This is a genomic window from Shewanella gelidimarina (assembly GCF_023283945.1).
Taxonomy (GTDB): Bacteria; Pseudomonadota; Gammaproteobacteria; order Enterobacterales; family Shewanellaceae; genus Shewanella; species Shewanella gelidimarina.
Genome location: NZ_JAKIKW010000023.1, coordinates 1 through 57671, shown reverse-complemented (window position 1 = coordinate 57671; position 57671 = coordinate 1). Strand labels below are relative to the sequence as shown.

Sequence of the window (57671 nt, the reverse complement as noted above, 5' to 3'; positions counted from 1 at the left end):
CGAGTACTATTTCAGTGTGGCAAGAAGAGAGCAAAGTCAATATTGGCCTAGCATCTATGCAACAGTTTGATGATCTGCATTCAATGATAAAGCGAGCCAATATTAACCAACTAAGAAAACTAAAAACGAGCTAAAACCAAGCTCATTATCCTTCGGCTAAGTAGTTTTCGATCTCATCCAAAAACTCACCACCAAAACGTTCTAATTTTCGCTCACCAACACCATTAACCGCCAGTAACTCAGCGGGACTGGTGGGTAAAATAGAGGCCATTTCAGCTAAAGTGGCATCGTTAAACACCAAATATGGCGGTACATCTAGCTCCTCGGCCATGGTGCGTCTCAATAACTTAAGTCTGGCAAAGAGTTTACGATCATAATTGATTGGCGCTTTAGGATTATGGCCACGGCGCTTAGTGGTTTGAATGACGATTCTTGGCTCTGCCAGTAATAACTCAACTTCGCCTTTTAATACCGTTCGTGCTGAAGGGTTAAGGGTAACGGAAGAGCCACGAGTGATATCTTGGTTAGCAAGCCCTAGATGGATAAGCTGGCGAATCACACTTAACCAATGTTCATGGCTTTTCTCTTTACCTATTCCCCAGGTCGAAAGTTTGTTGTGCCCCCGCTCCATCACAGTGGCCGCTTTAGAACCTCTCAACACTTCAATCAGGTGGTTAACACCAAAACGTTGCCCGAGTCGATAAATGCACGACAGCACTTTTTGGGCATCTTGAATGCCATTGTATTTTTTCGGTGGGTCCAAACAAATATCACAGTTACCGCAGGGCTCTAACGCGCTTTCATCAAAATAGTGCAGCAAGACTTGGCGACGACATGTCTGCGCCTCAGCGAAGGCAGCCATCGTGTTGAGCTTATGAAACTCTACCTGTTGCTGCGGCCCCGGTTCCGATTGATCAATAAGATGCCTAACTCTACCGATGTCGGCAGGGTCAAATAGCATCAGCGCTTCAGAGTCGAGACCGTCTCGACCTGCTCGGCCCGTTTCTTGGTAGTAAGCTTCAACGCTTTTAGGAATATCGTAGTGCACCACGTAACGCACGTTGGACTTGTTGATCCCCATGCCGAAGGCCACGGTTGCCACGACAATATCCAGTTGATCTTTTAGAAAGCGATCTTGCACATTGGCTCGCTCTTCTTGAGTGCGACCAGCATGATACGCTTCGGCCTGATGCCCCTGTAGGCGCAAACGTTCAGCAACTTCGTCCACTCTGCGACGACTGCTACAATAAACGATGCCACTGTTACCATTTTGCGCATCAATAAACTGCCGCAACTGATTAGCCGCATTGAGCTTTTCAGCGACGGTATAGCGAATATTAGGTCTATCGAAGCTCGTCAGTAACGAGAATGGCTTTATCGTCAATCGCTCACAGATGTCCACCCGTGTGGCATTATCTGCCGTGGCGGTTAATGCCATGATAGGCACCTGAGGAAACTGCTGTCGTAATCGGCCAAGCGCTGCATATTCAGGTCTAAAATCATGGCCCCATTGCGAAATACAATGCGCTTCGTCAATGGCGAATAAAGAAATATTTAGCTCATGGAGTCGGTCAATAAAGCTTGCTTGCAGTAACCGCTCTGGTGAAACGTAAAGTAATTTTAGTTCGCCATAACGCATCTGCTGCAAAATCTTTAGGCTCTCTTCCCTAGGTTGAGACGAGTTAAGATAAGCTGCGGCCACGCCAGTCTGAGTCAGGCTGTCGACTTGATCCTTCATTAACGATATCAGTGGTGACACCACTATCGTTAAACCTGAAAGTTGCAATGCGGGCAGCTGATAACACAGGCTTTTACCACCGCCAGTCGGCATGATCACTAAGCAGTCTTGTCCAGCGCAGATCTGTTCAATGACCTCACGCTGACCGTCTCTAAACGTGCGATATCCAAAGACAGACTGAAGGCTTGCTGATAACTGATCGACCGGTTGTTCGATTGCCACCTTATCCATAGTGAACCTGTGTTAAATATAAGGCCGACCATTCTAATGGAGCGAACTGCCGTTGTCTCTCCCCAAACGGTTTATCGATTGAAATTTAAACTTGCAACACAGGCTCAATTAGCGATAGATTAAATGCTCTAACACTAAGCGGTTGATCCTAAAAGAAACAAGCAGGGAGCAAAATGAGTAATATTATTCAACAAGAAACATTACGCAGGGTCGCTGAGGTGTTTGACCAACATGTGCCGTTTCACAACTTACTCGGCATGGATATCAAACGTTATGATGTGGAAGGCGTTGAAGTTGTCGTCGAAATGAAGCCTGAATTGATTGGTAATATCCATCAAAAAATATTGCACGGTGGCGTTACGGCAACCGTACTTGATGTTGTTGGCGGATTGACGGCTTTTTCTGGCCTAGTCGCCAGCCGTGATGACTGGAGTATTCAAGAGTTAGAGAAACGTATTCAAACCTTAAGCACCATCGATCTTAGAATTGATTATTTACGTCCTGGACGTGGCGAGATTTTTACCGGGACTGGTACCGTCATTCGCGCAGGCAATCGAGTGTCAGTTTCCAGAATGGAACTGCATAATGAAAAAGGCGACCATATTGCCTTTGGCACAGGCACTTATATGGTTGGCTAATCGACGAACGCATAATAAGCGATAGTGAAACCGCACTCATCGCTTTACGCTAACAAAAATGACCGACTCAATACCTAAGCTCACGATAGCCATTTTATAAAAAATGCTTATATGTCTGACTCCGGGCTCATGTGGCGGCATTTATTTCCTCACTGTCACTATCTTCTAACACGGCAGTGGTAGATAAACACTCAGGCAAACTTGAGTCTGCACCACTACGAGATTACAATTGCGCCCTACTCCCTCTTTTTAGCACATTCTAATGCAAGATATTGAACACCGTAAAGGCATCACATTTGCCATTTGCGCCTACACCCTGTGGGGCTTCGCTCCGCTGTACTTCAAATTGCTAACTGATGTGTCTGCAACTGAGATATTGTTGCACCGCGTACTTTGGTCATTTGTTTTTGTAGCGTTATTAATGAGCTTTTTTGGCGGCTTTAGTCGTGTCAGACAACTATTAAAAAAGCCCAAACAATTAGCCGTTCTGTGTATCACCTCGTTATTAATCGCCGCTAACTGGCTGCTGTTTATTTGGGCGGTGAATAACGACCATATGCTCGATGCCAGTTTAGGTTACTTTATTAACCCTCTGGTTAATGTACTTTTAGCCATGCTGTTTCTCGGTGAGCGCTTGCGCAAACTGCAGTGGGCTGCGGTTTCTTTAGCCGCCATTGGTGTGTCGGTACAGCTAATCTCGTTTGGCTCTATTCCACTCGTATCGCTTGCCTTAGCAGGCTCTTTTGCTTGTTATGGATTACTGCGTAAGAAAGCCAATGTTGATGCAAAAACGGGCTTACTGGTTGAGACCGCGATTTTGATGCCAATTGCGCTGATTTATCTATTAAGCAATATGGGCGATTCAATGACGCATCTGTTGAACAATGACATGCATCTCAATCTATTATTGCTCGCAGCCGGTGTAGTGACGACGGTGCCACTATTGTGTTTTTCGGCGGCGGCTGTGCGGATCCCATTCACCATGCTCGGATTTTTTCAGTACATCGGACCCAGCATCATGTTTATTCTTGCAGTAAACTTGTTTAACGAGCCCTTTGATATAGAAAAAGGCATTACCTTCGCCTTTATTTGGGCAGCGCTAGCCCTGTTTACTGTCGATATGTTCTATAAGCGAAAACAGAAAAAGTAGGCCTTACAAATACTAAAAAGCGAACCCTTAAGGTTCGCTTTTTACGTAATAGGTCTTTAGACTTATTTGATAGCACTTAACAGCGCATCAGGCTGCGCTATGCTCAGTAGTATTGAGTAGCCTCTTAACGTGGGGATCACCACCACGGCGTCGGTCTCAGTTATCGCCACAAATGCCTTTTGCTGATCTGACAATCTAAACCATCCAAGCTGAAAGCCTGGCATGCCCACACCGTTAACGCGAAGATCCGGTTTTAAACTAAGATCAGCTCCTTGTTGCCAAGCTAACTTACGGATCTCTAGCTTATTAACATCTTCAATCGGTAGGGTAAAACCATAAAAAGGCACATCAACCGTTACAGAATCTGTCGTCAAAATGAGCTTGGCATCATTAACGCTATACAGCATCCAACTAAACGCACCGACCATAGGTAGCAGTACCGCTGCTATTACCACCTTGCTGGTTTGCGGCAGTGCCTTGTAGTAGATGTAAATGCCCAATCCAATAAAGCCGACCAGTAAGGCAATAAAGCTCCAGTTACCTGTCGAACTGAGTGGCGCAAGATCAAAGCTCTGAGTCATAGTACGTTCCCATCAATACAGTCGCTCTATCCTTGGCCACAAGACATACTAGGTCAAGATTAACTTGGCGCAAAACACTTATAAATCTAATGCTAGGATCTTAGATTTACGTTGATAGTTATACAGCTGCTTCTTTTTCCCTGGTAGCTCATCGACTTCAACAATCGTAAAACCATGCTCTAAAAACCAATGAATACTGCGCGTAGTTAACGCAAACAGCCGTGAGTAGCCCCTTACCCTTGCTTGGCTAATAATATTTTGCAGCAACAAACTGCCACGATCAGCATCTCGGTATTCTGGATGCACGACTAAACAGGCGAACTCCCCCGCGTTGTCCTCTTCAAAAGGGTAGAAGGCAGCACAACCGATCACTAAACTATCGCGCTCAATCAGCATAAACTGCTCTATCTCAACTTCAAGCTGTTCACGCGAACGACGCACTAAGATCCCTTTTTCCTCCAGCGGCCGGATAAGATCTAAAATGCCGCCGATATCTCTGATAGAAGCACGGCGCAAGCGCTCTGCACTTTCAGTCACAATTTGCGTTCCGATACCGTCCCGAGAGAACAGTTCTTGTAGCAGCGCACCATCATCTAAATAACTGACAAAATGACAACGACTCACGCCATTACGGCATGCATCAATACTGGCTTGTAAAAAAGCGTTGGTCCCTAGACAGAGTGGCGCTTGTGCTGGCAAATTATTGAGTATGCTTTGGGCATCGGTCGGCATCAATTCAGCAAGGACGTCTCCATGCTCATCCATAATCCCTTTATGCGCGCTAAAGCCAATCATCTTGTCAGCCTTCAACTTAACCGCAATTTGCGTCGCAACCTCTTCAGCCGTTAAGTTAAAGCTCTCTCCAGTGACTGAAGCTGCTACAGGGCCTAATAAAACGATGCAGCCACTGTCTAACTGCCGTTTGAGTCCGTGAGTGTCAATCCGCCTCACCCTACCGCTAAGGCTATAATCCACACCATCTTCAACCCCTAATGGCTGCGCAATAACAAAATTGCCACTAACCACATTAATTTGAGCGCCCTGCATGGGAGTATTGCTCAAACTCATCGACAGCCGAGCGGTGATATCCAGTTGCAATGCACCAACGACTTGCTTGATCACTTTAAATGTATCTTCTTCAGTGATCCTCACACCATTGTAATACTCGGGGGTTAGGCTGTGCTGAGCGAGTGCTTCATCGATTTGTGGCCGAGCACCGTGAACCAGCACAATCTTGATCCCTAAACTATGCAGTAGGGCGATATCGTTAATAATGGCTTTGAACTGCGGCTGCGCAAGCGCTTCGCCACCAAGCATAACGACAAATGTTTTACCTCTATGCGCATTGACATAGGAAGCTGAGTGACGAAAACCATCGACAAGTTCTGTAGTACGCACGCTAAATCCACCTTATAGTCTAAATAGACAGTCGCAACAATCTGCATCATTGATAAACACCAATGATGATATTGCATTTTAATTCATTTAAACAGCATTTATTTTCACTTTTAGATATAAAAACAACATTATTAAGCATGTGAATTTAAATGGTTGGACCCTATTATGCTAATGATGGCAGAAGTGAATAATCAGTCGTTGTCGCGGCGGAGGGTATTACCGATAATAGGTGCGGATTTTAAGACAAAAAAAAGCCTCTAAAAATAGAGGCTTTTTAAGATGCTAAAAGTAAGTTACTACTTCATTTTAGCTTCTTTGTAGATAACATGCTGACGAATAACTGGATCAAATTTCTTGATTTCCATTTTTTCAGGCATGTTACGCTTGTTCTTTTCAGTCGTGTAGAAGTGACCAGTTTTAGCGCTAGATACTAGCTTGATCTTCTCACGATTACCTTTAGATTTAGCCATGGTTTATTATACCTTCTCGCCACGGGCACGAAGTTCAGCAACAACTACTTCGATACCTTTCTTATCAACGATACGCATACCCTTAGTAGAGATACGTAACTTCACGAAACGTTTTTCAGTTTCTAACCAGAATCTGTGATTCTGTAGGTTAGGTAAAAAACGACGACGCGTAGAATTCTTTGCGTGCGAACGGTTGTTACCAACCATTGGTTTCTTGCCAGTTACTTGGCATATTCTTGACATGTCAAACTTCTCCAAAACAATATATATAACGCTCGAGCATTAATGTACCTCGAACACGGCCGTCGCCTGAGGCACACAACAGAGGGCGCATTTTATACAGGATCTAAAATAAAAGATCAAGGGTTAGATTAATCTATCCACCCTCGTTCAGCGAAAGAAACTATCTCTCGATCGCCTACAACCATATGGTCTAACAGGGAAACATCGATAGTTTGTAGGGCTTGTTTCAATCGCTCAGTAATTCGTCTGTCGGCTGTACTTGGCTCTGCAACTCCAGAGGGATGATTGTGACACACGATCACAGCCGCAGCTTTTTTCTCAAGCACCAAGCTCACCACATCTCGTGGATAAACTGACGCAGAATTTATTGTGCCCCTGAATAATTCAACGAATTGAATCACCCGATGTTGGCTATCTAATAGTAAAACAGCAAACACTTCGTAGGCACGATCCCCTAATTGTCTCATTAAATAGTCTCGAGTTAAATCAGGATCCGATAAAATTTTACCTCTTTTTAGATTTTCTTTCGAAATTCGCGTACCGATCTCAACAGCAGCCTGCAATTGAGCATACTTAACCGGACCAATTCCATCTATACGGCATACTTCTGCTTGAGACGCTGTCAGCAAGCTTCTAAGCCCGCCAAACTCGGTAATCATCATACGAGCTAATTCAACGGCACTTAAGCCCTTAAGGCCAACCCTGAGCAATACTGCAAGTAACTCCGCATCCGATAGTTGCTGTGCACCATTAAGCAGTAGCTTTTCTCTTGGCCCTTCGCCTTGTGGCCAGTCTTTAATTCCCACAATAACCTCCTTGTTATTATTTAATATTGAGTATGGTCGAGAATTTACCAACTTGTTCATCAACTGGATTAGGATTGTGATATCTTAGGCCGCACATCGGCTGCACGGATAGCATTAAAATCCGTCAAAATGATAATGGAAAGAGTACGTATGGGTTTGAAAAATAAGAAAGTCCTTTTAGGTATTGGAGGTGGCATTGCTGCCTATAAATCTGCTGATTTAGTTCGCAAACTAAAAGACCGTGGCGCTGACGTTAGAGTCGTCATGAGCCAAAGTGCGCAGCAATTTATCACACCACTCACCCTCCAAGCTTTATCTGGCTATCCAGTTGCCACCGACCTGCTCGACCCCACTGCAGAAGCCTCCATGGGCCATATAGAATTAGCCCGCTGGGCTGACTTAGTCATTATTGCCCCCGCCACGGCAAACTTAATTGCGCGCATGAGTATCGGCATGGCCGATGAACTCATCACCACCACATGCTTAGCAACAGAAGCTCCTATAGTGCTTTGCCCTGCGATGAATCAGCAGATGTACCGCAATGCAGCGACGCAAGCCAATTTAAAAACCGTAGCACAACGCGGCTTTACCATATGGGGCCCAGATTCTGGCTCACAAGCCTGTGGCGAAGTGGGCCCTGGCAGAATGTTAGAACCGGTGGCGATTGCAGAGCGAGCCGAGCAGCTATTGGGGCCAAAATTGTTAGATGGCGTGTCTTTATTGCTCACGGCAGGACCCACCCGTGAAGCCATAGATCCCGTAAGGTATATCTCGAATCACAGTTCAGGAAAAATGGGCTTTGCACTTGCTAGCGCGGCTGCTGAGATGGGTGCAACAGTCACACTCGTTGCAGGACCTGTAAACTTAGCCACTCCAGCGAATGTGACCCGTATTGATGTTGGGTCAGCACAAGAGATGCTTGATGCCGTGATCCCAGAAGTAAAAAACCACCAAATTTTTATCGGTTGTGCGGCGGTGGCTGATTATCGAATCGCGGATATTGCAGAGAGTAAAATAAAAAAATCTGCGGAGCAGATGCAGCTTGCGCTCGTTCGAAATCCTGATATCTTAGCCACCGTTGCCAGCCATGCTAAACGTCCGTTTACGGTTGGTTTTGCAGCAGAAACAAATGATGTCGAGCAATACGCCAAAGGTAAACTGGTGCGTAAGAAACTCGATATGATCGCCGCCAATGATGTGTCTAACAGTAACATTGGTTTTAATAGCGACAATAATGCGCTCAGCGTGTTTTGGCACGATGGTGCGACACACTTTCCCGCTGTCGACAAACAAACTTTAGCCAAGCAATTACTCACTCTAATCGCAGAAAAAGTAAAAAATTAAATGAAAACACCGATTGAATTAAAGATTCTAGACTCTCGTATTGGCACCCAGTTCCCACTGCCAGCTTATGCGACGCCAGGTAGTGCTGGAATGGATTTACGCGCTATCACTGACACTCAGCTCACCATACAACCGGGTGAAACTGTGCTAATCCCAACCGGTATTGCAGTGCATGTGGCAGATCCAAGTTTGGCCGCCATCATATTACCTCGTTCAGGCCTAGGCCATAAGCACGGCATCGTGCTCGGTAACTTAGTGGGGTTAATCGACTCTGATTACCAAGGACCCTTAATGGTTTCTTGCTGGAATCGGGGCAGTGAACCATTCACCATCGAGATTGGTGACCGTCTTGCGCAGTTAGTCTTTGTTCCCGTCGTACAAGCCGAATTTAAGCTTGTGGATGAATTTGATGGCTCAGACCGCGGTGCAGGCGGTTTTGGTCATTCAGGTACAAAATAATAAATTACCGCGTTAAACGCATCACCACATTTTGTAGATAGCACGGAGCTACGTTTCCTTGCTATCTCGCTCAGTAGTATTCGAGTGAAGGACTAATAAATGGCTGCAAGCCCAAAAATAAACCGCCGTGAACATATTCTTCAATGTTTGGCGACAATGCTAGAAACAAATCCAGGACAACGTATAACCACTGCAAAATTAGCAGCTGAAGTTGGCGTATCAGAGGCAGCCCTCTACCGTCACTTTCCGAGCAAAGCACGCATGTTTGAAGGCCTAATTGAGTTTATCGAGGAGTCACTGCTTTCTCGTATCAATCTCATCATGGATGAAGAAAAAGACACAATGAAACGCTGCCAACAGTTATTGCAACTGCTGCTGGTTTTCGCCGAGCGTAATCCCGGCATTTCGAGGGTATTAAACGGTGACGCCTTACTCGGTGAACACGAGCGTTTACGCAGTCGAATTGGCCAACTGTTTTCTAAAATTGAAACTCATCTTAAGCAAATCCTACGCGAGAAAAGCTTACGCGAAGGCCAAGGCTTTAGTATCGACGAAGCTGTTCTGGCTAACTTACTGCTTGCGATTGCCGAGGGCAGAATTGCCCAGTTTGTCCGTAGTGAGTTTAAAATAAAGCCTACCAAGCACTTTAATGAACAATGGGCATTTGTTCAGCAACAACTGCTGCAGAGCTAGCCATTAATGCGCTAAGTGGCGGGCCCTCCGCCACTTACTTATTAGTTAACTTTCCCATTGAAAATTTATTACTTTTCCCCTACTCTCTAACTGCTTAAAAATACAACTCTTTATAATTAAACAAGGAAGTATTATGAGGATAACCTCTCTCATTAGCCTAGTTGTGCTTATTGCCACAGCTATGCCGGCCTTTGGCGCAGACACCACCCTAACTATAGCAAAACAATTTAGTCGCGGAGCGGAGTTTAGTCATCTAAAACTCTCACCTGCCGGTGACTATATCGGCGCTATTACCAAACACGATGGTAAAAATAAACTGTTAATATTGGATGCTAAAACTAAGAAATTACACCATGCAGTATTTTTCCCTGGTAATGCTCAAGTCGGTAACTACGCATGGGCTAATGATGATCGAATCGTTTTGCAAAAAGAGTATTTAAAAGGCTGGCAAGATACTCCCATCTATTATGGTGAGTTATTTGCTGTTAATGCTGATGGCTCTAATGCGCAATATTTGTTTGGCTATAACGGTGGCGAACAACAAACAGGTTCAAACCTAAAAAAGAACACAGCTATTCGAGCTACCGCTTATATTTTAGACCCACTGCCAAATGATGACCGTTACATGTTGGTTAACGCAATACCTTGGAATAATAAACGTACCCTTGATTATGAGCAAAAACAAGACGTTTACCGTGTCGACATATACAAAGGGAAACGCAGAAAACTGATGCGAGCGCCAATTGGCCAATCTAGATTCTTAACTGATTTTAAAGGTGAGGTTCGCTTTGTTGTTGGTGAAGATAAAACTAACACCACTAAAGTGTTTTACCGCAAAGATGGTGAATGGATAAATAGTGACCAACTTTCAATTGGTCTCCTTGATTTTAGGCCTATTTCTTTTGCTGAACAGAAAAACAGTATTTATGCCGCAGGCCGTGAAGATGGGCAAACTTTAGGTGTGTACAGCATCGATCTTGAAACAGGCAAGAAAAAGAAAATTATTCAAGACGAAGTTGTCGACCCAAGCAACTTTTGGATAAACCAGAAAACTAAAAAATTGTATGCCGTAGAGTTCGACAACGGTTACCCAACCTACGCCTTTGTTAACCCAAAAGAACAACACTCAAAAATACTTAAACAACTGATAGCGGCTTTACCTGGTCACCAAGTCCAAATTGTCAGTGAAAATAGAGATTCCAACCTACTCATTATAAAAGCATCTAATGATCGCAACCCAGGCGACTACTACATATTTGATACTGAAAAAGTAAAGCTTGAATATCTAGCATCTCAAAAACAATGGCTCGACCCTGAACTAATGGCTGAAGTTAAACCTATCAGTTTTGTCAGTCGAGACGGGATCAAAATAAGTGGTTACTTAACATTACCTCATGGTAAAGAAGCCAAGAATTTACCCTTAGTAGTAAACCCTCATGGAGGCCCTTATAACGTCAGAGATTGGTGGGGCTTTAACGCACAAAACCAAATGTTAGCCAGTGAAGGAATGGCGGTACTACAAGTCAACTTCCGTGGTTCAGGTGGTTACGGTAATGCCTTTGAAAAGGCTGGGTACCAAAAGTGGGGCACTGATATTCAGTATGACATCATTGATGCTACGCAGTACGTTATAGAGGAAGGCTACGTTGATGAAAAGCGTATCTGTATTGCCGGAGGTAGTTTTGGTGGTTATAGCGCCTTACAAAGCGCCATTATCGAACCAAACATGTTTAAGTGTGCGATTGGATTTGCCGGCGTTTACGACTTACCACTCATGTTTGAGGAAGGTGACGTACAAGGACGCCGATCAGGTCTGAACTACTTAAAAGAGGTACTTGGTGAAGACCAAGCATTATTAAAATCGATGTCGCCAACTTATAATGTGGGTAAACTCAAAACCAACATTTTATTAGTTCATGGCGGTGAAGATGAAAGAGCTCCCATTGAACAACTTGAATCATTAGAAGATAGTCTCAATGAAATCGATTATCCCTTTAAAAAGTTAGTGATGGATGATGAAGGTCATGGATTTTATGATGACGGACATAGGGCAAAATACTACAGTGAAATGCTCAGTTTCTTAAAGACCAACCTTAAGCTGTAATCCCTCAAATAGAAAAACCGACTAAATTAGTCGGTTTTTCTTATCCCAAGCCAGACTTTTGGTGTATATTTGCATCAAATCGCTGTGCCTCCGTGCATCTTAGCGCCAAAGCAAAGCGTTAACGCTCTACTATTACTGTTAAGCGATACCTGTCAAATTGCGAACCGCAACTAAGATCACCAGAGACAGCACCACTACCCATTAAAGTGGAGGACATTATGACATCAAAAGAAGCTATCCTCAGTGAATCAGCACAATTAGTACAAGCTGCGCTACTTGAACGCGGACTTGAAACCCCGATACTCCACCTCGTATAGCCAAAATTTACGTTGATGACACCTTTTCAGGTCTTGATTACGCCAACTTTCCCAAAATGACCTCTTAGTCCTTAATCAAGCAGATCTCATACCAATACATTGGCAGTATTTAACTCACAATGTTGATTATTTTAGTTATTGTTCCCATCATACTTTTGTTTTACTCTACCTTTGTAACCTACATGTTGAAAATAAATTAACACAATGTTTCCACAAGGAAGTTGTATGAAACTAATCAAAATAATTAGCTTTGCCTGTATAACCTTGCTTAGCAGCAATATATTTGCAAAAACAAACGAAGCTGCGAGGCTATTTAGCCGGGCAGCAGAGTTTTCTCAAGTCAAAATATCCCCAGGCGGAGATTATCTTAGCGCCATCAGTCAAAAAGATGATAAAGCAATGCTACTCATCTTAGATGCCAAAACTAAACAGCCTATTCATGTTGTTTTTTTCCCTGGTAATGCCCAAGTCGGACGCTATGAGTGGGTCAATGACGAGCGAGTTGTTTTACAAAAAGTATATTTAAAAGGTTGGAGTAACCAACCACAATATTTTGGTGAGTTAATTGCCGTTAACGCCGATGGTTCGGATTCAACTTATCTATTTGGTTACAAGGGCGCTGAACAACAAACGGGCTCAAGAGTAAAGAAGACAAACACAGCTATCCGCGCAACAGCGACCATCTTAGATCCATTACCTGACAATAAGCGTTTCATGTTAGTTCAAGCACTGCCGTGGGGAGGAGGAGGTAGCAACACAGCAGAGAACACCCAAAAGGTTTATCGCGTAGATGTGTACAAAGGTTCACGTAAGAAAATAGCTTCATCCCCAATCCCTTACGCTAACTTCCTCAATGATCATGAAGGTAATGTCCGTTTTGTCAGTGGCACTAAAGATTATGTCAATTCGACACTTTTCTATCGTGATAATAACGAGTGGGTCGATACCGCTAAACTCAACTTAAATTTGGATGCTATTGCCCCTATCGCATTTAGTAATAAAAAAGACAGCCTTTATGTTACAGCGAGTGAATCTGGTGGGACTAGAGGTGTCTATTTACTAAATATAAAAACGGGCGATAAGCAATTAGTCAGTCGCGATAAAGTCGTTGATCCAAGTAACCTGTGGATAAATAAAACCACTAAAAAATTATATGCTGTCGAATATGAAAACGGCTACCCAACTTATGAGTTTGTCGACTCTAAAGATCCTTCGGCTGTATACATCAAACAGCTCTTAGCTGCGCTACCGGGCCACCAAATCCACATTGTTAGTCAAACAAATAATGCTAAAAAAATGATTATTAAAGCCTTTAATGATCGTAACCCCGGCCACTACTACCTATTTGATGCTGACGCGATAAAACTAGAGTATCTAGTCTCAAAAAAGAAATGGATAGACCCTGAGAAAATGGCCGAGATCAAACCAATTCATTTTACGAGCAGAGATGGAGTGGAGATCCATGGCTACCTTACTTTGCCAAACGGATTAGAAGCGAAGGAACTCCCCTTAGTCGTTAATCCTCATGGCGGCCCTCATGGTCCTAGAGATTGGTGGGGATTCGACCCTCAAAACCAGTTAATTGCTAGCCAAGGGGCAGCCGTGCTACAGGTGAATTTTCGAGGCTCTGGTGGCTATGGAATCAACTTTGAAAATGCGGGCCATCAAAAATGGGGGACTGAAATTCAATATGACATTATCGATGCCACAAAGCATGTTATCGAACAAGGGATCGTAGACAAGGAGCGTATCTGTATCGTCGGCGGTAGCTTCGGTGGATATTCAGCTATTCAAAGCGCAACCATTGAACCAGATTTATTTAAGTGTGCTATTGGATTTGCCGGCGTTTATGATCTGCCATTAATGTTTGATGAGGGTGATGTTCAAGGCCGACGAGCAGGCAAGCGCTACCTAAAAGAGGTGTTAGGTGAAGATGAAAAGCTATTAGAATCTATGTCGCCAACTCATAATGTGGGTAAACTCAAAGCTAACATTATGTTAGTGCATGGTGGTGAAGACGAGAGAGCTCCCATTGAACAACTTGAATCATTAGAAGATAGTCTCAATGAAATCGATTATCCCTTTAAAAAGTTAGTGATGGATGACGAAGGTCATGGCTTTTATGATGATGAAAATAGAGCAAAATACTACAGTGAAATGCTCAGCTTCTTAAAGACCAACCTTAAGCTCTAATCCCTCAAATAGAAAAACCGACTAAATTAGTCGGTTTTTCTTATCCCAAGCCAGACTTTTGGTGTATATTTGCATCAAATCGCTGTGCCTCCGTGCATCTTAGCGCCAAAGCAAAGCGTTAACGCTCTACTATTACTGTTAAGCGATACCTGTCAAATTGCGAACCGCAACTAAGATCACCAGAGACAGCACCACTACCCATTAAAGTGGAGGACATTATGACATCAAAAGAAGCTATCCTCAGTGAATCAGCACAATTAGTACAAGCTGCGCTACTTGAACGCGGACTTGAAACCCCGATGCTGCCCTGCGAATTTAGTCCTGAAGAACGTAAGGATAAAATTGAGCATCATATGCGCGAGATTCTAACGTTAATGTCGTTAGATCTACGTGACGACAGTTTGACCGATACGCCACGTCGCATTGCAAAAATGTACGTTGATGAGATATTTTCAGGTCTTGATTACGCCAACTTTCCAAAAATCACCGTGATTGAAAACAAGATGGGCTTCGACGAGATGGTCAAGGTTAATGACATAAGTCTCACCAGTACTTGCGAGCATCACTTAGTCACTATCGATGGCCTAGCACGAGTAGCTTACTTGCCGCGTAAAAACATTATTGGCTTATCCAAGATAAATCGTATCGTACGCTTCTTTGCGCAGCGGCCACAGGTACAAGAGCGCCTGACGCAACAGGTTTTAGTTGCACTGCAAACCTTACTAGAAACCAAAGACGTCGCCGTTAAAATGGATGCGGTACATTACTGCGTTAAATCACGTGGAGTGATGGATTCAACCAGCTCAACAACCACTACAGCATTAGGCGGTATTTTTAAATCTAATCCTGCCACACGTGCTGAGTTTCTTAGTAATTAGGTTCTAGGTTCTAGGTTCTAGGTTCTAAAATATTAAAGCAGATTCTAGAACGAGCCTTCGGCTCTTCTAGGCCGCAGCAAACCGCTGCGAGAAACTGAAAACAAAAAAGCAAAAGCTAACCTAATAGCTTTTGCTTTTTTCTAGAAGTGAACTTGTGAGCGTTCTCGAAGTGAGCCTGCGAACGCTCTAGTAATCTGAACTTATCTTTTAAATACCGTACTGGTCGCGGTAAGCGCTCACTGACGCCAGCTCTGTTTCCATACCCGATTTTGCAGTCAGGTAGTTGATTAAGTCTTCAAGCTTAATAATTGACACGATTTCACAACCAAAATCACGCTCAACTTCTTGAATGGCAGATAATTCACCATTGCCTTTCTCTTGACGATCTAATGCAATCAAAACACCCGCTAACTTAGCATTGTGAGCCGCGATAATTTCCATTGACTCACGAATGGCTGTGCCAGCAGTAATGACGTCATCGACTAACATCACCCGGCCTTTAAGCTCGCTACCGACTAAGCTCCCACCTTCACCATGTTGTTTTTTTTCTTTACGGTTAAAGCAATAAGGCATATCGATATCGTGGTGATCACACAAAGCAACCGCCGTTGTTGTCGCAATGGGAATGCCTTTATAGGCAGGACCAAACAGCAAATCGTATTCAATTGCTGAATCAACTAATGCCGTTGCATAAAAGCGACCAAGACGCGCTAAATCACGACCGGTATTAAACAAACCAGCATTAAAAAAGTAAGGGCTAGTGCGGCCTGATTTTAACGTAAACTCGCCAAATCTAAGTACCTGGCGTTCAAGGGCAAACTCAATAAACTCACGTTGATAGGCTTTCACAATCTCTCCTTAAAAAATGTAGGGCAACTCAAATTATTTTAATCACTTTATTTATGCTAAGTACTGACAAAAAGCACTTACAAAAAGGACCCCGTAGGGCCCTAGTAACAACAATACGATTTAGCTTAAAGATGCTTTTTGAATATCAACGATCTCTCGGATACCATGCTTAGCTAATTCTAATAAGCTCAATAGCTCTTCATGACTGAACGGCTCGCCTTCGGCTGTACCTTGAATTTCAATCATCTTACCGGTTTCAGTCATCACAACATTCATGTCGGTTTCAGCTGCGCTATCTTCGATATATTCTAAATCGCAGATAGGTTCGCCTTTATAGATACCAACACTAACAGCAGCAATAAGGAACTTAAGTGGGTTAGTCTTTAAAATGCCTTTACCACGTGCCCAGTTGAGTGCATCAACCAATGCAACACAAGCACCAGTAATAGCAGCAGTACGCGTACCACCGTCTGCTTGAATAACATCACAATCGATAACGATAGTGTTTTCACCCAGTAGCTTCATATCAACAGCTGCACGTAGTGAACGGCCGATTAAACGCTGGATCTCTTGAGTACGACCAGACTGCTTACCACGAGCCGCTTCACGGTTCATGCGGCTATGTGTAGAACGCGGCAACATACCATATTCAGCAGTAACCCAACCTTGGCCTTGGCCTTTAAGAAAACGCGGTACACCCTCTTCAAAACTGGCGGTACACAGCACTTTAGTGTCACCAAACTCAACTAGAACCGAACCTTCGGCATGAGCGGTAAACTGACGTGTAATAGTCACTGGACGAGATTGTGCTGGAGTTCTGTCGCTTGGGCGCATGGTGAATTCCTGTATTTGAAAACATTGGGGTAATTTGGCTGCATATTATAGGGACATGTGAGCCAGTATGCTATCTGAAAAATAAAACTCATCTTAAAATCCCGACAGTAAATTAAGGCTAGATCCTGCACCTTCATGCTAATTGAGTATATAATCACAACTCACTTAGACGAACTACACAGGAAATTATTCATGATCCAAAGCATGACAGCCTATGCTCGCATTGAGCACAAAGCAGATTGGGGCACCGCCTCTTGGGAAATCCGTTCCGTTAACCAGCGCTACCTAGAAACCTACTTGCGTTTACCAGAACATTTCCGCAGCTTAGAGCCTGTGCTTAGAGATCGTCTTCGTAAACGTTTAAACCGCGGTAAAATTGAAGTTAATCTACGTTATGACCTCAATGAAGGTGATAGCAGCGAACTGCAACTCAATAAAGAACTCGCTAAGCAAATTATCAACGCCGCTAATTGGGTAAAAGATGAAGCTAAGCAAGGCGAACTCAATGTCGTTGACGTACTGCGTTGGCCTGGTGTTATGTCTAGCTCAGAGCAAGATATGGACGCCTTAGGTAAAGATCTCCTGGGTGCATTCGACTTGGCCATCGACGAATTTATTGAAGCTCGTGGCCGTGAAGGTGAAGCAATCAATACTATGTTGCAAACACGTCTCGACCAAATCGTTGAGCAAGTTGCCGTGGTTCGTGGTCATATGCCAGCCATTATGCAATGGCAGCGCGATAAGCTGACTAACCGTTTAGCCGAGATCACCGGCGAACTTGATCCAGCCCGTATGGAACAAGAGATGGTATTAATGGCACAAAAGATGGACGTTGCCGAAGAGATGGACCGACTTGACGCACACGTTACCGAGACACGTCTTATCCTTAAAAAAGGTGGCGCACAAGGCCGTCGACTCGACTTTATGATGCAAGAGTTCAATCGTGAATCAAACACCTTAGCCTCAAAATCTATCAGCGCAGACGTCACAGCCGCCGCAGTAGAACTTAAAGTGCTTATTGAGCAGATGCGCGAGCAGATCCAGAACGTAGAGTAAGGTTCGCCGCAGCTCGCGCCAGCCGCATAATCATTGTTTATAAAGGATTTTTACAAACAACAAGTTCGCGACAGTTCATTCCAACTCGGTGGGTTCCACTTTATATTGGTGGTTAATTTGGTGGGTGTGCTATACTCCGATTGATTTAGAATGGTGGGTACCTGCAACCCCCCAATTTAACTGGAGTGCGCACCGATGGGCAAGTTAACAGCGAAAGAAATAGAAGCTAAAGCGAAGGGCAAAGTTGGACGGTTCGCTGATGGGGACGGCTTATATTTTGTCGTCCCAAAATCTGGCAAGCCTCATTGGATGTTAAGATTTACTTCCAATCAAAAACGTAAAGAGATGACTCTTGCTAAGTACACAGATCTGTCTCTCGCAGATGCGCGAGTAACGGCATCACTTAAAATGCAACAACTCCGACTAGGTATTGATCCCCTATTAGAAAAACGCCGCAGTGAACAAGGTACAATTAAAATCGTTGATGATCTTTTTGCTGATTGGCAAGAGAGTAATATAAAACGCTTAAAGCACCCCTCTATACCTGCGCGTGTTTACCGCAAAGATATTGCGCCTATTATTGGCGAAATCAAACTTGATAGCATCAATGCTCGAGATATAAGACAAGTTCTAGTTTCCATCAATCACTCTGGTCGTCCAACTATCGCTAATGATGCTTTAGGTTATTGTAAGCAACTATTTAATCACGGTATAAAGCTAGACTTGCTAAGCGCTAACCCTGCAAGTGCATTTTCTGTAACAGATGCGGGCGGCATCGAAAAAAGTAAAGATAGAATGTTAAGTATTGAAGAACTTAAATTCTTCTTTGAAAAAGCGCGTGAGAATCGTGACAGCTTTAGCCGTGACAACTATCTCGCTTGTGCGTTACTAGTTACTTTAGGAGTTAGGAAGTCGGAATTGGCAGAAGCACCTTGGAAGGAATTTGACCTAGAAAAGCAAGTTTGGAACTTATCGAAAGAGCGCAGTAAATCAGGTGTTGGCATTACTATTCCATTACCTGAAGTTGTCATGGACTGGATACAAGAGCTAAAGATAAGGGCTTGTGGTTCTGAATATGTGTTTCCAAGCCGACGCTCTAGCAAGAACCCACATATGGGTAAAGACACACTAAATCGTGCTATCACCAAACTCTTTGGTCATGAAGCAGGTAAAAAGAAACAACCACCAAACAAAATGGCTGATATGGCACACTTCACAGTGCATGACTTAAGACGTACTTGCCGAAGCATGTTAGCTAAACAAGGGACGCCGGGGCATGTTGCTGAGCGTTGCTTGAACCATAAGCTCAAAGGTGTGGAGGGTATATATGACCGATATGACTATTTTGATGAGAGAAGGGAAGCCTTTGTGCAGTTATCTAATACGTTGAGAGATATGATTTAACTTAGTTATACATAGATTATTACATCACAAAATAAGTCTAGCTATTTAGCCTATGATAGCTAGATACAGTGTAAGATTCGCTTATGAACCTTACACTATCAGAAATAAATCATATCGATGAGACTAATGCAGTAAATCGCGATTTATCATCAAGTCATTAACCCATTGTAAAACCTCCGACTGAACCCAACCAACTGAATTTCTAGCTAAAGTGATTTGTTTAGGAAACTCATTTTTTTTGATTAAGTTATAGATAGATGTTTTTTTTAATCCAGTTAATTCGATAACGTCGCGTAATTTAATCACTCGATCGTTATGTGTGAAGTGTTTAAACTGTGCTTGCGTGCTTACTTGAACCTCTTGCATTTTAATTCCTAAACGTTAGTAGAAGTACTTATTGAGGAAAAGTTAGAAATTATTCACGTCGAATACAACCCCTAAATGTAAAAAAATAAAAATAATTTCAATGCTATTTCTACCTTTATTTTTTTACTCAATCTTAAAAATAAATTTGCATTTCTAGTTCTGACTTATTAGCTTTAATAAAAAAATGCATATGCAATCACCAATTAATTTATTGAACATGTTTACTAGAAGTACGAAAAAAAAATTCAAAGAAACAAACAAAGGGGAGCTAAGTGATAGTGAAAATATTCAATGGCAAGTACCAACTCCATTGAATACGACTTTATTGCCTGTATTAGCTTTTGAAGCTGAAATGCTGCCAGAAGGTGTTCGAAACTATGTCATTAAACATGCTCTTAGAGTTAATAATGCCCCAGTTGATTATGCCGCTTTGTCTGTTATTGTCGCTGCAGGATCTTTAGTCGGAGGAAGTGTCGAAATCCACCCTAAGAAAAATGATACAGAGTGGGCACTTGCTCCTAATCTATTTTCTATGATAATTGGTGAACCCTCCGCTCAAAAAACACCCATGTTAAAATGCGGTTTAAATTTACTCGATTTCGTTCAAAAAGTGTCAATTAACAAAATAAATATAGTTAATAGCTCTTTTCATAAACTTCAAAAACAAGAATATGAAGCTCAAAAAAAGAGTATTAATAATGAAGCGGAAGAGCTAATTCAATCTGGAGAAGTAGAGCAAGCTTATAATGTCTTAAAAAAGATGGGTGAGTTAGATGAGCCTGGCCAAATTATTCGAGAAGTGACTATCAATGATGCAACGATCGAGGCTGTATTAGATGGCTTACAGACAAATCCACATGGTTCGTTAATTTTCCGTGACGAAATAAACGGATGGTTAAAAGCTATCGAGCAACGAGAGCTAGAAAGAAGTCTGTATCTAGAGGCTTTTGATGCATCTAAAAGCCCTTATGTACAAAAAAGGATAGGTCGAGAGGATGTGACAGTACCTCGGTTAATTTTGTCACTTTTAGGCGGGATACAGCCCTCAGTAATTTTACATTTACTAAGTTCATCAAACCACTCAGGTCATACAAACGATGGGCTATTAGAGCGTTTATTACAGGTTTCTATTTATCCAGATAAAACCCACGCTTACTTCGTTGATGAGGCTCCTGATCATGCTGAAATAGAGAATGTTCAAAACATATTTTTAACGTTATTTAAGTTAACACAGAAAAAAGGCATTCTCGGTTTTAAATTCATGGATGATGCACAGAATGTTTGGTCTGAATGGTCTGCGAAACTAATACAAAAAACTAAAGAAGCTGATGTGTCTTTGCAGTCTTTTTACGGTAAGAATCATGCAACTTGCGCCAAAATCGCATTGATACTGCACTTATTAGATGAAGCGTCTAATGCTGAAACTAATCAGGAATTTAACCCTTCCGAAGTGATTAATTTGAAAACTGTTGAAAATGCTATTGGATGGATGACTTATCTTGAGAGTCATACTAAACGTATCCTTGCACTAGTTAGCTCGAAAAATGAATTATTACCCGCTGAATTTCTGTTCAACAATTTAAATAAGTTAGCTCCCAAATTTACTCGTCAGCAACTGTCTCAAAAAAACTGGAAAGGCTTAAATAATAAAGAAGATCGAGAATTAGCAATTGCTGAACTTATTAAATCTGGTTATATATTTGAAGTGAGCAAGCCGAGTAAGGCATTTATTGTAAACCCATTACATCAGTTATAAATAGAATTACACCTGCAACACCTACAAACTTAATTAATTGCAGGTGTTGCAGGCGTAAAACATAAGAAGTATTAACTACTTACCAAACGGTAATATTTTTTCTGAGTATTTTCTAGCTACCCACTTTAGTAATAACCTTGTTTTCATATCTATTTCATCACTAATACTGAGAGATACATCAGGTTGAAATATATGTTCAGCGATATAGTCTAAATGAATCACACGTAACTGCTTAATCAAATCAAGTTTCAATTGTTCATGACTGCCAAAACCTAGGTATGGTTCTTTTGTTAGAAGTTTTTCTTCAACACAATATTTTAAAACGCTATTAATGATGATGAAGTCTTTTGTTTGTTCTTGTTCAATAGAAATTGCTCGTTGTATTATTTCGTAGGAGTTCATATTTTTAATTTAAATTTAATAACTTTAATGCTACTAATCAATTTAAAAGTAAGGAAATTTCAAATTATTTTATAGATGTTTTGATGATCAGGCTCTCCAAGAGGGACACCACCTTGAGTCAATCTGTTTTGATTTTAACTTTGTTATAGGCACCGCAGGTCGAGCATAATTGGTACAATTGTATAGTGAGTATACAAACTAAGTTTGTCTCATCTCGAATAATATATTATGTTTAATTAAAAAGTAATGGCTACTACAATTTTAAGATTTGAAAAACTAAAAACGAAAACAAACATCCATATGGCAGGTGCTCATCAGCATCGCTTCTCAAATACTCCAAATGCAAACCCTGAATTATCCGATCAAAATAAAATACTAATAGGCTCGAACAATATTACAAAAGATGTTGAGGGGCTTATTTCACACTATAAGATTAAGCCTCGCAAGAATGCCGTTTTAGCAATGGATACACTACTTACTTTATCACCAGAGCTGCTTTGCTCTAAAGGTGATGTTGTTACTTTCCAAAATACTGCTAAGGACTGGTTAAAACAAAGATTTGGTACTCGATGTGTCAGTGCAGTGCTTCATATGGATGAAACAACACCACACATCCATGCCGTAATCGTCCCTCTAAGTAAAAATAAGGCAGGAAAAGTAAGGTTGAATGCTAGAGACTTGTTTAACCCCATAAAGCTTTCTGCGTATCAAAGAGAGTTTAATTCATATATGAAAGATGTATTCCCAACTATTTTGCCTCCACAGCACGGAAGAAAAACCTCTCATAAAAAAATTAAAGCATTTTATGAGGAGCTTGAAAATGACGCAAAGTTACTAAAAGAAAAGCAACTGAAGGTCTATGAGCTAGAGCTAAAAAAGCAACAAAAAGCATTAATTCAGAAGTTTATTGAGCGTTGCATTCCCGCACTAACGATATGGGCAAACAAATTAGAATGTGAATTACGTAAAGAGGTGGGTGATTATTCAACGAAATTAAGTATTAAGTATAAAAATAGAAGCAAGAAACTACAGTTCGAGTTAGAAGAAACTTTTGAACAAAACCCTGAGTTACTAGATTTGAAGAATAAATTTGAAAATAAATTTATTTAATGTGTTAGTGGGTACTTTTTTGCATCCGATTTTTTAAATCAAAATATAATATTTGATACGTTCAAATTCAGAACGTTGAGGAACTAGATTTACATGTTTTCTATAAGCTAACACCCGCCTACTCCTCTTTGCTTATAAGGCTTGTAGCCCTCACAAGCCCAACTCGCTTCACCTATGGAATGAGAGCGGCTAGGTAAACCCCTAGCACCTTTGGCTTAGTGACCGTCCTCCTAAGTTAATTTTTATACGTGAAAAATAAGATCTTTTATATCCGAATATTAATCATTTTGTCATGAAAGCCGTAACTCCTAACAACCAACGACCCAAAAGGTACTGGAGATTCGAACCTCACTCATCAATTCAGGGTTATCCAGCCTTGAAGTCACATATTCACCACAATACATGCTCAACAGCCCAACAAGGAAAAGTTAAACCTTTACATGAACAAAGCATCGCTTATCATCTAGTTTCAGCATAATGATTAAACAGAATAAATGTGAGGATACGCATGAGTACATTTTTTGGCTGGACGGTTATAGCCATAATATTTTTTGTCATGGGAATGACATTCGATTTAGGTGCTGTTGCATATGCAAGTACACTTCAAACAGGTTCGGGTTCGACTTCAGCATCAACGTTATCAGTTTGGCCTATTTTCACTACAGTTGCTTTTAGTGGCGCTTTGGGAGGGTTGGTTCATGCGCTCGAAAGCGATAGCACTCATCAAATTCAAGTACCTTTCAATGGGAAACTAGCTGACACTGGTGCTTGGGGCCATATTTTTATAGGTTTTTGCGGTGCTTTTGTTGCTGTGGCCATCATGATGGCTATTTTCGGATTTAATATAGGCCATGCTCTTGGAATAAAAGCTGATTTTGCTGAGGGGCTAAAGTATTTTTTCTACCTCGCCGCTGTCGGTATTATAGGTGGATACTCAGGGTTACCCATTATAGCTCTGGTTAGCAATGCAGCTTTAAAAAAGGTTCAACAAGAGGTCGACCAATTAAAAATTTCAGAGAAAGTAACAAAAGAAACAATGGGAAAAATGAAACTCAAATTAAGAGAAAAGGATGAACAACTCATATCCGTTTCTTTACAAAGTATTTTACTAACAGCACAAAGTTTAGCTAACATGGGTTCATACAATGAAGCTATACTCAAGATTGAAAAAGAGTATTTACCATCAAAAGATGATGACTCAAAAGCCTATCACTGGCTTGCTTATTGTGAAAAAAGACTAGGTAATGTTACAAAAGCGATAGAGCATGTGACAATGTCAATCCAATTGAAGCCCTCTAGGCTCGGTTACTATAACCTAGCTTGTTATATGAATATTTTAGACTATCCTAAAGATGAAGTTATTCGTACAATACAGAATGCTTGGAAGTTCTCAGATACTAAACTTGATCAAGAAAAGGTCCTCTCTGGATTGCAAGATGATGAAGATTTTGTTAGTCTTGCCGAACAGAGCGATTTTAAAGCATTAATTACCCAATATAAATTAAAACTAGGATCCTAAAGGAGACTTATATGATACTTTTCAACAAGTTACTTCTCAACACTATGCTTTTGGATGAACAACCTAGCGTATAATGGTTCTAACTCAATTAAAAAAAACCCGCCTAAGGCGGGTTTTTTGTATCTAGGGTTTTATTTATTCATTCGAATGGTGGGCTAAATGGTGGGCTAAACAAATAAAACCTTACACGAAAACAAATAAAGTATTATTTTTATTACGATTGATAAGGCCACCCTGCATTCAGATCCAAAATGTTGAATAGGGTTTAAGCCACATCCCTTTTAATTAGAGCCCTGCAAATGCGGGGCTTTTTTATTAACTCTATATTCATAAATATTGTCTAAGGGGCAGCTTCTAGCGAGCCAGTCTCTAATATTGAGACAAAGCAGGCATACCGCTCAATGCTATCTAACAAGTCTGATTGAGTCGCTGACACCCGATATCGATTATCGCTTTTAATATTCTAAAGTCACTCAGCTTCTAACCAAGCCGCAACGGCCTGCACTGGTTGATCTCTTTGTTCTATCCACGCCACCCAAGCAAATTGCTCAGCCGTCCATGACTTGGTATCAATACGCTCAATTTCTGCTGTAAATGTACTTTGCTGCCTTCTATTCGATTTAATCACTTGATGACGCAGCACAGTAAAATCATGCTTCAGTTGTTTATTACGATTCTCACCGCGTTTAACCTCCGTTTCCAAGCCTGCCCCCACCAAAGCCAAGTGCAGCTCAATAGGTGCACTATTGCCTGTTTGGTTATCGAAGCTAGCGGTTAGTTGCAGGCCTTCAATAGAAACAGATAATGCTCCGACTTCCGGTTGTACTTTGCTAAAGACATCCCCTAATTTACGATCAAACCAACCCCGCCACTCTTGGCCATTAATGACAAACTGCGGAGTGTAAACCTGGCCAATGTGCTTGGCGTTAAGATGATCATATTGCCGCTGACTAAAAGTTTTCGCTGCAAAAGGATCTTTCCAACCGATGTAATCCCAGTAAGTGACATGAAAAGCAATGGGGAAGTATTTATGCCAAAGTTCGGTCTGTTTGCTAAATGCAGACAGCCAAGTCTCTGCCGGAGGGCAACTACTGCAGCCTTGTGAGGTGTATAGCTCAATAAAGTATGGGCGGGTCGTCGTGCTTGTCTTATTAAACTGAGTCAACGTTTGCGCGGCCGCTGTGGTGGTAACCAATAACCATCCACATAAAACAGCTACAACAATAGAATTCATTAACATTAGCTAAATCTCCTTGGCTTTCTACAATAGACCTAGCCAAGAAGAAAAAGCATTCACTACTGATTTTAGAGGTACCTATGCAGCCCTACATTACCGTTAATTGTCATTGCCATGATTATTTAGAATTGGCTTGCATGAGAGGCTATCAACTAAAAATTGAATTACATAATAAAGCGCCACTAACGGCCCAGGCAATAACGTTAATCACTAAGGCTGACAAAACGGAATGGCTGATAGTGAAACAGGTCGTTAAGCAAAATAATAGCCTCAACGAAATACGCTTAGATCAAATCATCGCGATAACACCCATTGATACCGCAGCTGATTTTAAGCGTATTACGATTGCGCCTTAGCCACCTCAACTTGGCTACCGCGAGTAGCTCGATGATAAAGAGCCAGTAGTAGCATTGCAGCGAGCAGAACAATACACCATGACCATATCGGGTCTACCTTAAAGTTAATTAACTGAAAGCCCAATAACGCACTAACGGCCGCTATAAACGCAAAAGGAAGCTGGGTAACCACGTGCGCGTGAGGCTCACAGCCCGAGCTGGTAGCACTAATCACACTGGTGTCCGAGATTGGAGAGCAGTGGTCTCCAAATACTGATCCGGCCATCACCGCGCTTAATACCGGCAGCATCAACGTCGAATCAACGGCGACTGCAATCTCGGCTCCGATGGGGATCATAATGGCAAAGGTGCCCCAGCTTGATCCTGTGGTAAACGCCATTACAGCGCAGAGGATAAAGGTACCTGCGACTAACATATTGCTTGAGATAAATTGTTCTGCCCAACTGGCCAACAATTTAGCCACGCCTAAGTCAACAATGACGGCGCCAATCATCCAAGTGAATAGCAAAATGGATATTGCAAAACTGATGACCTTAATTCCCGCAAACATGTCCGCCACAAGCTCCTGAGCTTTGCGTCCAGCAAACTTCAGCATAAAGACGGCAATAGTCATTGCTAAGATACAAGCATCGCGCATGGCCGCGCCAATATCAGCCGAGGTGATCCACTGGCTAATATCCGCTGATTGCGAATTAGATGCGCCCGACCATAACGTGAAAGCCACCGATGCTATCAGTAGGCTAGCCATAGGGACTCCCAATAACCACGGATTACCCGCTTCGACCTCAGCAGCTTCTGATTCCGTTGCTGCAGTATAGGTAAAGCCGATACCAAACCAAGCCACCAATAGCGACAATATAATCACGGTAATCGCGTAAAAGTTGAGCTTTGCTATTTCAATAAAGGATTCTAGCGGCGAGAGAGGCAATAACGTGATACTGGCTAAAATAGCCATGACATAAGGGCCCCAACTGGAGAAAGGCAACAATGCACATAATGGCGAGGCATTTGAGTCAACAAGATATGCAATTTGCTCTTTACTCATGTTATATCGTTGACTGAGTGGTTGGCATACATGTCCCACCGCCAGACAGCTAAAGATACCATCAATAAAAACCACCCACCCCAGCACAACAACACCGACCCGCGCCTGACGACCGCTTTGAATTCGATGATATAGCCAATCAGCAAATGATTTTACCGCGCCGCCTCGGGCAAGTAGCTGTGTCATCATGCCCAGTAACACCATCGCGGCCAGCACGTTAAGGTGCCAAGCTTGCCACTGCCCATCAGCATAAAATTGCATCCAAGCTTTTGACGATAAATATACCGCCGTATTAACAGGGTTAAACTCGCTGATAATAAGTGCACCTGAGATAATACCAACACCTAAAGCCACAAGTGTACGTCGTAAAACTAAGGCTAACACTAAGGTTAAAACCAACGGAGTCAGCATTAAGATATTGCCTAACATGGCTGCAATTCCTGTAGAAATAAAGGGATGGATACTAACGACTTAGTCACAAGTACAAAAAAAAGCCACTCTCACAACTTTTATCGTAAGATTTTGCTTCATTTAGCATAATTAACTATTCACTTAGACCCCGTCGCTGCTAGAATCGGAGCTATCATCATGCTACCAAAGGGACTCCCATGAGCCTTGAACTATTGTCAAAATTGGAAACAAAAATCCAAGCAGCACTTGAAACTATTGAGCTACTAAGAATGGAGCTTGAAGAAGAGAAACAGTCGAGCACAAGTTTGACAGAACAAAACCAACTGTTACAACAAGAATTGAACTCTTGGAACGAAAAAGTAACAGGTTTAGTTGGTCTGCTTAACGAAGAGGTTAGCTAACCTTTCTTAGGTGAGTTTACGTAATCGTTATTTTTGCAGTTGTGTCGCTAAGTAAGTTCACATAGCGACACCTGCGAAAATGATTACTACGAATACAGCTGGTGCGGCCAATCAAGGTCAGCCCTCGCCGTCTTTGCTGCTTCGTATGGAACTGCGAGCATCTGCTTTAACGTTCTACGTCCGCTACTCGCAATAAAACCATGTTGCTGTTTTACCGATAAACAATGCATAAAGCCGTTGTTAGGCTGTTTGCATGTCACTATTTTGTGTCTCAATTAAGCCATTGAGTTCCAATATAGCTTGTTTAACTTTAGGTAAACTTTTCCTTGGTAATAAAAATCGTCCTTTATCAAATTCAATTCGACCCAAATCTTTTACCCATATTACTCCAGTTAAAAAGATGCGCGCATGTTTAACGATTAGCTTTGGTGCATAGACAGGAAAAACTCTCACTAGACCTCCCCACAACGTTGTTTATTGTTATCTGTGTTGGTTCGACAGGTGTTTTACCATGAGAGTTTCATTAAATCGAAAATTAATTTGTAAAGAATTGAATCAAATTTAAACAACTTATAAATTCTCATCCCAATCAAGCACCTAAATAGCATCACCATTAAATTGTCGCTTGCCAATTTTTTGACACCCTGTTAACGTTTAGGTGTTACTCAGGGTAACGTTGAGCTTTTTAGCTCCGTAGCCGTGCTTCTTGCGACCAAGAAGCACGGTTTTTTTATGCCCGTAATACTAGGTTAAATATATCCCCACGAGCAGACACAAAAAAAGGAGCACTAAGGCTCCTTAATATTTGCGAGATCGCATTTACTTCATTGTGGTCAGGTAGTACGCGATATCAAGTAGTTCATCGTATGACTTGATTGCACCTGTTTCAACACGGTACTTACCATTAACAACCAGTGCGGGTACACCAGATATTTTAGCATTCTCAGTCGCACGCTTCATGTTCGACATTTGAGCGCTCACCATGAATGAGTTTGCAGCAGCATCGAATGCCTTACCGTCTACACCATTAGCCACAAAAATCGCTTTTACATCATCACGGTTAGTAAAATGCTGTTTTTTGTCATGAATGGCTGAAAAAATTGCAGTTTCCATTTTTTCATCCACTTTTAACTGATGCGCCACGGCAAAAGCACGAGACATTTCCACGCCCATGTTGCCATTGATGAAATCAACATGGTTTTGCTTAAAGACAACACCTTCAGGGAGGCCAGCCTTAATTTTTGGCACTTCTGACTTGGCAAAGTTATAGCAATGTGGACAATAAAAAGAGAAAAACTCGGTAATTTCAGGCTTTGCCGTTGCAGGCCCTTGATTAACGACTGTGTAATGCACACCTTCTTTGTAATCTGCAGCCATTGCAGCCATAGGTGCAACTAATAATGCAAATGCGACCAATAATGCTTTTTTCATGTGGATTCCTTGGTGATGCTAAATGCATCTTTAATAATTTTTACAATAACATAATGCCCTTTCGAGTCGACCTCAAGCGCATAAGTTCATTTTTCTGTTACAAAATGAGAGTTTTAATACAATTCAATACTGTGGCATTAAACTCAGTGGTGGCTCATCAAGTGCGGCAAGTTGTTCTTTAAAGGCTAAAATTTGTTGTTCCCAGTATTTTCCTTCAGCAAACCATGGAAAATTCATTGGAAATGCAGGATCTGCCCAACGACGACTTAACCACGCATTGTAATGCAACATTCTCATCGCTCTTAAAGGCTCAATAAGTTGTAGCTCTCGAGTATCGAACTCACAGAACTCTTCGTAAGACTCTAACAACACTTCTAGCTGTAAAGTCTGTTGCTGCCTATCACCAGCAAGCATCATCCAAAGATCTTGTACTGCGGGTCCCATTTTCGCATCATCTAAGTCAACAAAGCCTGGGCCATCAGGCGTCCACAATATATTGCTTGGATGCAGGTCACCATGAAGCCGAATATTGCGGTATTTTTGTGGCTGCCACATCGCGCTAGATTTCTCTAAGATTTGCTCAACCACGGTAAAGTAAGGTAATGCTAAGCTTTTTGGAATATGACCCGACTCTTTTAACCACTTAAGCGAGTCATCACCCAGTAGCTGCGGCGACATAGTATCGCGATAGACAAAGTCTGCCTGTTTCGAGAACTGGTGTATGCGACCGATAAAACGGCCAACAGACTCTAACTGTTCAAGGTTATCAACTTCAAATGCTCGCCCACCAATAGAGGGAAATAGCGCAAACCTAAATCCTTTATACTCATGTAAAGATCGGCCATCAACAATTACCGGAGTGGCAATAGGCACCTCTTGCTCCACCAGCGCAGCAGAAAAGTCATGCTCCTCTTGGATCTGTTGATCTGACCATCGCTCAGGCCGGTAGAACTTCACCACATAGCGCAGACCTCTATCACAACGGAACTGATAGACGCGGTTTTCGTAACTATTGAGTGCCAGTAAGCCCGTTTCAGGGTATATGCCTAACGTTTCAATGGCGGTCAAAATAAGATCCGGCGTCAACGCTTGGTAATGAAATGCTGAATCTTCATCTGCGGTGGCTATCGCTGTCTTAATCGGCTCTATTCTATTCATCTATTAATGCTCTAGCTAAAAGTGACTCGGTGTAACTCAGGCTAATGTTATGCTTGCGCCACAAGGTAAGACTGCATCAGTTCGGCTAGATAGACCAGCACATCGAACTCGTCTTCTCTCTCAGTTGAAAGCCAACATATGTCGCCATAAAATTCATAATGCAGTTGTAGGTGGGTGCCTTCAAACTCCAATAACCATTGATGCCTATCTGCGCCCCATTGTCTTTCAACAACCCTGCAATCAATCGCCGCGGCAAAAGGCTCAGCAAATTGGGCAAACAGCTCAAAATCAATATCTGCTTGTACCGACAAGCTCAAGGTTTGACGATCTAACGTAATAGCATTTAGTTTCATCTAGCTAACTCTCACGACTCTTTTGTATGGGGTGTACTTGTCGAACGTTATCGAATTCCATTTACTCGGCAGACGATATCTGGCTTTGACAAACCAATGTTTTACCATCGGCAACACACAAATGGCCACACACATAATCGGCATTTTTATCATCACTCAAGCGCAGTAAACCTTTGCCTTTGGCATGACATTGTTCAACCGACGCATAGTAACCACTTATAAACTCTGCAGACTGCTCGACACTCGGCTTTGCTGCTGCGCTCGGATAATAAAGCAATGTCCACTCTGGTGAGTCAGTACATGCCGTTAAACCAAGAGATAAAAATGAAATGAAGCACACTAAACGCAATTTCATGCTGAAGGTCCTCTAAATAAAAAAAGGCGAACAAATGTTCGCCTTTATCGTAAGCAATTTAGCTTATTCTACACCGCTTCGTCAGCGATTGATGAACTTTACTGGCATCGCTTTATTTATTTGCTTTGGCTTTAGCCTTGTCGATCCGAGTAACACGGCCTTCAAAGCCGGTCACAGTACCATCACTAACGCCATGTTTAATGGCTGTTTTACATATCGCGATAGCCGCATCAAACTCACCATTGTCGTTGAGCAAGGTCGACATGTGCATTAGGCCAATCCCTTTGACTTCAGCATCTGGATTATTTGTCTTAGTTTCAGCAGCATAAACGGTAAACAGTGCTGTATATCGCTTAGATAAGTTTGCACCATACGTTACATATTCAGCTTGTTTACGTTGCTTATAACACTCCGCAACGGTCGAAGACATTGCAATATATTTCGCTGCGGTATCTGTGGCAGCGGCAGTATCAGCTATAGCCTGAGTTAACTTAGCATTTGCCCAAGCGACATCAACCTCTGCGGCTTTTGGCTCTGGCTCTGGCTCTGGCTCTGGCTCTGGCTCTGGCTCTGGCTCTGGCTCTGGCTCTGGCTCTGGCTCTGGCTCTGGCTCTGGCTCTGGCTCTGGCTCTGGCTCTGGCATGATTTCAACAACTTCCCCTTCAATATCAAGCTTTTTATCAATGCTCGCCCCTTCATCAGGCGGGCTCGACAATTCAGCCGTCGTATCTGGAGTCACGTCTTTGACTTCTGGCTCAACCGCTTCATTTGCAGTTTGTTCATCCTGAGCTTTTTTTTCATTTTCTTCATTTGCTAATCGCTGAGTACGTTTATAGAGATAAACGCCTATTATAATGAGCAAAATAATGGCAATTACTTTCATTGTGTTCCACCAGTGGTTGGCCAGAGACTCATATGTGAGTCTTGTTATGCATTTTAAAACGCGTAAAAATAGAACGTTATTATTAATGCATTCTCTTTCATACAATCAAGTATTTATATCTCTTTTTTAACCGGGTATCAAAATTAATGCACTATATTGGCCAAAATAGCTCAAAAGACAGCTTTATAAGCAAAAACTCAGTCTATTTTTACAAAATAGCTATCGATAAACCCAATCGCGTTTAAAGCGCTATTTTGTGCGCACCTTCAAATTTTCAAGCATCCGTTTTGTTTGTCGCTCTCTAGGCTTTTATGATATCAATAACCCAGTAACTGACTAAGGTATACCATGGCTTTCGAACAACTTTTAAGTGGCAAATTGCTTAGCGAGTTTAGAACCATCTTTGCTATGGTTGAAATCTACTGCAAAGCACACCATGGAAGCGGTAATGCTGGCTTATGCCAAGATTGCCAAGACTTTACTGAGTATGCTCATACCCGATTAGATAGATGCCCTTATGGACAAGATAAGCCAACATGCAACAAATGCCCAGTGCATTGCTATAAACCCCATATGAAGGCCAAAGCGAGAGAAATAATGGTTTATGCAGGCCCTAGAATGTTGCTGCCACATCCGATTATGGCAATAAGGCACCTGTTATCTGAACGTAAGGACGCTCCGGTAAAACCCCCAGTAGAATGTTCAAATCGGCACCTTAGAATCAAAGTAAATATTAAAGATTAATGCCTCTTTAAGTTAAACGCTTATGTAAAACCCATCAAGGTATTCAAAGCGCTAAACACGTCTAATCTCAAATAGAAAAAGCCATAAAACGCACGATGACTTTAAATAGTCGCGTGCGCTTTCTTGTTGTATCAGAATTTCACTACTAGACTTTTGGAAAGTAAAAGGACTTATTTGAACGACGGCGCATTATTTTGCAGCTCGTTGGGAACAATCAGCATGGAGGCTGCCGCTTTGACCAGAGAGATCCTACTCGTAGAAGACAACAAAGTCATGCTGCTGATGATATCGCAAATGTTGATTTCTCGTGGCTATCAAGTAGTGACCGCTAAGCATGGTTTAGAGGCATTAACTCAACTTGACTCGCACCCCAATATTCAATTAGTGCTCAGTGATTGGATGATGCCTGAGCTCAACGGTATTGAACTCTGCTATCACCTTAAGTCCCCACAATATTGCCGCTACATATTCTTCGTACTGCTCTCAGGCCGCGATGATAAGGACTCCATTGTTGAGGGGATCAATGCGGGTGCCAATGATTTTGTGGCAAAAGATACCAATATCAATGAGCTAGATGCAAGACTCAAGGCAGGGTTCAGAACATTAGAGCTACACAACCAACTCGTTGCTAAGAACATCGAGCTCGATCGTGCTTATGCGACAATTAAGCAAGATCTAGAGTGCGCCAGTGATCTCATTCAACGCATGCTGCCTAATCAAACCCGTTTTAAAGGCGTTGAAATTAACTATACCCATATTCCCAGTGCGCAAATTGGCGGCGATATGCTTGGCTGCATGCAGTTAGATGAAGATCATATTGCTATATACCTATTTGACGTCGCGGGTCACGGCGTCGCTTCAGCTTTAATGTCTTTTTCCATTCAGCAAAGTATCAGTTCTAATTCCGCGACCACTTCGAACGTCAAACGCAAAAAAGATACTGACCCCTTTTATAGCCTTATCGAGCCAAGCGAAGTCATTTCACACCTAAATCAAAGCTATATAAGCCAAGATCAAAACAACCTTTATTTCACCATGGTGTACGCCGTGTTGAATACCAAAAGTGGGTTACTTACCTATTCTTTTGCCGGACACCCACCGATGATCTGGCTACAGAAATCAAAGAATTACTGTGAATTCATAGAACAAGATAGCTTTGTTGCGGGCATGTTTGACTTTGCTGACTACCAAACAGACCAAGTGCAACTTCAGCCGGGCGATAGGGTTTTCCTCTATTCCGATGGGATAACAGAAGCAGAAGATCAACATAAAAACCAATACTCAGAGGCGGGGTTAAAACAACTCGTTCTAGCACTAAGTAATGAGCCTAGCGGCACACAGACTGACACCATTGTCACCAGAGTAAGTGCTTGGAGTGGCGCAATGCAGTTTGATGATGACATAAGCCTACTTGCCCTCGAATGGCAAGGCGAATAAAGAGGAAACATTATGCAATTTGATATTATTGAAAAAGGTCAATACACCATAGTTCAGGTGAACGAAGGCCGATTTGATGCAAAACTGGCTCCCGCATTTAGAGAACAGCTAGAACGAATCAAAGGCAATATTCGAGAGCAGTTAGTGCTTGATTTAGGTCAAGTTCGCTTTATGGATAGCAGTGGTCTTGGGGCCGTAATGGGTGCTTATAAAATGCTCCGCAACACCAAAATTAGTATTGTGAACCCACAAAAACCGGTAATAGATCTTCTTAAGCTAACCCGTATGGATAAGCTCATTCTAAGCCATCCAACAATTGAAGATGCACTGGCTCCAACCGCTTAAAGAGGTAGATGTTATGAAAGGAATGATTCTCGCCGCAGGAAAAGGCACTCGTATTAAGCCAATATCTTACGCAATTCCAAAGCCAATGGTCCCCATACTCGGCAAACCGGTAATGGAGTCGATGATCCAATTATTCGCTAAGCATGGAATAGATAAAATCGTAATCAACACCAGCCACTTAGCCGAAATTATTGAAAACTATTTTGGTGATGGTCACCATTTCAACGTACAGCTTTCCTATTCCTATGAAGCAACTGAAGTTAATGGGAAGTTTGTTAGCCAAGCGTTAGGCTCTGCCGGGGGTATGCGAAAAGTACAAGATTTCTCGGGCTTTTTTGATGAAACTTTTGTTGTTGTATGCGGCGATGCCTGGATTGACCTCGATCTCAAAAAAGCAGTCGAACACCACAAGAGCCACGGAGGTCTGGCAACGATTATTACCCGTGAAGTGCCTTCATCGGAGGTCAGTAAATACGGGGTAGTTGTGACAGACAAATATGAGCAAGTGGTTAGCTTTCAAGAAAAACCACTCGAGTCAGAAGCTCTTTCTAACAAAATCAACACTGGGATCTATATCTTCGAGCCTGCCATTTTTGATTTTATTCCTAAAGACGTCGAATTTGATATCGGCAGCGATCTGTTCCCACTACTAGTAGAAAGAAAGGCACATTTTTATGCCGTTAATATGGACTTTCAGTGGCTAGATGTCGGAAAAGTCAAAGATGTTTGGGAAGTGACCAGCGATATTTTAAACGGCAAAGTAAAGGGCTATCCCATTCCGGGGACACAGCTAGCTCCTGGCGTCTGGGTGGGCATTAACACTCAAATCGACATCTCAAAATGTAAAATCACCCCCCCCGTCATCATCAGCAGTGGCTGTGAAGTCCAAGATGGTGCAACGATTATTGGCCCCGCTGTTGTCGGTGCAAATTGTAAGGTTGACGCAAAGAGCCTGGTCAGTAACACCTTGATTTGTGACTACATTCATTTAGCCAATGACGCTTACATCGTCAACAAAACCATGTTTGGCGATTACTTATTAGGCCATGACGGCTATACCCAACTGTTAGCGGATTGCTTATACGTACATATACTGAAAAATCGTAACGTCTCTAGGCCCTTGATGGGTAGATCTAGCATTAACGACATCTACAGCACGCTGGCACCTAAAGCTAATCCCGTGCCGTTACAGCAGGTTAAATAAGGTTAGCTTATGGACGTGAATACAAGGAAGTTTCACAAAGAATATCTCAGTAGTTTAGAGGCTTCTAGAGAGGTCGCTGATGACATAGTGCCTTACTGGAATAGCCTCGGGATTGATGAGTCAATAGTCGGTCAAATGGAGCTTTGCCTGGTTGAAGTCGTTAACAATGTTTTTGAGCACGCCTATGGCAACAATGACGGTGATAAGTTTGAAGCGACTTCGTATCTGACCAATGCCAAAGATCTTATCGTTGAGATCTCTGACTTTGGTCAATCCATACCTCATGGTGTTCTTGAAGAGTTACTCAAAACAGACTTTATTGAGCCCTTAGCAGATGATCCCGAAACTTGGCAGCAAAGCCGAAGAGGACTGAAGATCATTCAAGAACTGTCAGACAAGTTAGAATATTTTTCGCACCAAAATCGCAATACCTTAAAGCTACAACGTAGCGCAAGCTAACCCAATACCGAACCACTGCTCAGTCGACATGGTCCGACTTAATGCAGCCGGAAGATGGAAATGTGCCTTATCGTACCGATAAAAATAAGTGCACGGAGAGATGATAAATGGATTTTTACTTCAATGAGTTCGAGAAACGCACTCCACCTCAACCGGCAAGTTACAGCCCTTCACGGGAATTGCTATATCAATACTTAGCGACATGTAATATTGCGTTAGGAATATGGTACTTAGTTTGGCGCTGGGGCTTTGCGCTCAACTACGATGCAATGTGGTTTTCACTGCCTTTGGCCTTTGCCGAATCCTGCGCCTTTGTGGGTTCTGTCCTCTTTGCCTTTAACCTCTGGAAAACAGCTGACGAGCCCATAAAAAGTCCACCAGCCACCATTAATGAATGCATCAATGATCCGATGGATGACAGGCCTATTTGTGTGGATATTATGTTTCCCACTTACGACGAGGAGCCAGAACTCGTTGCACTGAGTATTCGAGATGCCCTAAAGGTACGTTACCCCCATGAAATAGAGATGAGGATCTTTATACTCGATGATGGCAGACGTCCCGAAATGGCGCAGCTTGCAGCCAATATGGGCGTTGAATACATTACTCGCGATAATAATGTCGGCTACAAAGCCGGTAACTTACGGAATGCGTTAGAGCAGACTTATGGCGACTTTATTGTTATTTGTGATGCTGATACCCGCCCTTTTCCGAGTATCTTAGAGAATACTTTAGGTTACTTTAAGGACCCAGATGTCGCTTGGGTGCAAACACCGCAATGGTTTTTTGACTTGCCCGCCGGAGAAAGACTCCCTGCTTGGTTAAAGAAACGCTTGGGCACTCCTGTCAGCTGGCTTGGCAGCGCCTTTGAAAAAATCTATGGCCCAGTCACATTAGGCCGTGATCCATACGCAAACGATCCACAAATGTTCTATGACGTCATTCAGCGTCGTCGTAATTGGGCCAATGCTTCGTTTTGCTGCGGAGCAGGTTCTATACACCGTCGAGAAGCGGTTATGGAAGCGGCGTTACGCAGCTATAGCCACCAGATAAGTCAAGAGCACGAGGAAGTAGAAAAACAGATCCGTAAGATCACAAAGGAGAAAAACGTCGACAAGGATATCTCGACTAACTTACGCCAAGAGATCATCTTTGATACTGAGTTTACCCCCTATAAATTCCACGTTTCAGAAGATATATATACATCACTCATTCTGCATGGCGATACCGAGCGAGAGTGGCGCTCAATTCAGCATACGCAGATAGAAAGTAAGATGCTGTCACCACAAGATCTACAAAGCTGGACCGTACAACGCTTTAAATATTCAGGCGGTTCAATTGATATCTTTATGAACGATAATCCGCTGTTTAAAAAAGGCATGAACCTGAAACAAAAGCTAATGTATGGTGCCAGTTTTTGGTCAAACCTATCGGCTATTTGGAATATTATCTTCCTTGCTTGCCCTATTGTGTATTTCCTTACCAGTATCGCGCCCGTGAGCGCCTATGACACCACTTTCTATATGCACTTCCTACCCTTCGTGATCACTGCTGAGCTTGCCATGATGGTGGGCACATGGGGGGTGTCAGGTTATCAAGGTAAGACCAATTTCCTGTCCTTTTTCCCGGTTAACTTACGTGCTTTATGGACGGTACTACGCGGTAAAAAAATCAGCTTTCCAACCACGCCTAAAAGTCGTCAACAAGGATTATTTCTCCATTTAGTGCTCCCCCAAATTTCAGTTTTTGCACTGAGTCTCGGCAGTATGATTTTTGCTTGGTACGCCTACAGTAGCCAGTCATTTGGCACCTACTCGCTTGGCGGTTTGATCCTCAATAGTTTTTGGACCATCAATAACATGATGGCCATGTGGGGCATGATAGCCGCCGCATGCTGGTCACCACCAACAGATGATGCCACCACCACGATAGCAACAGCCAAGGAGTTGGATTATGGAATCGAGTAGTTCGTTCGTTAAAGCGCGTCATCACATTGTATTCTTAGCGGGGCTGTTTACCGCATTAGCCGTCGCTTTCACCATAGAAACGCGTGAATATAACCAAGTGATGGGTAATCTTTCATTTGCCCCGTCGGAGCCCATCCCCTTTCGTGAGACTCGAGTATTGACTGAACAAGAGTATCAATGGGCTAAAACGGCTTGGCGATATTTTGAAAATAACTATCAAGACAACACCGGCCTAGTCAATTCAGTAGACGGCTACCCATCAACCACGATGTGGGATACCGCTTCCTACCTCATGGCGCTAATTTCTGCCCATAGGCTCAATGTGATTCGCTATGAAGAGTTCAGCCTTAAGATGGAAAAGGCCTTAGCCACCCTATCTCGAATACCACTGGTAAGAGATGAGCTACCCAATAAAGCCTACGACACCCGAACTTTACAGATGGTGGATTACACTAATAAACCAACCGAAAATGGCATTGGCTGGTCGGCTATCGATATTGGCCGAATTCTGGTACCAATGAATATTTTGGTTTGGCAGTACCCTAGATTTAACAAGCAGGTTAATAGTGTATTGCAACACTGGAAAATAGGGGCAATGACTAAAGATGGTTACCTATTTGGCTCAAGACCGGCGGCATCAGGCTCCGGGTTAGAGCTGGTGCAAGAGGGTCGTATTGGTTACGAAGAATATGCTTCAAAGGCGCTGAGCCTAATGGGCCGAGATGTGTTCAATGCATTAAAGTACGCTGACTATCTAAAGTTTATCACTATTGATGGTATTGAAGTGCCCACCGACAGTCGCGATCCCGCCAAGTACCATGCACATAACTATGTGGTCAGTGAGTCATACATTCTTGATAGCATTGAATTTGGCGCTGACAGCGTATCAAGAATCTTTGCTTTTCGTGTTTATAAGGCTCAAGAGCAGCGCTATAAACGTTCTGGGATTATCACCGCCGTCAGTGAGGATCATATAGACCAAGCCCCCTACTTTGTGTACAACACCGTATTTTCAGATGGTGAAAAATGGAACACCATCACCGATACTGGCGCTGACGCTTCTGACTTTAAAACCCTCTCAACCAAGGCAGCCTTCGGCTGGTATGCCCTATATGACACGCCCTATGCAGACAAATTAATCACGGGGGTCGATACGCTTTATTCCGACAGTAAGGGTTGGTACTCAGGTTTATACGAAAAGACGGGAGAAGCCAATAAGGCCATCACCGCAAATACTAACGGTATTGTTTTAGAGTCGCTGGCATATATACAAAATGGCGCTCTGCTCAACGTCGGCGTAGATAACCAACTATAGAGGGATGCGTATGCAACTTATTTTACTCGTATGCTTAGCTCTATTACTTATAGCCTGTGGTAATAGCTACCAAGGATTTTCCAGTGATATTGTCGATCGTCATTCTCATTGGCAGGTGCCTAAACAGCGCTCTGGAGAGCTCACTGAGCAAGAGATGGAAATGGCCACTATCGCTTGGAAGTACTTTGAGAATAACTATCAAGAATCGACAGGCATGGTCAATGCGGTAAATGACTACCCCTCCGTTACTTGGTGGGATGCTTCGTCTTATTTGGCCGGCATGGTGAGTGCTTTAGAGTTCGGCATTATTAAAAAAGAGGAGTTTGACCGTCGTTTTATTCGTTTTATCGCCACGCTAAATACCATTGATCTTTTTATGGGAGAGCTCCCCAACAAAGCGTATAACACCCAAAATGCGTCCAAGGTGGATTATGCAAACCAGCCTGGCGAGATTGGGTACTCCGCGTTAGATTTAGGCCGATTACTCATTTGGCTGCATATCATCAAGCATCGCTTTCCGCAGTATGCCAGTGCCATTGACTCTGCTGTATTACGTTGGAACTTTTGCAACGTTGTCGATGAAACGGGCACCATGTTTGGCGCACTCCTTGAACCTGGTAAACCCGTGCAGTATCTACAAGAAGGTCGACTAGGCTATGAAGAATACGCCGCTAAAGGCTTCGAGCTTTGGGGGTTTAACACAAAACAGGCGTTAATGCCTGAGCCCTACGCCACCATTAATATGTATGGTTACGACATTCCCTATGACACTCGTGACCCAAGAAGACTCAAAGCCCACAGCTACGTCGTCACTGAAAGTTATGTGCTAGATGGTATTGAATTTGGCTGGGATGTCACCGCAGACCGCAGTAAACACGATAATAACTATAGCCACGCTTGGGTGGCTGAATTTGCGCTGCAGATCTATCGAGTACAAGAGCAGCGTTACCAAGAAACCGGGATTATCACCGCAAGAACCGAGCATCAGCTCGACGGAGCTCCCTACTTCGTCTATGACACCATCTATACCGACGGCTTTGCCTGGAACACGATTTCTGAAGCCGGCGCCTTCTTACCACAATACTCGGCCGTTGCCATCAAAGGGGCGATGGGGATGTGGGTGTTATGGGATACCGAATATACCGATCTGCTGTTTGAACACGTCAGCCATGTTTATGACCGAGAAAAAGGCTTTTATGAGGGTATATTTGAGAATGGCACTGGACTCATTAATACGTTCACTTCAAACAATAATGGTATTTTGCTAGAAATCCTACTGTATAAAAAACAAGGTAAGTTATTACAGTATCAAGCAACTACCGCGCCTAGCCTTTGGGAAAAAGCATTACAAAGTCCATTTGGATACGAAGGGCAATGCTTACCGAGAAAGACTGAAGCAAACTAACTCAGCTTCCTGATTGGGGTAATATGCTACGACAATATGTTCTGCTGTTATTGCTGCTTAGCCTTCAAGCTTGTGGCCTTGTATACCAGGGAGTTCAATCTGGTGTCTCTGGCGTGAATGAATCTCAGCTTATCAGGCAAGGTCGGCATGGCGAATTATCCGAACAAGAGATCGCTTGGGCAAACACAGCGTGGCAGTATTTCGCCAACAACACTCAGCTGTCTTCTGGGCTGGTTAACTCTATAGACAACTATCCCACCATGGATATGACTTCACTGGCCGATTATCTCATCGCTCTGCAAGCCGCTGTGCAGTTCGAGTTAATCTCAACCAAAGCCCACGACGAACGGCTCTCTATGGCGATACATTTCTTGGTAAATATGCCATTAACACGCCAAGGAGTGCCAAATAAAGTCTACTCAACCAATACCCGCACTATGGTGAACTATGCCAATCAACCTGCAGAGTTAGGCTGGTCTGCTATCGACATAGGTCGGTTACTTATTGCATTAGCCATCACCAAACAGCACAACCCAGAGTTTTCTGAATATATCGATAAAGCTGTCCTGCGTTGGAATTTTTGCGCCCTCGTCTCCGACAAAGGCGAGCTGTATGGTGGCGCTATCAACAATGGACAAGTCACCCGCTACAAAGAGGGGCGCTTAGGTATCGAAGAGTATGCCTCCTATGGCTATTTAGATTGGCAAATTATTCCTAAAAAATCGATGACGCTAGAGCCTTATGAAGTGGCGACAATCAATGGCATTGATCTTCTTTTTGATGGCAGAGACCCGCGATTTTTTGACGTCCTTAGGCCGGTCTTTAGTACGCCTTACCTCTGGTTAGGACTCGAGTTCAATTGGGATGATATTAACGATATGCATTCGCTCGATGCACAACACACCAATGTTCCTCTGGCAGCAATGGCTGACTCAATTTATCAGGTACAGCAAAGTCGCTGGGACGTTGAGCGTATCTATACAGCAAGAGCAGAACATGTTGTATCCGGCGAGCCCTATTTCGTCTATGACGCTATCTATGCCCTGGGTACTCCTTGGATCACCGTCGCCGAAGATGGCAGTAGCCACGACCAACTCGCACTCATCTCTACTCGAGTCGCTTTTCAAATGTGGGCCCTGTGGAAAACGGACTACACAGAACGCCTAATAACATTAGTGCAAGAGCTATATCACCCGCAACGTGGCTGGTACGAAGGGCGCTATGAAGTATCAAGTGCTTATGAAAAAAGCATCACTTTAAAAACCAATGCCGGCGTACTAGAAGCATTACTGTACAAGGTCAATGGCAAACTGTACCAAGCCAAAGAAAACAAAGAGTATCGTGATGTGCGCTTTAACTCACGCTTCAATCATCCCGGTAAATGTCTAGTGGAGACTTTTGATGAGTCATAAATATCGATTGATACTCGCGTTATCATTACTTGTGCTACCAATCGTTCGACCTGTATTTGCCACCGCACTTAATCTTGACTTGCGCCCCTTTAGTAAAGGCAACTACCTGCTCGCAAAAGGCCGCTACCCACAAGCGGCAACGCACTGGCACCAATTAAGTGTGGTACTGCTCAGTAACCCCAAACAAGTATCTCAACAAGTGATGTGGCAGTCATCGGGATTAGCGGCATCACTTGCGGCTATTGCCGCAGATAAAGCTGAAGATCCCATCGCGTATCAATACTGGGCAGACAGTACACGTTACCTCTTAACAGGAGGGACTAACTGGTCGCAAGTGCAACAAAAACTGCATCAACGTTTAGAAACCGCAAACACTCAACTGTCGGTTGCGATGCAAGTCAGCGATGTAACCAGTGGTATTGATGAGGACCTCGACATTGAGCTTACCGCGCTGCAATTATGGGATGAAAAGCTAGCATTTTTCGCCTTCACAACACCAAAGCTGGGTCTTAATCGTTACGATGCCAATAACAACATAAGCCAACCCATTCCAACGCAAACCTCCAGCCCAGCACAATCACAACACTCGAGCTCAGGTAAAAAACTCTCAGGTTACGATGCTAACTTCTCCCATGCCCCCTCTTTTACTCCCGCACCACGGTCCAATAAAGCAGCATCTTTGGCAGATATCGAAAATAACGTCATCGATGCATCTGATGCTGGGCTTGCGGCCGCCGCTCAATCTCAGCTGAAAGAGACCACTAACGCCTCCAACACATCTTCGCAAGAGGGAATTAAGCCAACCAATCGGCTTGGAATTGGCAGTATTAACCAAACACAAGAATTGAAAGTAGAATCATTGCAAAAACGGCAGATTGAACCCATTCCGCAGATGAAAGAAATAGAGACTCTCGATAAAAGTAACCTCAAAGAAAATGAAGTTGAGGTAATAGATCCGCCACTTTAAGGCTTGAAAGTAAATAGATAGCGACGTAAAAAACCCCATAGACCTGATGATATTCAGCTAACGTATATCCAAACGATGGGGAAATAGCACCTTGCTGTTTTACCAATCTATTACTACATTTTAATAAGCTTCATGTGAGTGCTGTATCAGCACTCAAGCGCTCAGGAAGAGTTAACCAATGAAAGGATTCATTATGAGAATACACAAAGAAGATCTCGAACCCATTTACCGTGCCGCGAGCAACCAATTTGACTTAACTGAATCCTCCCACCAAATAAGTCTACTTGAGCTAGCCGACTCTTTATTGGATCTAAAATACACCTCTCCAGCGCAACTTGTCGCATTAGCACAAAAAGAAGATTGCCCACTGATGTTTAAGTTAGCCGTGAAGCTGGTGCAGTCGCGCAAATACTTACGACAGATAACCACACCTATCTCGATTGGTATCGTCTTTGCCATGTGGGGGGAACATCATCGCCTATTAGAAAAAAGTGCCACTAACATCAATGGTGAGAACTCATTGCTGACTAAGGTGACCCAACTGATGTGGGCGTGTAAAGGCACCAAAGTGGATTGGCATTTATACCCCGTTGATGATGGCTGTCCTCACGGCAGTTTCGATATTGCCAGCCGTATTGCCCATCGCAGTACCCAGCCAGAAAAAATATCCGTACTCAACCTCAAAGATGGAATAAGTAACAACCATGGCCCTTTAGCCACACTCCATGATGTTGATGATTCCAGAAAAGGCGGCGCTATCATTTATGGTTGTATGCAAGCCCTCTCAGATGGTGTTGATGCGGTTATTTATACCGATGCTGATAACTCTGTCCATATGGGGCAACTCGGGCTAATACTGGCGCCTTTTGTGGCAAATAACTCTCAAGTCGTACTCGGAAACCGTAAAGATCCCCGATCTATTTTGGTCAAACAAGAACAACGCTGGGGGGTCGGTATTAAAACCCTCAGACACATGCAAAGAATGGTCGGTTCACCCATTTTTTCCAAAGGTATTCACGACACTCAGGCCGCTTACAAGCTCTTCAGTCGTGAGGCACTGCAGCATATTTTAATGAAACCCAGCGTATTTGATTTCTCATTCGACACTGATTGGATTTTAGCCGCGATGCAACACCAACAAAGCATTGCCACCGTTCCTTTCGCCTTTATTGACTCCGCAGCTGAATCCGCCTCAATTGTCCAAGGGCCGATGAGTACTTGGTTAATTTTATTACAAGGTTTAGTCAAAGCGCTTCGAGCAAGAGGCGCTGATTACAACAAAGAGATGGCTCTGTTAATTGATAACGAGGTACAAACGGCAGAAGATTTGGAGCGCATTATTGATTTACTTCCAGATGAGCTCGTAAATGCAAAAGATGCTGAATTAGGTGATGTTCAGCTTATGAGCCCTAAAGCATTAGCGTCTTGGCTAGCCAAAGTTAAAGCAGAACAACTCATGACCACCGCTTAACTGCGCGTGTATGCCAATATTTGCCCCACTGACACCCCATGTTTAGCACCCGGTTTCAGTCAACAGATAAAAAGCAAAGGATGTAACAATGATAGAGGTTAATGAATTAAGAGCACTATGTGGGGACGATGACTCCATGGTAAAAATGCTGCTCACCATTTACTTAGAAGAGTATGGCGAGAGTGATAGCGTACTCAAAAATCGTTTCTCCAGTGACGATGTCGATGGCTTGTTTCAAATCTCCCATGAGCTTAAAGGTATGTTTAGTAATTTATGTGCCAAAGAAGCAATGACATTAGCTCAAGTCATCGAATCCAGCTCTCAAGCAGGATCTCTTCCAGACCAAACCGCAATCAACGATTTATGTGGCAAAATAAAAGAGATTAACCAGCAAATTGAAAGGATTTTGCAATAAGTCGTATATTGCAACGGCTCATATTGAAAAAGAGCATACTCCATATAACAGTGTGCTCTTTCGCTATATTGAGCACTGTAAATAGCCATTTCACAAGGGCCAATACCGCACTTCAACCTCAGCGACAACAGGATCCCAAACCACCGTTACAGCAACCAGAATCGCAAAGAGTCTCAAGAGTGATATTGGGCGCTGATTATTCGCAAAAAATACCGATCCAGTTTCAACGTAGAGCAATTATCCCACATATAGCATCCATAATTCCCAGCAACTCATTAGCAAAAAAGGCGACTCTTCAAAACTCAGGTTTTCTCAGCAATATCGTTGATGAAGCCAGCCTTCAAGTACCTACGCTTGTAAAAGTCCCTCTTAATCGTTACGAAAAATTACTCATTAGCAAAGCACAGCGATATATTGATAAGAACTGGAATGAGACGACGGGATTAATCGATTCAGTCCAGGGATACACACATGCCACCATGTGGGATATTGCCAGCAGTATTGCCGCTATAATGGCCCTGGAAGCACTGGAGGTCAGTAACCAACAAGTGACTGACTTGCGACTCGAAAAACTGCTCTCTACGTTATACAAGCTGCCCCTCTACAAAGATAAACTCCCCAATAGGCAATACAATACGATTACCGGCAAACCCTCTGGTCGCTTTAGCCAAACGTCATCTCATGGAAACGGCTGGTCAGCATTAGATCTTGGTCGGTTATATATTTGGTTAGCCATCGTTGCAAAAAGAAAACCGCATCTCGCTGGTAAGGTTGAACTCATCAAAGAGAAGTGGCAGTTAACGGCAGCGGTACATAATAAAACGCTGTACGGCACCAAACTCACCTCTCAAAAAGAGTATTTTCGCCAAGAAGGTCGACTGGGGTATCTGCAATATGCCGCTACGGGTTATCGCCTAATGAATTTAGATGTGGATAAAGCCTTTTTGTGCGATCAGTTAAATAAAGTGAAGCTTGATAACTTTGCACTGAAAATTGACCCCCGTAATCTACCGTTTCTAACGCTCGATCCTTTTCTGCTTTACACCATCGAGGTCGGCAATGAGGTATCTTGCTGGAATCAGCTCGATAAACTCTACCAACTGCATGAAGCAAAATACAAGACCAATCAGAGGTTAACAGCCTATGCTGAGGATTCATTAAATAAGTCCCCTTGGTTTTTATATAATAATATTTATTACCAAGGCCAACCTTGGTATAGCGTCTCACATTCAGGCAAACCTTTTGCAGAGCCACAAACATTCAGCAACAAAGCAGCTTTGGCTATAAGCGTGATTTATCAAAGTCAGTACAGTCAAAATCTAGCAACACAGGTGATAACCAATAGCATCCGACATACCGAGATCCCCACCGGACTTTACCGTGATGGAAAAACAAATACCGCCTATAATATAAATACTAACTCACTGATCTTAGTTAGTCTTTGGTATAAGACTCGCAATAGAAGGGCAATTTTAGAAGAATAAAAATTGGTAAAACTGATACACCGCATGGAATCGTTCTGTTAGGGAAACGCATTTGAGAAAGCGCCAAGGATGGACAGTCAAAGCCACGTTATGGGTCTTCCCCCTATGTATTGCAGCGGCTGACGCTCTAGCAAGTGAGCACCAAACCGAAATGGCAAAACATGCTCCTAAGGCGGCTGAGACAAGCGTCATCAATCATTCAACAACAAAAGAAGTGCCCGCTGCTACCGAAGCTGATCTCATATGGAATGGTGCAACCAGCTCATTCATGCTGCCGTTTGAAACTTGGGATTCTGATACGCCTTGGTACAAGCGCTGGAGCGCGAGTGTCAGCATTGGCTACCCGTTGATCGACACCCCTGCCACTATCCCTGTCAATGCCACCACAGGGCCAAGTAACCAGAACCTTACGGCAAGCTTGTCACTTAAGTATTCGATTATTGGTCACTGGTTTATTTCTGCAACCGCTTATCACTATTTTGATAAGGAGTTACAGCAAGCATGGAACCCTGACTTTACCTATGTGTTTGGCTATAGCGATTGGCACCCATACACATTTAGTCTGCTGTACTCTAACTACGGTGGTAACCGCTTCTCTCCCGAGCCTGGTGGCAAACATACTGAGTTTTCTCAAGGAACGTGGGCACTCGGTTGGAAATTTCCAGTGACTAAACCGTTTATCGATTGGTTTTCCTTTACTGATGAGGGAGCGATTGGTTGTCAATTTGATTATAACTATACGCCGGAATATTTTGATCTCGCCAGCATCGAATATAAGACCAGCCACCAAACAATAAGCTTAGGCTGTAAATATTCGATAGTGGGAAATTGGTACGCTAATGCAAGCGCTTTTTACTATTTAGACAGCAGCCAGAAACAGCCCTGGAATCCTGATTTCACCTATGGATTTGGTTATTTTGACTGGCACCCAGGAACCATAACAATTCAATATAATAACTACTCAGGAAACCGTTGGAATAGTGCCGACAGAGGGCCTGATACGGGTCGATTTAAGGATGGGTCCTTAAGTATCAGTTATTCATTCGACTTCTAAGTTCGGCTACATCAATACTGCGTACTTAGAGACTTAAACGATTGAACACTTTTTGATGGCACTTGGGACATTTGTAAGAGTGGCGATGGATCTTACAGCCACACTCAGGACATGGCAGCATCTTTCTATCCTTACTCAACAGTAAAATTAATACCCCAATCGGCCCCAAAACATAACCCAATAATGCTCCCGCAACGATATTGCCTTTGTAATAACCAATGATGGTTGAAAGCACTAACATCAGCAGATAAAAGCTCAGCCAAAATACAATATTATCCATAATCAAAAGACAAAATTCACCGTGAGGCTGAGCAAATCGACATCATCTTTTTCACCATATACCAGTGGTGAAGTGACAAACTGTGCTCGATTACCTGGTTCGTGTGAAAAGATAGATTGCATCTCAAGATTCAGTGAAAGGGTCGAAGTGGCATCGTAACGAAGTCCTAAAGTCACTCCCTTACTTTCTCTAAGCTCGTGACTCTCGGCATATACTAAGTAAGGCGTAAAATCATCAAGTGCATAACCGACACTGGCATACCAATTGATTTGCAGCTCATCATATTCTAACTCCGCCATCCACTGCCAAGCATCCAAACTGTACTCAGCTCCCACAGTGTAAACATCAAGTTTATCGGTGGCAGGGAAAGGTCGTTGAATATACTGAGTTTGCATAAACCCAGTATGAATCCGATAATTAAACCCAACTAAATCAATGTACACACCCGTCATATAGTCGGTATCGAATTGTAATAAAGTCCCTCCCAACTCCACCTCATTAAGTCGCTCAAATCCGTAGTACGGCGAGATAGTAAGCGATATTTCATCCGAAATTTCATAATGCCAAGCCAGAGAAATACCGTCGTAGGAGGTAAAGCCCAAAATGGCATCGTAAACCTCTTCTGGTGGGCGCGCCCATGTATAAGCCTGACCAACATAATAAAACTCAGAGACGAGAAATAACGGTAAACGCAGTCGTCCAGCTCGCACTTCAAAATCAGCAAACTCATAGCCTAAATATGCCCATTCAAGTTCTGGATCGCTCCAGTCATCTTGGGTACGTTTAACCACTTGAGCTGATGCGTTAAACCCCTCAAAAATATCAATATCAAGTTGTAAGCCAAATAAGGTATCGCAGTCATAACAAATTTCATCGCTAATCTCGCGGCTAATAAATAACGGGGTTTTATTGTCTGTTTTACTGATCGACGTCGAACCAAAACCACTTAGCAAAATGTTATCTGTAAGCTCTATTCCCGCTTCTGCATTTGCTGTAATGCCTAAGCTCAATAATAAAATGCTGTACTGACGGTTTAATAACATGGCTACTCTCCTTGTGGCACGGTAATTAAGATATTCACTTCATCCGGAACCGACTCAACCGGCGCATACGCGATACCATTGGGGTTTTCATTTAGCCACTTTAGGATCTGTTTTATATCATCACTATCAAGCTCTTCAGGTGGTGATCCTTTGCCCGAGAAAGCTAATCCTGCCCAATAGCCATTCATCTGTGACACAGATTTACCCAGCAACATGCTGTAGAACTCTTCGCGATGCATAGAGGTTTCGGGTAGATCGACCAGCACAATTTTGAGACTGCCGCCGACTTTTTTAGACTTGCCTCGATATAACATTCTGGCTTTGCTTTTACTCAAGGGAGGTAAATCATTATTGAGGCTGAAAATTGCAAACTCGACGTCGGCGCTTTCATCCGCGTCAGTTTCTAAGGCCCAGAGTGCAGGGGATAAGGAGAGAGTCGCCATCAAAACGACAAATCTTATATTAAAAAACATGGCACCAAAGTCTAATCCATTAAACATATAAAAACCTTCAATCCTAGATAGTTTTTGTACTTTTGTACTATGCTGAATATAGTCAAGAGTCATGCAATACACAAGGACATGACCAGCACGTTCAATTCAAGGAGTAGAAATGAACTTATTGAATCGCATTTCAATAAAAACAAGGATGTTGGCATTAGTATTACTACCTTTATTGTTCACAGCATTTTTATCCGCGCTGGAGATAGAAAAGCAAACTAATAATGTCCAAGCACTCAATACTCTCAACCACAAGATTACCTTTTTAGAATCTTTTTCTGCACTCAATATCAAAATAAATCAAGCTAGAGAGCAGCTATACGCTCAAGGTGATTCATTCGTATTAGCAGACTTCACACCGATAGTTGCGGAATTCCCTCAGCTACTGCCCAAGGCATTCACCACAAAAAATATCGATGATATCCAAGCATGGTTTAATAGCACTAAAGACGCCTTAACAGAATCACCTGAGCTGACACAGGTGAGTATTGTTGATTGGTCTACTTGGATAAACGAGTTGCAAACACAAGCGCTAATGGTGCTAGAAAAAGATAAGCTAGATGTACCGGAGCAGATTAACCAAAACCTCACCATATTATTTCAGTTGCAATGGCTATCGCTTTGGTCCGCAGAAGAGAAATGGCTTATTAACCAGTTACTCATCGATAGAAATAACACCGAGCTGTTGATTCAATTGAACATGAGCACTGAAAGGCAGCAGCTCTATGTGGAACGCTTTATCAATATTAGCGCCAAACCTGAACAAGTCGATCTTCTACTGACGACATTTTCAGACAAAGCATTTGAACAAAGCTACCAACTGCGCCGTCATATTCTGCATGAAGATATTCTGGTTGATAGCCCAGAGTCTAATTTGCAAGCCTTTAGTCAACGCTTAAGCCTTATTCAGTTTGTAGTGACCAAATTTTCAGATCAATTAACCACTAAAATCCACAGCGAAATATCACAATCAAAAAAACTGATCATCCTTTTCTGCACTGCTTTATTTGCATCGTTAATCATCATAGGAACCATTGGCGCCAACCTCTACCGACGTATTCTTAACTACCTGCATCATGTAATAACAACCATGTCTAATATAGAGGAAACCCATGACTACTCTAATAATATTAACGAAAACGGTAATGATGAACTCAGCTTATTTTCCAAAAAACTTAATAATCTAATTCATGAACGTTACTTAAATGATGAGAAAATTTTACGGGCTAAATCTGATGCAGAAAAAGCCAACCAAGCTAAAAGTTCATTTCTCGCCAATATGTCCCATGAAATCAGAACACCATTAAACGGGATTATTGGTATGTCTGAAATTCTTGCTGGCACCAAACTGACCCCCGTACAAAACGAGTACCTGCAAACGATCGAAACATCATCACATACCTTACTATTACTGATTAACGATATATTGGACTTGTCTAAGATTGAGTCTGGAAACCTTTCCATTACCAACACCGATGCCAATATCGCCGAGGTCGTCTACGACACGTTAACCATGGTGTTAGCCAAAGTGGTAGAGAAAAACCTCGACCTGCAAATTGATATCCCGACAAATACCCCTTACCTCATTGCACTCGACGAACACCGTATGCGACAAGTGCTGATGAACCTGTTGTCGAATGCGGTCAAATTTACCAGCGAAGGCTTTATAAAAGTGGCTATCAGCAGTCGTTTTGATGAAAAACCATATGCCAATATGCAGATTAAAATTTATGACAGCGGCATAGGGATAGCAGAAGATAAGCAGCAACAAATATTCTCTCCATTTACCCAAGAAGATGGCACTATCACTCGACAATTTGGTGGCACCGGCCTTGGCCTTGCGATCTGTAAGCAGTTGGTCGAATTAATGGGCGGAGATATCAAAATCAGTTCAGAAAAAGGTAAAGGCAGTTGCTTCTCCGTTGAACTAAAAGCGCGAATTATTGCGCAAGAAGCACCTAAGCAAGATGAGTTCAAGCACCTTACCGCCGCATTAATATCCAGTGATAATCACATTATTGAAACCATTGAGGATGCCTGCATCAGACAAGGGGTTAGGCTCAATTATCATTATTTATCCTGCTTTGACCTCCAACAAGATCAACAAAAGTTTGATCTGCTTTTTGTTGATAATTCCTCTATTACTAGAGAAGCCTTAACCACATTACCTGAGTTACTATCTCAACAAGATATTTTCACGGTTGCCATCAACACCCCATCAGAGCAGCGTACGCTTGATAATATAGACTCCACCATCACGCTCCCATTACTGGGAAAACGACTTGGCAATGCTATTCGTAACGGTATAGAAAATAGAGTACTGCGCGCAGAAAGCACATCTGAAGCGGAGCAAGATACCCGTGACAACAACCCCGATGATACAAAAGTAAAAGTCGTGATTCTTATCGTCGAAGACAACTTGGTTAATCAAAAAGTCGCTTCACTGCTTGTGAAACAAGCTGGATATGATTTTGTTATTGCTAATAATGGACTCGAAGCATTCGAGTTCATCAGTAAAGGGGAAGTCATTAACGCTGTTTTAATGGATTGTATGATGCCCATTATGGACGGTTTTACTGCAACTGAAAAAATCAGGGCATGGGAGGAGTTAAACTCAGAACAACGACTCCCTATCATCGCACTGACCGCCAGTGTATTAGATCAAGATATTGAGAAATGCTACGAATCCGGCATGGATGACTACCTCGCAAAACCCTTTAAGAAGGATGTGTTGATCGACAAGCTAAAGCGAGTCTCCAAGATTGCCAGCTAAACCTCTTCAAATATAACGCCTCACGTCGGTGATCCCCTTATTACCGACTGCGACTACAATTTCATTATGAGTCAACAGTAATCCCCTTTCAAAATGAAAGAATACCTTTGCTCTGGTTGAATATTCAACTTGCATCCCGATGATTAATAGTATGAAATAACAGCAATATGAATGAGTTTAATGACTTTGTATCACAAGGGTATTGGTGGCTCTCTTTGCTTGGCGGTCTTCACTGCTTAGGCCTAGGTTTATACATCCGCTATATCTATCGCGAAAAAAACGGTAACCAGAAGATTTTAGGCAGCATATTCAGCCTAATGGCGCTGTATTTTTTTACCGGTCTACTCACCAAAGATAACGCTCCTGCGCCAATCCATTTTATCTTTATCTTGATTATCCCAATCTACTTCTTATTGATGCCGATGCTCTATTTGTACTGTCATCGAAGTTTAAATGACGCAAAAGCACCCAGCGGATTTTCGCCTCACTTCTTCCCTGCTTTGTTCGTCGCCATGACGGTATTAGCAACAGCCGGTTACCGCGTATTACACCAAGGGGAACTGCCAGACATATCATTGAGCTTCAATTCAGGTTTAAGCCATCTAAATCACCTAAGCCTTCTAGGGGCGGCGCTGCCAGGGCTGTTGTTTATCCAAACTGCGCTCTATTTTTACTTTATTTTAAAGATGCTTAGTCGCTATCCAAGCCGTACATCTAGACTGCATCAAGAGAGCCTTAAGGATATAAAGTTCCGCTGGTTGCTGGTACTGACTCTGGCGTTAATGAGTAATTGGATTGTCAGAGCCGTGCTGGTCATCTTACCTTTTTATTTCGGCGAACAACTCATTCACATTAACCATGTGGCGACAAAATTAGTCCTGCTGCTCACCGTTTATATTCTTGCCATTTATGGCTTAAAACAGATCACCTACGCTGCATTTTTACGTGGAAGATTAGCACAGTCGCAGCAAAAATCACCGATGAAGGCCAGTCAGCAACTGCTCAGTTCAGAAGAACTCGCCTACTTGCAAAAGTTAATGCAAGATGAAAAAAAATAAGCTAAATACCTGACATATTTCATGGATTTCATAATGCTAGTTGCGATAGGGTATGATACCAATTGCGCTAAGTATCTGTTCATTCAGTGGGAATTCAAAGCGCTAAAGGTAAGCTGGGAACTCGATGCTAATCGTTATTCTATATCAAGCGTTCCCCACGTAGCTTGCACTGCTTTGCATTGACAAGTAAGGGACGAACCACTGTCTCATCAATGCGTCTTGAACTGAAAGATTGAGCATTTCTGAATTAACACCCTACTTAATGCAGCTGGTATTAGCGCTTATTTCATTATAAAAATTATAGAAAGATCTTGAAGGGTAGGAACAACCACATGAAAAAAATCAATAAGTTAACCCTACTTGCTACCGCAATGGCAACATTGCTCGGTACCAGTATGGTGACCTCTGCAGCAGAAAAAACGCACGACATTATTATCGATGACTTTTTTGATATTGGTGGCATGAGTTCAGTGGCATTAAGCCCCAATGGTAAAAAAGCGCTTTGGCTAGAGAACCGCTGGGACAAAGAACTGGATAAAAGCCAGCGAGATCTCTGGCTGCTGGACACTGAAAGCGGTAATTCTAAACGCCTCACATTCACCAATGAAAGTGAATCCAGTCCACAATGGAGTCCAGACGGGCAACATATCTACTTTCTCGGCAAGGTAAAACAAGAAGCGGCCAAAGCACCTTACAACGGCAAGACACAAATTTTCCGCATCGCCGTCACTGGCGGTGACATGCAACCGATGACTAAAGAGGTCGAAGGCGTTAGCGGATTCCAGCTAAGCCATGACGGTAAGAGCGTGTATTTTTTAGCTACTAAAACAGTTAAAGATAAAGATGACTGGGCCTCGATGCGTGCAGACCACTCAGCCCCTAAATATGGCCATGGCGAACGTAAAACGAACCCGTTATACCAGCTTGACCTGCAACATTTTAAGCAACAGCTATTAATCGATGACGATAAAGTTGTTTGGGAATTTGAAGTCAATGAAGATGGCAGTAAAATTGCCCGTATCACCACTGACGATAATGAGTTAGTTCGGTTAGAAGGTTGGTCTGATGTCGAGATATTCGATACCAAAACAAAAACCAATAACACCCTCGCCGATACGCAATGGCGCGACCAAGCCCCTTCACCTTACGGCTGGTTATTAGGTTTAAATTGGCAAGAAAACAATAACCAGCTTGCCTTTAGAATCGATTTTGACGGCCATCCAGGTAAGCTCTTTATTGCCAATGCGAAAGCAACAGAAGCCCCATCGCTCGAAGTCACACGTAGCGGAGATGTCACCTTAAACTCAGGCGATATAAAATGGAGACCCAATAGTGATGAGATCTGCTATCGCGGCGCAGATCATGCTCGAGTAAAGCTATTCTGTACTGAAATTGACGGTGACGAACAGGGTGATACGCGCACGGTCATTAATGGCGATATGGTCATTGGCAGCTACAGCTTTAGCCAAAATGGTAAACGCGTTGCCTTTAGCCACAACGGTCTCGATCACTTTGCTGATATGTTTATTGCGGATGCCAATCGCAGTCGAGCCAAAGCAGAACGTCTGAGTAATATTAACCCACAAGTCGAGAGTTGGAAGCTCCCTCAAATATCCATAGTGAGCTGGAAAGCACCTGATGGTAGTGTTGTCGAAGGAATATTAGATTTGCCCGCGGACTATAAAAAGTCTGACGGTCCGCTACCATTAGTGGTGCAAATTCATGGTGGTCCAACATCAGCAACCCCCTATGCTTTACAGCATCGCTCTTATGGCCGTTCAACATTCACCGCCAAAGGCTGGGCATTACTGTCGCCTAACTATCGTGGCTCTACTGGTTATGGTGATAAGTTCTTAACCGATTTAGTCGGTAAAGAACACGACATTGAGGTAAACGACATTATCGCAGGGGTCGATCACCTTATTAGCGACGGCATTGTTGATGGTGACAAAATGGCAGTGATGGGCTGGAGTAACGGCGGTTACCTAACTAATGCCTTGATCAGCACGACTGAACGTTTTAAAGCGGCAAGCTCTGGCGCCGGTGTTTTTGATCAACGCCTGCAATGGATGCTTGAAGACACCCCAGGCCATGTAGTCAACTTTATGGAAGGTCTGCCTTGGGAAAAGCCTGAAGCCTACACCCAGGGTTCATCACTCAGCCATGTCGATAAAATCAAAACACCTACCCTTATCCATATCGGTGAAAATGACCAGCGAGTACCAGCCGGTCATGCACAGGGGCTATATCGCGCTCTCAAGCATTATCTCAATGTACCGGTTGAGCTCATTGTTTATCCTGGCGAAGGCCATGGATTAAGCAAGTATCAACATCGTAAAGCCAAAATGGAGTGGGATCAGAAATGGTTCGAGCATTACGTACTCGACAAGCCCTTTAAATAGCAGCTCCAACACATAAAAAAAGCGCCTATATTGGCGCTTTTTTTATCCACTCATCTGCCTTTAAATTAACAACAATGACTTTAGCCTTGGTTAATGCTAAAAATGATGCTCATGGTTCACTAAGCTTGATGCGTCATTCATTTTCGGTTCAGCTTAACTATGCTACAACTAGATACTGACACATGAGCAGCTAAAGGAGATTGAAATGAAACACTTATTCAAAAAAATAACCGGCACTCTTTGCCTCGTTGCCAGCCTCGCAGTGGCGCCACAAGCCTTAGCTGAAGATGGCTATACCCAAGCTAAAACCACTTTCCAACAAGCCAATCAAACTCAAAAATTTTTCGATAGTGCATATGGTTACGCGCTTTTTCCGACCGTAGGTAAAGGCGGAATTGGTATAGGTGCCGCTTACGGTAAAGGACGCGTCTATCAAGGTGGTGGCTATCAAGGCGATACCAGCTTAACCCAAGTTTCTTTCGGTTTTCAGCTCGGTGGCCAAGCTTACAGCGAAGTTATCTTTTTTAAGGATAAAGCTGCTTATACTGATTTCACTAGCGGCAGCTTTGAATTCGGCGCACAAGCCTCTGCCGTCGCGATTAACATTGGCGCCAATGCACAGGCAGGTACGACAGGAAATTCAGTAGGAGCAGGTAAAAAAGCAGCATCAGCATCTTATATCAACGGCATGGCTGTGTTTACTGTCGCCAAAGGTGGCTTAATGTTTGAAGCCGCACTGGCAGGCCAATCCTTCACTTTTAAAGAGAAATAGGCTCAAGGGAATGCAGATACGAGGGCGTGACTTAGTCACTTCGAAATAAGCTAAGACGGAAAGACTCGGACAATAACTCTAGGTTCTAGCAATTGAAAGCTAGAACCTAGACGCATCACATCTCTTCACTTAAACAGAATGCCTTACTTATGTCCCCAAGGTGCTGGCGGCAGCGTCACAGGTTTAGTCAGATCAAAATCCACCCTAAAATCTCTCTCATCACGAGTCAAACGATAGGTAAACTCTGTTGGCTTGGTATACATATGCCAAACATTGGTAATGGATACATCTAGTCCATTGTCTCTAAAATTGTTAATCGAATATGCATCGACAGGAAAGGATTGCTCAGTAGCACTGCCCATATCAGCAGTCATGCCACCATACATAGTGACCTTATCTTCACTACCATCTTTATGACGGTGATCATGCGCTAGGTGTAAGCCATACTGAGTCTTAGTAATCACCCAAGTACGGGAATGATCATCACCTACATGAAACGGCACTTTAAGGACGGTGTCACTGCATTCGCGTACATGCATGATAAGCTTCTTACCACTAAACGCTGAATCGGCAGTATTACCCGCCGTAACCGTACCTTCAAATGCCTTACCACAATGCGCCGCGAGACTATCAAAAAAAGCTGCTTGCTCTGTTGTTACAGCCATCGCTGGCAAAGCAAACATCGCCGCCGCAAAAAGGCCAATCTGTGAGTATTTTGTTGTTGTCATTATTATCTCCAGTGATTTGTAACTCACCCTATCATAAAGAGATAAATTTTAACTTAAGCTGAAAAAAGTCCCTCAGCCAAAAAGAATGCTGAGGGGTAAATGTTGCAGGATGAAATGAATTAAGCCTTTTCAACGCGAATTGGAATACCGTGTCGACAGTTAGCACCGGTCCAATAATCATTGAGCATACTGGCACTTTGTTTACGTGTTGGATCCGAATCTGAGATCATCTGCATTAGACATACGATATTCAATGGATCCCTCTGC

Annotated in this window: 56 protein-coding genes and 1 pseudogene (1 of these 57 running past the window's edge); 35 read left to right on the top strand and 22 right to left on the bottom strand. The window is 42.9% G+C overall.

Annotated features, from left to right (window positions below; all coding sequences use genetic code 11):
• Positions 1–134 carry the 3' portion of a histidine kinase gene (locus tag L2729_RS17465; protein WP_248989414.1) on the top strand. 1615 nt of this gene lie to the left of the window's left edge, so only the last 134 of its 1749 coding nucleotides appear in the window; the start codon falls outside the window, past its left edge; its stop codon occupies positions 132–134.
• 11 nt (positions 135–145) lie between these two features.
• Here the strand turns inward: L2729_RS17465 and recQ are convergent, their stop codons facing one another.
• A complete protein-coding gene (gene recQ, locus L2729_RS17460) occupies positions 146–1969 on the bottom strand; it encodes a DNA helicase RecQ (RefSeq protein WP_248989413.1) in 1824 nt (607 codons plus the stop codon).
• A gap of 173 nt (positions 1970–2142) precedes the next feature.
• Here recQ and L2729_RS17455 point away from each other — a divergent pair, with 173 nt between their 5' ends.
• Together L2729_RS17455 and rarD are read left to right on the top strand one after the other, a co-directional pair.
• A complete protein-coding gene (locus L2729_RS17455) occupies positions 2143–2607 on the top strand; it encodes a thioesterase family protein (RefSeq protein ID WP_248989412.1) in 465 nt (154 codons plus the stop codon).
• Positions 2608–2869: 262 nt separating this feature from the next.
• Positions 2870–3757: an EamA family transporter RarD gene (gene rarD / locus L2729_RS17450; RefSeq protein ID WP_248989411.1), complete on the top strand. Its 888-nt coding sequence runs from the start codon at positions 2870–2872 to the stop codon at positions 3755–3757.
• A gap of 62 nt (positions 3758–3819) precedes the next feature.
• Here rarD and L2729_RS17445 read toward each other — a convergent pair whose 3' ends face one another.
• From L2729_RS17445 to radC, 5 genes are all read right to left on the bottom strand, one after another.
• A complete protein-coding gene (locus L2729_RS17445) occupies positions 3820–4338 on the bottom strand; it encodes a PH domain-containing protein (RefSeq protein ID WP_248989410.1) in 519 nt (172 codons plus the stop codon).
• 78 nt (positions 4339–4416) lie between these two features.
• Positions 4417–5736, bottom strand: a complete 1320-nt coding sequence (gene argA, locus L2729_RS17440; protein ID WP_248989409.1) for an amino-acid N-acetyltransferase — start codon at positions 5734–5736, stop codon at positions 4417–4419.
• A 296-nt stretch (positions 5737–6032) separates the two neighbouring features.
• Positions 6033–6206 (bottom strand): 50S ribosomal protein L33, encoded by a 174-nt coding sequence (gene rpmG, locus L2729_RS17435; protein WP_101089358.1) that lies wholly within the window; start codon positions 6204–6206, stop codon positions 6033–6035.
• A 6-nt stretch (positions 6207–6212) separates the two neighbouring features.
• A complete protein-coding gene (gene rpmB / locus L2729_RS17430; RefSeq protein WP_248989408.1) occupies positions 6213–6449 on the bottom strand; it encodes a 50S ribosomal protein L28 in 237 nt (78 codons plus the stop codon).
• A 128-nt stretch (positions 6450–6577) separates the two neighbouring features.
• Positions 6578–7255, bottom strand: coding sequence for a RadC family protein (gene radC / locus L2729_RS17425; RefSeq protein ID WP_248989407.1), 678 nt, complete (start codon positions 7253–7255; stop codon positions 6578–6580).
• Positions 7256–7405: 150 nt separating this feature from the next.
• Here radC and coaBC point away from each other — a divergent pair, with 150 nt between their 5' ends.
• From coaBC to folE (L2729_RS17390), 7 genes and pseudogenes are all read left to right on the top strand, one after another.
• Positions 7406–8599, top strand: coding sequence for a bifunctional phosphopantothenoylcysteine decarboxylase/phosphopantothenate--cysteine ligase CoaBC (coaBC, locus tag L2729_RS17420; protein WP_248989406.1), 1194 nt, complete (start codon positions 7406–7408; stop codon positions 8597–8599).
• The gene (gene dut, locus L2729_RS17415; RefSeq protein ID WP_248989405.1) at positions 8600–9058 is read left to right on the top strand and encodes a dUTP diphosphatase; all 459 of its coding nucleotides are present in this window, start codon (positions 8600–8602) and stop codon (positions 9056–9058) included.
• A gap of 99 nt (positions 9059–9157) precedes the next feature.
• Positions 9158–9751, top strand: coding sequence for a nucleoid occlusion factor SlmA (gene slmA / locus L2729_RS17410; RefSeq protein WP_248989404.1), 594 nt, complete (start codon positions 9158–9160; stop codon positions 9749–9751).
• A gap of 133 nt (positions 9752–9884) precedes the next feature.
• On the top strand, positions 9885–11855 hold the full coding sequence (locus L2729_RS17405) for an alpha/beta hydrolase family protein (RefSeq protein ID WP_428848260.1): 1971 nt from the start codon (positions 9885–9887) through the stop codon (positions 11853–11855).
• Positions 11856–12073: 218 nt separating this feature from the next.
• Positions 12074–12234 (top strand): annotated as a pseudogene (folE, locus tag L2729_RS17400) (GTP cyclohydrolase I FolE); the annotation flags it as partial.
• 163 nt (positions 12235–12397) lie between these two features.
• Positions 12398–14365, top strand: a complete 1968-nt coding sequence (locus tag L2729_RS17395) for an alpha/beta hydrolase family protein (protein WP_248989403.1) — start codon at positions 12398–12400, stop codon at positions 14363–14365.
• 218 nt (positions 14366–14583) lie between these two features.
• The gene (gene folE, locus L2729_RS17390; protein WP_101089351.1) at positions 14584–15243 is read left to right on the top strand and encodes a GTP cyclohydrolase I FolE; all 660 of its coding nucleotides are present in this window, start codon (positions 14584–14586) and stop codon (positions 15241–15243) included.
• A gap of 207 nt (positions 15244–15450) precedes the next feature.
• On the opposite strand, the gene pyrE is transcribed toward folE (L2729_RS17390), so the two are convergent.
• Both pyrE and rph read right to left on the bottom strand, forming a co-directional pair.
• Positions 15451–16092 (bottom strand): orotate phosphoribosyltransferase, encoded by a 642-nt coding sequence (gene pyrE / locus L2729_RS17385; RefSeq protein WP_248989402.1) that lies wholly within the window; start codon positions 16090–16092, stop codon positions 15451–15453.
• Between the two features lie 120 nt (positions 16093–16212).
• Positions 16213–16926, bottom strand: coding sequence for a ribonuclease PH (rph, locus tag L2729_RS17380; protein WP_101089349.1), 714 nt, complete (start codon positions 16924–16926; stop codon positions 16213–16215).
• A gap of 192 nt (positions 16927–17118) precedes the next feature.
• Here rph and L2729_RS17375 point away from each other — a divergent pair, with 192 nt between their 5' ends.
• Positions 17119–17982, top strand: a complete 864-nt coding sequence (locus tag L2729_RS17375) for a YicC/YloC family endoribonuclease (protein ID WP_248989401.1) — start codon at positions 17119–17121, stop codon at positions 17980–17982.
• 195 nt (positions 17983–18177) lie between these two features.
• A complete protein-coding gene (locus L2729_RS17370; protein WP_248989400.1) occupies positions 18178–19386 on the top strand; it encodes a tyrosine-type recombinase/integrase in 1209 nt (402 codons plus the stop codon).
• Positions 19387–19509: 123 nt separating this feature from the next.
• Here the strand turns inward: L2729_RS17370 and L2729_RS17365 are convergent, their stop codons facing one another.
• A complete protein-coding gene (locus tag L2729_RS17365) occupies positions 19510–19752 on the bottom strand; it encodes an AlpA family transcriptional regulator (protein WP_248989399.1) in 243 nt (80 codons plus the stop codon).
• 190 nt (positions 19753–19942) lie between these two features.
• On the opposite strand from L2729_RS17365, the gene L2729_RS17360 reads away from it, so the two are divergent.
• On the top strand, positions 19943–21508 hold the full coding sequence (locus L2729_RS17360; RefSeq protein ID WP_248989398.1) for a DUF3987 domain-containing protein: 1566 nt from the start codon (positions 19943–19945) through the stop codon (positions 21506–21508).
• A 75-nt stretch (positions 21509–21583) separates the two neighbouring features.
• Here L2729_RS17360 and L2729_RS17355 read toward each other — a convergent pair whose 3' ends face one another.
• On the bottom strand, positions 21584–21910 hold the full coding sequence (locus L2729_RS17355) for a hypothetical protein (protein WP_248989397.1): 327 nt from the start codon (positions 21908–21910) through the stop codon (positions 21584–21586).
• Between the two features lie 246 nt (positions 21911–22156).
• On the opposite strand from L2729_RS17355, the gene mobV reads away from it, so the two are divergent.
• Both mobV and L2729_RS17345 read left to right on the top strand, forming a co-directional pair.
• Positions 22157–23020 carry a MobV family relaxase gene (gene mobV, locus L2729_RS17350; protein ID WP_248989396.1) on the top strand — a complete coding sequence of 288 codons (864 nt, stop codon included), beginning with the start codon at positions 22157–22159 and terminating at the stop codon, positions 23018–23020.
• A gap of 508 nt (positions 23021–23528) precedes the next feature.
• Complete coding sequence (locus L2729_RS17345) at positions 23529–24539, top strand: hypothetical protein (RefSeq protein WP_248989395.1); 1011 nt, start codon at positions 23529–23531, stop codon at positions 24537–24539.
• A 469-nt stretch (positions 24540–25008) separates the two neighbouring features.
• Here the strand turns inward: L2729_RS17345 and L2729_RS17340 are convergent, their stop codons facing one another.
• A complete protein-coding gene (locus tag L2729_RS17340; protein WP_248989394.1) occupies positions 25009–25779 on the bottom strand; it encodes a DUF1223 domain-containing protein in 771 nt (256 codons plus the stop codon).
• A 77-nt stretch (positions 25780–25856) separates the two neighbouring features.
• Between L2729_RS17340 and L2729_RS17335 the strand changes: the two genes are divergently transcribed.
• Positions 25857–26132: a Rho-binding antiterminator gene (locus tag L2729_RS17335; RefSeq protein ID WP_248989393.1), complete on the top strand. Its 276-nt coding sequence runs from the start codon at positions 25857–25859 to the stop codon at positions 26130–26132.
• Here the strand turns inward: L2729_RS17335 and L2729_RS17330 are convergent.
• Positions 26116–27606 carry a Na+/H+ antiporter NhaC family protein gene (locus L2729_RS17330; RefSeq protein ID WP_248989392.1) on the bottom strand — a complete coding sequence of 497 codons (1491 nt, stop codon included), beginning with the start codon at positions 27604–27606 and terminating at the stop codon, positions 26116–26118. The two genes, L2729_RS17335 and L2729_RS17330, sit on opposite strands and share 17 nt — an antisense overlap.
• Positions 27607–27785: 179 nt before the next feature.
• On the opposite strand from L2729_RS17330, the gene L2729_RS17325 reads away from it, so the two are divergent.
• On the top strand, positions 27786–27989 hold the full coding sequence (locus tag L2729_RS17325) for a cell division protein ZapB (RefSeq protein WP_101089344.1): 204 nt from the start codon (positions 27786–27788) through the stop codon (positions 27987–27989).
• A 240-nt stretch (positions 27990–28229) separates the two neighbouring features.
• Here the strand turns inward: L2729_RS17325 and L2729_RS17320 are convergent, their stop codons facing one another.
• From L2729_RS17320 to L2729_RS17295, 6 genes are all read right to left on the bottom strand, one after another.
• A complete protein-coding gene (locus L2729_RS17320; RefSeq protein ID WP_101089343.1) occupies positions 28230–28442 on the bottom strand; it encodes a DUF1107 domain-containing protein in 213 nt (70 codons plus the stop codon).
• A gap of 366 nt (positions 28443–28808) precedes the next feature.
• The gene (locus L2729_RS17315) at positions 28809–29420 is read right to left on the bottom strand and encodes a thiol:disulfide interchange protein DsbA/DsbL (RefSeq protein ID WP_248989391.1); all 612 of its coding nucleotides are present in this window, start codon (positions 29418–29420) and stop codon (positions 28809–28811) included.
• 123 nt (positions 29421–29543) lie between these two features.
• Entirely contained in the window at positions 29544–30578 is a 1035-nt protein-coding gene (locus tag L2729_RS17310) for a serine/threonine protein kinase (RefSeq protein ID WP_248989390.1), read from the bottom strand.
• 47 nt (positions 30579–30625) lie between these two features.
• Positions 30626–30931, bottom strand: a complete 306-nt coding sequence (locus L2729_RS17305; RefSeq protein WP_248989389.1) for a DUF3630 family protein — start codon at positions 30929–30931, stop codon at positions 30626–30628.
• A gap of 61 nt (positions 30932–30992) precedes the next feature.
• A complete protein-coding gene (locus L2729_RS17300) occupies positions 30993–31286 on the bottom strand; it encodes a hypothetical protein (protein WP_248989388.1) in 294 nt (97 codons plus the stop codon).
• 112 nt (positions 31287–31398) lie between these two features.
• Positions 31399–32169 carry a hypothetical protein gene (locus tag L2729_RS17295; protein ID WP_248989387.1) on the bottom strand — a complete coding sequence of 257 codons (771 nt, stop codon included), beginning with the start codon at positions 32167–32169 and terminating at the stop codon, positions 31399–31401.
• 348 nt (positions 32170–32517) lie between these two features.
• On the opposite strand from L2729_RS17295, the gene L2729_RS17290 reads away from it, so the two are divergent.
• From L2729_RS17290 to L2729_RS17225, 14 genes are all read left to right on the top strand, one after another.
• The gene (locus tag L2729_RS17290; protein WP_248989386.1) at positions 32518–32913 is read left to right on the top strand and encodes a nitrous oxide-stimulated promoter family protein; all 396 of its coding nucleotides are present in this window, start codon (positions 32518–32520) and stop codon (positions 32911–32913) included.
• 219 nt (positions 32914–33132) lie between these two features.
• On the top strand, positions 33133–34350 hold the full coding sequence (locus L2729_RS17285; protein ID WP_248989385.1) for a SpoIIE family protein phosphatase: 1218 nt from the start codon (positions 33133–33135) through the stop codon (positions 34348–34350).
• Positions 34351–34362: 12 nt separating this feature from the next.
• Positions 34363–34695: an STAS domain-containing protein gene (locus L2729_RS17280; protein WP_248989384.1), complete on the top strand. Its 333-nt coding sequence runs from the start codon at positions 34363–34365 to the stop codon at positions 34693–34695.
• Between the two features lie 13 nt (positions 34696–34708).
• The gene (locus tag L2729_RS17275; protein ID WP_248989383.1) at positions 34709–35899 is read left to right on the top strand and encodes a nucleotidyltransferase family protein; all 1191 of its coding nucleotides are present in this window, start codon (positions 34709–34711) and stop codon (positions 35897–35899) included.
• A gap of 9 nt (positions 35900–35908) precedes the next feature.
• A complete protein-coding gene (locus L2729_RS17270) occupies positions 35909–36358 on the top strand; it encodes an ATP-binding protein (RefSeq protein ID WP_248989382.1) in 450 nt (149 codons plus the stop codon).
• A gap of 107 nt (positions 36359–36465) precedes the next feature.
• Entirely contained in the window at positions 36466–38325 is a 1860-nt protein-coding gene (locus L2729_RS17265) for a glycosyltransferase family 2 protein (protein WP_248989381.1), read from the top strand.
• Positions 38312–39640: a DUF3131 domain-containing protein gene (locus tag L2729_RS17260; RefSeq protein WP_248989380.1), complete on the top strand. Its 1329-nt coding sequence runs from the start codon at positions 38312–38314 to the stop codon at positions 39638–39640. The genes L2729_RS17265 and L2729_RS17260 overlap by 14 nt, the downstream gene beginning before the upstream one ends.
• 10 nt (positions 39641–39650) lie before the next feature.
• A complete protein-coding gene (locus L2729_RS17255; protein WP_248989379.1) occupies positions 39651–41045 on the top strand; it encodes a DUF3131 domain-containing protein in 1395 nt (464 codons plus the stop codon).
• A gap of 23 nt (positions 41046–41068) precedes the next feature.
• Positions 41069–42457, top strand: a complete 1389-nt coding sequence (locus tag L2729_RS17250) for a DUF3131 domain-containing protein (RefSeq protein ID WP_248989378.1) — start codon at positions 41069–41071, stop codon at positions 42455–42457.
• Entirely contained in the window at positions 42447–43424 is a 978-nt protein-coding gene (locus tag L2729_RS17245) for a hypothetical protein (RefSeq protein WP_248989377.1), read from the top strand. The genes L2729_RS17250 and L2729_RS17245 overlap by 11 nt, the downstream gene beginning before the upstream one ends.
• A gap of 193 nt (positions 43425–43617) precedes the next feature.
• Entirely contained in the window at positions 43618–44895 is a 1278-nt protein-coding gene (locus L2729_RS17240; RefSeq protein ID WP_248989376.1) for a glycosyltransferase, read from the top strand.
• Between the two features lie 88 nt (positions 44896–44983).
• Entirely contained in the window at positions 44984–45310 is a 327-nt protein-coding gene (locus L2729_RS17235; protein ID WP_248989375.1) for an Hpt domain-containing protein, read from the top strand.
• A gap of 179 nt (positions 45311–45489) precedes the next feature.
• Positions 45490–46794: a DUF3131 domain-containing protein gene (locus tag L2729_RS17230; RefSeq protein WP_248989374.1), complete on the top strand. Its 1305-nt coding sequence runs from the start codon at positions 45490–45492 to the stop codon at positions 46792–46794.
• A gap of 52 nt (positions 46795–46846) precedes the next feature.
• Complete coding sequence (locus tag L2729_RS17225; protein WP_248989373.1) at positions 46847–47848, top strand: hypothetical protein; 1002 nt, start codon at positions 46847–46849, stop codon at positions 47846–47848.
• 25 nt (positions 47849–47873) lie between these two features.
• On the opposite strand, the gene L2729_RS17220 is transcribed toward L2729_RS17225, so the two are convergent.
• From L2729_RS17220 to L2729_RS17210, 3 genes are read right to left on the bottom strand one after another with little or no spacing between them, the layout of a single operon-like run.
• Entirely contained in the window at positions 47874–48128 is a 255-nt protein-coding gene (locus tag L2729_RS17220) for a hypothetical protein (protein WP_248989372.1), read from the bottom strand.
• Between the two features lie 2 nt (positions 48129–48130).
• Complete coding sequence (locus tag L2729_RS17215; RefSeq protein ID WP_248989371.1) at positions 48131–49171, bottom strand: hypothetical protein; 1041 nt, start codon at positions 49169–49171, stop codon at positions 48131–48133.
• A 2-nt stretch (positions 49172–49173) separates the two neighbouring features.
• Positions 49174–49671 carry a hypothetical protein gene (locus tag L2729_RS17210; RefSeq protein WP_248989370.1) on the bottom strand — a complete coding sequence of 166 codons (498 nt, stop codon included), beginning with the start codon at positions 49669–49671 and terminating at the stop codon, positions 49174–49176.
• A gap of 112 nt (positions 49672–49783) precedes the next feature.
• On the opposite strand from L2729_RS17210, the gene L2729_RS17205 reads away from it, so the two are divergent.
• The 4 genes from L2729_RS17205 to L2729_RS17190 all read left to right on the top strand — a co-directional run bounded on the left by L2729_RS17205 (position 49784) and on the right by L2729_RS17190 (position 56676).
• A complete protein-coding gene (locus L2729_RS17205; RefSeq protein ID WP_248989369.1) occupies positions 49784–52444 on the top strand; it encodes a hybrid sensor histidine kinase/response regulator in 2661 nt (886 codons plus the stop codon).
• A 167-nt stretch (positions 52445–52611) separates the two neighbouring features.
• Entirely contained in the window at positions 52612–53502 is an 891-nt protein-coding gene (locus L2729_RS17200; RefSeq protein WP_248989368.1) for a hypothetical protein, read from the top strand.
• 332 nt (positions 53503–53834) lie between these two features.
• The gene (locus L2729_RS17195; protein WP_248989367.1) at positions 53835–55904 is read left to right on the top strand and encodes an alpha/beta hydrolase family protein; all 2070 of its coding nucleotides are present in this window, start codon (positions 53835–53837) and stop codon (positions 55902–55904) included.
• Between the two features lie 205 nt (positions 55905–56109).
• Positions 56110–56676 carry a lipid-binding SYLF domain-containing protein gene (locus L2729_RS17190; RefSeq protein WP_248989366.1) on the top strand — a complete coding sequence of 189 codons (567 nt, stop codon included), beginning with the start codon at positions 56110–56112 and terminating at the stop codon, positions 56674–56676.
• A 143-nt stretch (positions 56677–56819) separates the two neighbouring features.
• Here the strand turns inward: L2729_RS17190 and L2729_RS17185 are convergent, their stop codons facing one another.
• Complete coding sequence (locus L2729_RS17185; RefSeq protein WP_248989365.1) at positions 56820–57404, bottom strand: hypothetical protein; 585 nt, start codon at positions 57402–57404, stop codon at positions 56820–56822.
• Positions 57405–57671 lie beyond the last annotated feature (267 nt).

What these genes read in the sequence shown, in the direction of transcription:
- L2729_RS17290 (WP_248989386.1), top strand. Translation starts at nt 32,518, where the DNA reads ATGGCTTTCGAACAACTTTTAAGTGGCAAATTGCTTAGCGAGTTTAGA.
- L2729_RS17310 (WP_248989390.1), bottom strand. Translation starts at nt 30,578, where the DNA reads ATGAATAGAATAGAGCCGATTAAGACAGCGATAGCCACCGCAGATGAA.
- L2729_RS17235 (WP_248989375.1), top strand. Translation starts at nt 44,984, where the DNA reads ATGATAGAGGTTAATGAATTAAGAGCACTATGTGGGGACGATGACTCC.
- L2729_RS17375 (WP_248989401.1), top strand. Translation starts at nt 17,119, where the DNA reads ATGATCCAAAGCATGACAGCCTATGCTCGCATTGAGCACAAAGCAGAT.
- L2729_RS17330 (WP_248989392.1), bottom strand. Translation starts at nt 27,606, where the DNA reads ATGTTAGGCAATATCTTAATGCTGACTCCGTTGGTTTTAACCTTAGTG.
- L2729_RS17250 (WP_248989378.1), top strand. Translation starts at nt 41,069, where the DNA reads ATGCTACGACAATATGTTCTGCTGTTATTGCTGCTTAGCCTTCAAGCT.
- L2729_RS17295 (WP_248989387.1), bottom strand. Translation starts at nt 32,169, where the DNA reads ATGAAAGTAATTGCCATTATTTTGCTCATTATAATAGGCGTTTATCTC.
- rph (WP_101089349.1), bottom strand. Translation starts at nt 16,926, where the DNA reads ATGCGCCCAAGCGACAGAACTCCAGCACAATCTCGTCCAGTGACTATT.
- L2729_RS17335 (WP_248989393.1), top strand. Translation starts at nt 25,857, where the DNA reads ATGCAGCCCTACATTACCGTTAATTGTCATTGCCATGATTATTTAGAA.
- L2729_RS17395 (WP_248989403.1), top strand. Translation starts at nt 12,398, where the DNA reads ATGAAACTAATCAAAATAATTAGCTTTGCCTGTATAACCTTGCTTAGC.
- L2729_RS17205 (WP_248989369.1), top strand. Translation starts at nt 49,784, where the DNA reads ATGAACTTATTGAATCGCATTTCAATAAAAACAAGGATGTTGGCATTA.
- coaBC (WP_248989406.1), top strand. Translation starts at nt 7,406, where the DNA reads ATGGGTTTGAAAAATAAGAAAGTCCTTTTAGGTATTGGAGGTGGCATT.
- L2729_RS17270 (WP_248989382.1), top strand. Translation starts at nt 35,909, where the DNA reads ATGGACGTGAATACAAGGAAGTTTCACAAAGAATATCTCAGTAGTTTA.
- slmA (WP_248989404.1), top strand. Translation starts at nt 9,158, where the DNA reads ATGGCTGCAAGCCCAAAAATAAACCGCCGTGAACATATTCTTCAATGT.
- recQ (WP_248989413.1), bottom strand. Translation starts at nt 1,969, where the DNA reads ATGGATAAGGTGGCAATCGAACAACCGGTCGATCAGTTATCAGCAAGC.
- L2729_RS17280 (WP_248989384.1), top strand. Translation starts at nt 34,363, where the DNA reads ATGCAATTTGATATTATTGAAAAAGGTCAATACACCATAGTTCAGGTG.
- L2729_RS17445 (WP_248989410.1), bottom strand. Translation starts at nt 4,338, where the DNA reads ATGACTCAGAGCTTTGATCTTGCGCCACTCAGTTCGACAGGTAACTGG.
- L2729_RS17265 (WP_248989381.1), top strand. Translation starts at nt 36,466, where the DNA reads ATGGATTTTTACTTCAATGAGTTCGAGAAACGCACTCCACCTCAACCG.
- L2729_RS17455 (WP_248989412.1), top strand. Translation starts at nt 2,143, where the DNA reads ATGAGTAATATTATTCAACAAGAAACATTACGCAGGGTCGCTGAGGTG.
- rarD (WP_248989411.1), top strand. Translation starts at nt 2,870, where the DNA reads ATGCAAGATATTGAACACCGTAAAGGCATCACATTTGCCATTTGCGCC.
- L2729_RS17355 (WP_248989397.1), bottom strand. Translation starts at nt 21,910, where the DNA reads ATGAACTCCTACGAAATAATACAACGAGCAATTTCTATTGAACAAGAA.
- L2729_RS17255 (WP_248989379.1), top strand. Translation starts at nt 39,651, where the DNA reads ATGCAACTTATTTTACTCGTATGCTTAGCTCTATTACTTATAGCCTGT.
- L2729_RS17240 (WP_248989376.1), top strand. Translation starts at nt 43,618, where the DNA reads ATGAGAATACACAAAGAAGATCTCGAACCCATTTACCGTGCCGCGAGC.
- L2729_RS17285 (WP_248989385.1), top strand. Translation starts at nt 33,133, where the DNA reads ATGGAGGCTGCCGCTTTGACCAGAGAGATCCTACTCGTAGAAGACAAC.
- rpmG (WP_101089358.1), bottom strand. Translation starts at nt 6,206, where the DNA reads ATGGCTAAATCTAAAGGTAATCGTGAGAAGATCAAGCTAGTATCTAGC.
- L2729_RS17315 (WP_248989391.1), bottom strand. Translation starts at nt 29,420, where the DNA reads ATGAAAAAAGCATTATTGGTCGCATTTGCATTATTAGTTGCACCTATG.
- L2729_RS17245 (WP_248989377.1), top strand. Translation starts at nt 42,447, where the DNA reads ATGAGTCATAAATATCGATTGATACTCGCGTTATCATTACTTGTGCTA.
- L2729_RS17220 (WP_248989372.1), bottom strand. Translation starts at nt 48,128, where the DNA reads ATGGATAATATTGTATTTTGGCTGAGCTTTTATCTGCTGATGTTAGTG.
- L2729_RS17325 (WP_101089344.1), top strand. Translation starts at nt 27,786, where the DNA reads ATGAGCCTTGAACTATTGTCAAAATTGGAAACAAAAATCCAAGCAGCA.
- L2729_RS17185 (WP_248989365.1), bottom strand. Translation starts at nt 57,404, where the DNA reads ATGACAACAACAAAATACTCACAGATTGGCCTTTTTGCGGCGGCGATG.
- L2729_RS17195 (WP_248989367.1), top strand. Translation starts at nt 53,835, where the DNA reads ATGAAAAAAATCAATAAGTTAACCCTACTTGCTACCGCAATGGCAACA.
- L2729_RS17215 (WP_248989371.1), bottom strand. Translation starts at nt 49,171, where the DNA reads ATGTTATTAAACCGTCAGTACAGCATTTTATTATTGAGCTTAGGCATT.
- L2729_RS17200 (WP_248989368.1), top strand. Translation starts at nt 52,612, where the DNA reads ATGAATGAGTTTAATGACTTTGTATCACAAGGGTATTGGTGGCTCTCT.
- dut (WP_248989405.1), top strand. Translation starts at nt 8,600, where the DNA reads ATGAAAACACCGATTGAATTAAAGATTCTAGACTCTCGTATTGGCACC.
- rpmB (WP_248989408.1), bottom strand. Translation starts at nt 6,449, where the DNA reads ATGTCAAGAATATGCCAAGTAACTGGCAAGAAACCAATGGTTGGTAAC.
- mobV (WP_248989396.1), top strand. Translation starts at nt 22,157, where the DNA reads ATGGCTACTACAATTTTAAGATTTGAAAAACTAAAAACGAAAACAAAC.
- L2729_RS17210 (WP_248989370.1), bottom strand. Translation starts at nt 49,671, where the DNA reads ATGTTTAATGGATTAGACTTTGGTGCCATGTTTTTTAATATAAGATTT.
- L2729_RS17345 (WP_248989395.1), top strand. Translation starts at nt 23,529, where the DNA reads ATGAGTACATTTTTTGGCTGGACGGTTATAGCCATAATATTTTTTGTC.
- L2729_RS17275 (WP_248989383.1), top strand. Translation starts at nt 34,709, where the DNA reads ATGAAAGGAATGATTCTCGCCGCAGGAAAAGGCACTCGTATTAAGCCA.
- folE (WP_101089351.1), top strand. Translation starts at nt 14,584, where the DNA reads ATGACATCAAAAGAAGCTATCCTCAGTGAATCAGCACAATTAGTACAA.
- L2729_RS17300 (WP_248989388.1), bottom strand. Translation starts at nt 31,286, where the DNA reads ATGAAATTGCGTTTAGTGTGCTTCATTTCATTTTTATCTCTTGGTTTA.
- L2729_RS17340 (WP_248989394.1), bottom strand. Translation starts at nt 25,779, where the DNA reads ATGTTAATGAATTCTATTGTTGTAGCTGTTTTATGTGGATGGTTATTG.
- L2729_RS17360 (WP_248989398.1), top strand. Translation starts at nt 19,943, where the DNA reads ATGCAATCACCAATTAATTTATTGAACATGTTTACTAGAAGTACGAAA.
- L2729_RS17305 (WP_248989389.1), bottom strand. Translation starts at nt 30,931, where the DNA reads ATGAAACTAAATGCTATTACGTTAGATCGTCAAACCTTGAGCTTGTCG.
- L2729_RS17365 (WP_248989399.1), bottom strand. Translation starts at nt 19,752, where the DNA reads ATGCAAGAGGTTCAAGTAAGCACGCAAGCACAGTTTAAACACTTCACA.
- L2729_RS17260 (WP_248989380.1), top strand. Translation starts at nt 38,312, where the DNA reads ATGGAATCGAGTAGTTCGTTCGTTAAAGCGCGTCATCACATTGTATTC.
- L2729_RS17405 (WP_428848260.1), top strand. Translation starts at nt 9,885, where the DNA reads ATGAGGATAACCTCTCTCATTAGCCTAGTTGTGCTTATTGCCACAGCT.
- L2729_RS17190 (WP_248989366.1), top strand. Translation starts at nt 56,110, where the DNA reads ATGAAACACTTATTCAAAAAAATAACCGGCACTCTTTGCCTCGTTGCC.
- L2729_RS17370 (WP_248989400.1), top strand. Translation starts at nt 18,178, where the DNA reads ATGGGCAAGTTAACAGCGAAAGAAATAGAAGCTAAAGCGAAGGGCAAA.